Source organism: Psychrobacter sp. UBA6291 (genome assembly GCF_002439405.1).
GTDB lineage: Bacteria > Pseudomonadota > Gammaproteobacteria > Pseudomonadales > Moraxellaceae > Psychrobacter > Psychrobacter faecalis.
Window position 1 is genome coordinate 57,672 of the sequence record NZ_DJUD01000022.1, and the last position, 57,671, is coordinate 115,342.

At 44.2% G+C, this 57,671-nt stretch carries 48 protein-coding genes and 1 riboswitch (2 of these 49 cut by a window edge); of the genes, 13 read left to right on the forward strand and 35 right to left on the reverse strand.

Translation table 11 applies throughout. The features are described 5' to 3' along the window. Nucleotides 1-104 carry the 3' end of a 4a-hydroxytetrahydrobiopterin dehydratase gene (locus tag B3R91_RS02890; RefSeq protein ID WP_068407727.1) on the forward strand. Its footprint begins 190 nt before the window's first position, so only the last 104 of its 294 coding nucleotides appear in the window; the start codon falls outside the window, past its left edge; its stop codon occupies nucleotides 102-104. Nucleotides 105-236: 132 nt separating this feature from the next. Here B3R91_RS02890 and B3R91_RS02895 read toward each other — a convergent pair whose 3' ends face one another. Then, nucleotides 237-392: a DUF1328 domain-containing protein gene (locus B3R91_RS02895; protein ID WP_068407724.1), complete on the reverse strand. Its 156-nt coding sequence runs from the start codon at nucleotides 390-392 to the stop codon at nucleotides 237-239. 446 nt (nucleotides 393-838) lie between these two features. On the opposite strand from B3R91_RS02895, the gene B3R91_RS02900 reads away from it, so the two are divergent. The 3 genes from B3R91_RS02900 to B3R91_RS02910 all read left to right on the forward strand — a co-directional run bounded on the left by B3R91_RS02900 (nucleotide 839) and on the right by B3R91_RS02910 (nucleotide 4,282). Next, nucleotides 839-2,152 carry a saccharopine dehydrogenase family protein gene (locus tag B3R91_RS02900; protein WP_286796426.1) on the forward strand — a complete coding sequence of 438 codons (1,314 nt, stop codon included), beginning with the start codon at nucleotides 839-841 and terminating at the stop codon, nucleotides 2,150-2,152. A 357-nt stretch (nucleotides 2,153-2,509) separates the two neighbouring features. Beyond that, entirely contained in the window at nucleotides 2,510-3,355 is an 846-nt protein-coding gene (locus tag B3R91_RS02905) for a hypothetical protein (RefSeq protein WP_286796427.1), read from the forward strand. Between the two features lie 444 nt (nucleotides 3,356-3,799). Beyond that, nucleotides 3,800-4,282: a hypothetical protein gene (locus tag B3R91_RS02910; RefSeq protein WP_286796428.1), complete on the forward strand. Its 483-nt coding sequence runs from the start codon at nucleotides 3,800-3,802 to the stop codon at nucleotides 4,280-4,282. Nucleotides 4,283-4,385: 103 nt separating this feature from the next. Here B3R91_RS02910 and B3R91_RS02915 read toward each other — a convergent pair whose 3' ends face one another. Next, complete coding sequence (locus tag B3R91_RS02915; protein ID WP_286796429.1) at nucleotides 4,386-6,935, reverse strand: Tex family protein; 2,550 nt, start codon at nucleotides 6,933-6,935, stop codon at nucleotides 4,386-4,388. A gap of 424 nt (nucleotides 6,936-7,359) precedes the next feature. Between B3R91_RS02915 and ompR the strand changes: the two genes are divergently transcribed. Further along, on the forward strand, nucleotides 7,360-8,118 hold the full coding sequence (gene ompR / locus B3R91_RS02920; protein WP_068407795.1) for a two-component system response regulator OmpR: 759 nt from the start codon (nucleotides 7,360-7,362) through the stop codon (nucleotides 8,116-8,118). 113 nt (nucleotides 8,119-8,231) lie between these two features. Here the strand turns inward: ompR and B3R91_RS02925 are convergent, their stop codons facing one another. From B3R91_RS02925 to ubiG, 4 genes are all read right to left on the reverse strand, one after another. Further along, nucleotides 8,232-8,498, reverse strand: a complete 267-nt coding sequence (locus B3R91_RS02925) for a DksA/TraR family C4-type zinc finger protein (RefSeq protein WP_286796430.1) — start codon at nucleotides 8,496-8,498, stop codon at nucleotides 8,232-8,234. Nucleotides 8,499-8,660: 162 nt separating this feature from the next. Next, nucleotides 8,661-9,497: a YciK family oxidoreductase gene (locus B3R91_RS02930; RefSeq protein WP_286796431.1), complete on the reverse strand. Its 837-nt coding sequence runs from the start codon at nucleotides 9,495-9,497 to the stop codon at nucleotides 8,661-8,663. Between the two features lie 93 nt (nucleotides 9,498-9,590). Then, nucleotides 9,591-10,301 (reverse strand): HAD family hydrolase, encoded by a 711-nt coding sequence (locus B3R91_RS02935; RefSeq protein WP_286796432.1) that lies wholly within the window; start codon nucleotides 10,299-10,301, stop codon nucleotides 9,591-9,593. 73 nt (nucleotides 10,302-10,374) lie between these two features. After that, nucleotides 10,375-11,235 carry a bifunctional 2-polyprenyl-6-hydroxyphenol methylase/3-demethylubiquinol 3-O-methyltransferase UbiG gene (ubiG, locus tag B3R91_RS02940; RefSeq protein ID WP_286796433.1) on the reverse strand — a complete coding sequence of 287 codons (861 nt, stop codon included), beginning with the start codon at nucleotides 11,233-11,235 and terminating at the stop codon, nucleotides 10,375-10,377. Nucleotides 11,236-11,689: 454 nt separating this feature from the next. Between ubiG and B3R91_RS02945 the strand changes: the two genes are divergently transcribed. Beyond that, nucleotides 11,690-12,310, forward strand: a complete 621-nt coding sequence (locus tag B3R91_RS02945; RefSeq protein WP_068407799.1) for a thiol:disulfide interchange protein DsbA/DsbL — start codon at nucleotides 11,690-11,692, stop codon at nucleotides 12,308-12,310. A 118-nt stretch (nucleotides 12,311-12,428) separates the two neighbouring features. Here the strand turns inward: B3R91_RS02945 and yjgA are convergent, their stop codons facing one another. From yjgA to mazG, 8 genes are all read right to left on the reverse strand, one after another. After that, a complete protein-coding gene (gene yjgA / locus B3R91_RS02950) occupies nucleotides 12,429-12,941 on the reverse strand; it encodes a ribosome biogenesis factor YjgA (protein WP_200663078.1) in 513 nt (170 codons plus the stop codon). Nucleotides 12,942-13,059: 118 nt separating this feature from the next. Then, nucleotides 13,060-14,019 carry an RNase adapter RapZ gene (gene rapZ, locus B3R91_RS02955; protein ID WP_286796434.1) on the reverse strand — a complete coding sequence of 320 codons (960 nt, stop codon included), beginning with the start codon at nucleotides 14,017-14,019 and terminating at the stop codon, nucleotides 13,060-13,062. Nucleotides 14,020-14,060: 41 nt separating this feature from the next. Continuing rightward, on the reverse strand, nucleotides 14,061-14,963 hold the full coding sequence (gene panC / locus B3R91_RS02960) for a pantoate--beta-alanine ligase (RefSeq protein WP_286796435.1): 903 nt from the start codon (nucleotides 14,961-14,963) through the stop codon (nucleotides 14,061-14,063). A gap of 96 nt (nucleotides 14,964-15,059) precedes the next feature. Continuing rightward, on the reverse strand, nucleotides 15,060-15,860 hold the full coding sequence (panB, locus tag B3R91_RS02965; RefSeq protein WP_198327947.1) for a 3-methyl-2-oxobutanoate hydroxymethyltransferase: 801 nt from the start codon (nucleotides 15,858-15,860) through the stop codon (nucleotides 15,060-15,062). Between the two features lie 111 nt (nucleotides 15,861-15,971). Continuing rightward, nucleotides 15,972-16,520 (reverse strand): 2-amino-4-hydroxy-6-hydroxymethyldihydropteridine diphosphokinase, encoded by a 549-nt coding sequence (gene folK / locus B3R91_RS02970; RefSeq protein WP_286796436.1) that lies wholly within the window; start codon nucleotides 16,518-16,520, stop codon nucleotides 15,972-15,974. 42 nt (nucleotides 16,521-16,562) lie between these two features. After that, the gene (gene pcnB / locus B3R91_RS02975) at nucleotides 16,563-18,875 is read right to left on the reverse strand and encodes a polynucleotide adenylyltransferase PcnB (RefSeq protein WP_286796437.1); all 2,313 of its coding nucleotides are present in this window, start codon (nucleotides 18,873-18,875) and stop codon (nucleotides 16,563-16,565) included. A gap of 164 nt (nucleotides 18,876-19,039) precedes the next feature. Next, nucleotides 19,040-19,441 carry a ComEA family DNA-binding protein gene (locus tag B3R91_RS02980; RefSeq protein ID WP_286796438.1) on the reverse strand — a complete coding sequence of 134 codons (402 nt, stop codon included), beginning with the start codon at nucleotides 19,439-19,441 and terminating at the stop codon, nucleotides 19,040-19,042. Next, nucleotides 19,428-20,303: a nucleoside triphosphate pyrophosphohydrolase gene (mazG, locus tag B3R91_RS02985; protein WP_286796439.1), complete on the reverse strand. Its 876-nt coding sequence runs from the start codon at nucleotides 20,301-20,303 to the stop codon at nucleotides 19,428-19,430. Before mazG ends, B3R91_RS02980 begins: the two co-directional genes overlap by 14 nt. Nucleotides 20,304-20,480: 177 nt before the next feature. On the opposite strand from mazG, the gene B3R91_RS02990 reads away from it, so the two are divergent. Next, nucleotides 20,481-21,962 carry a phosphomannomutase CpsG gene (locus tag B3R91_RS02990; RefSeq protein ID WP_286796440.1) on the forward strand — a complete coding sequence of 494 codons (1,482 nt, stop codon included), beginning with the start codon at nucleotides 20,481-20,483 and terminating at the stop codon, nucleotides 21,960-21,962. 149 nt (nucleotides 21,963-22,111) lie between these two features. Here the strand turns inward: B3R91_RS02990 and B3R91_RS02995 are convergent, their stop codons facing one another. The 13 genes from B3R91_RS02995 to sdhC all read right to left on the reverse strand — a co-directional run bounded on the left by B3R91_RS02995 (nucleotide 22,112) and on the right by sdhC (nucleotide 40,663). Continuing rightward, the gene (locus B3R91_RS02995) at nucleotides 22,112-23,500 is read right to left on the reverse strand and encodes a UDP-glucose/GDP-mannose dehydrogenase family protein (protein ID WP_286796441.1); all 1,389 of its coding nucleotides are present in this window, start codon (nucleotides 23,498-23,500) and stop codon (nucleotides 22,112-22,114) included. A 101-nt stretch (nucleotides 23,501-23,601) separates the two neighbouring features. Continuing rightward, nucleotides 23,602-25,266: a glucose-6-phosphate isomerase gene (gene pgi, locus B3R91_RS03000; protein ID WP_144296822.1), complete on the reverse strand. Its 1,665-nt coding sequence runs from the start codon at nucleotides 25,264-25,266 to the stop codon at nucleotides 23,602-23,604. Nucleotides 25,267-25,269: 3 nt separating this feature from the next. Continuing rightward, a complete protein-coding gene (locus B3R91_RS03005) occupies nucleotides 25,270-26,151 on the reverse strand; it encodes a UTP--glucose-1-phosphate uridylyltransferase (RefSeq protein WP_286796442.1) in 882 nt (293 codons plus the stop codon). A 52-nt stretch (nucleotides 26,152-26,203) separates the two neighbouring features. Continuing rightward, nucleotides 26,204-27,250 (reverse strand): UDP-glucose 4-epimerase GalE, encoded by a 1,047-nt coding sequence (gene galE, locus B3R91_RS03010; RefSeq protein ID WP_286796443.1) that lies wholly within the window; start codon nucleotides 27,248-27,250, stop codon nucleotides 26,204-26,206. A 121-nt stretch (nucleotides 27,251-27,371) separates the two neighbouring features. Then, nucleotides 27,372-28,247, reverse strand: a complete 876-nt coding sequence (gene sucD / locus B3R91_RS03015) for a succinate--CoA ligase subunit alpha (RefSeq protein WP_068407825.1) — start codon at nucleotides 28,245-28,247, stop codon at nucleotides 27,372-27,374. Between the two features lie 178 nt (nucleotides 28,248-28,425). After that, nucleotides 28,426-29,592 carry an ADP-forming succinate--CoA ligase subunit beta gene (gene sucC / locus B3R91_RS03020; RefSeq protein ID WP_068407827.1) on the reverse strand — a complete coding sequence of 389 codons (1,167 nt, stop codon included), beginning with the start codon at nucleotides 29,590-29,592 and terminating at the stop codon, nucleotides 28,426-28,428. A 179-nt stretch (nucleotides 29,593-29,771) separates the two neighbouring features. Beyond that, the gene (lpdA, locus tag B3R91_RS03025; protein WP_201590020.1) at nucleotides 29,772-31,223 is read right to left on the reverse strand and encodes a dihydrolipoyl dehydrogenase; all 1,452 of its coding nucleotides are present in this window, start codon (nucleotides 31,221-31,223) and stop codon (nucleotides 29,772-29,774) included. A 219-nt stretch (nucleotides 31,224-31,442) separates the two neighbouring features. After that, a complete protein-coding gene (odhB, locus tag B3R91_RS03030; protein ID WP_068407829.1) occupies nucleotides 31,443-32,705 on the reverse strand; it encodes a 2-oxoglutarate dehydrogenase complex dihydrolipoyllysine-residue succinyltransferase in 1,263 nt (420 codons plus the stop codon). A 155-nt stretch (nucleotides 32,706-32,860) separates the two neighbouring features. Then, complete coding sequence (locus B3R91_RS03035) at nucleotides 32,861-35,743, reverse strand: 2-oxoglutarate dehydrogenase E1 component (RefSeq protein ID WP_286796444.1); 2,883 nt, start codon at nucleotides 35,741-35,743, stop codon at nucleotides 32,861-32,863. Nucleotides 35,744-36,653: 910 nt separating this feature from the next. Further along, complete coding sequence (locus B3R91_RS03040) at nucleotides 36,654-37,364, reverse strand: succinate dehydrogenase iron-sulfur subunit (RefSeq protein ID WP_144296830.1); 711 nt, start codon at nucleotides 37,362-37,364, stop codon at nucleotides 36,654-36,656. A gap of 196 nt (nucleotides 37,365-37,560) precedes the next feature. Beyond that, nucleotides 37,561-39,411 (reverse strand): succinate dehydrogenase flavoprotein subunit, encoded by a 1,851-nt coding sequence (sdhA, locus tag B3R91_RS03045; protein WP_286796445.1) that lies wholly within the window; start codon nucleotides 39,409-39,411, stop codon nucleotides 37,561-37,563. A gap of 458 nt (nucleotides 39,412-39,869) precedes the next feature. Further along, entirely contained in the window at nucleotides 39,870-40,274 is a 405-nt protein-coding gene (gene sdhD, locus B3R91_RS03050) for a succinate dehydrogenase, hydrophobic membrane anchor protein (RefSeq protein WP_102077800.1), read from the reverse strand. A 2-nt stretch (nucleotides 40,275-40,276) separates the two neighbouring features. Then, complete coding sequence (sdhC, locus tag B3R91_RS03055; protein ID WP_082894375.1) at nucleotides 40,277-40,663, reverse strand: succinate dehydrogenase, cytochrome b556 subunit; 387 nt, start codon at nucleotides 40,661-40,663, stop codon at nucleotides 40,277-40,279. Nucleotides 40,664-41,817: 1,154 nt separating this feature from the next. On the opposite strand from sdhC, the gene gltA reads away from it, so the two are divergent. Next, nucleotides 41,818-43,098 (forward strand): citrate synthase, encoded by a 1,281-nt coding sequence (gltA, locus tag B3R91_RS03060; RefSeq protein ID WP_191691304.1) that lies wholly within the window; start codon nucleotides 41,818-41,820, stop codon nucleotides 43,096-43,098. Between the two features lie 88 nt (nucleotides 43,099-43,186). Here gltA and B3R91_RS03065 read toward each other — a convergent pair whose 3' ends face one another. Together B3R91_RS03065 and B3R91_RS03070 are read right to left on the reverse strand one after the other, a co-directional pair. Then, nucleotides 43,187-44,200, reverse strand: coding sequence for a hypothetical protein (locus B3R91_RS03065; RefSeq protein WP_286796446.1), 1,014 nt, complete (start codon nucleotides 44,198-44,200; stop codon nucleotides 43,187-43,189). Nucleotides 44,201-44,337: 137 nt separating this feature from the next. After that, entirely contained in the window at nucleotides 44,338-44,913 is a 576-nt protein-coding gene (locus B3R91_RS03070; protein WP_414707502.1) for a type IV secretion protein Rhs, read from the reverse strand. A 229-nt stretch (nucleotides 44,914-45,142) separates the two neighbouring features. Here B3R91_RS03070 and B3R91_RS03075 point away from each other — a divergent pair, with 229 nt between their 5' ends. Next, nucleotides 45,143-46,432, forward strand: coding sequence for a replication-associated recombination protein A (locus tag B3R91_RS03075; protein ID WP_286796448.1), 1,290 nt, complete (start codon nucleotides 45,143-45,145; stop codon nucleotides 46,430-46,432). 298 nt (nucleotides 46,433-46,730) lie between these two features. Continuing rightward, nucleotides 46,731-47,843 (forward strand): bifunctional 3,4-dihydroxy-2-butanone-4-phosphate synthase/GTP cyclohydrolase II, encoded by a 1,113-nt coding sequence (gene ribBA / locus B3R91_RS03080; protein ID WP_286796449.1) that lies wholly within the window; start codon nucleotides 46,731-46,733, stop codon nucleotides 47,841-47,843. Between the two features lie 138 nt (nucleotides 47,844-47,981). Here ribBA and B3R91_RS03085 read toward each other — a convergent pair whose 3' ends face one another. The 6 genes from B3R91_RS03085 to B3R91_RS03110 form a co-directional block, all read right to left on the reverse strand. Continuing rightward, nucleotides 47,982-48,473 carry an acyl-CoA thioesterase gene (locus B3R91_RS03085; protein ID WP_286796450.1) on the reverse strand — a complete coding sequence of 164 codons (492 nt, stop codon included), beginning with the start codon at nucleotides 48,471-48,473 and terminating at the stop codon, nucleotides 47,982-47,984. A gap of 44 nt (nucleotides 48,474-48,517) precedes the next feature. Further along, on the reverse strand, nucleotides 48,518-49,459 hold the full coding sequence (locus B3R91_RS03090; RefSeq protein WP_286796451.1) for a hypothetical protein: 942 nt from the start codon (nucleotides 49,457-49,459) through the stop codon (nucleotides 48,518-48,520). Nucleotides 49,460-49,530: 71 nt separating this feature from the next. Continuing rightward, entirely contained in the window at nucleotides 49,531-50,499 is a 969-nt protein-coding gene (locus tag B3R91_RS03095; RefSeq protein ID WP_286796452.1) for a uroporphyrinogen-III synthase, read from the reverse strand. A 121-nt stretch (nucleotides 50,500-50,620) separates the two neighbouring features. Beyond that, nucleotides 50,621-51,658 carry a hydroxymethylbilane synthase gene (hemC, locus tag B3R91_RS03100; protein WP_286796453.1) on the reverse strand — a complete coding sequence of 346 codons (1,038 nt, stop codon included), beginning with the start codon at nucleotides 51,656-51,658 and terminating at the stop codon, nucleotides 50,621-50,623. Nucleotides 51,659-52,079: 421 nt separating this feature from the next. Further along, nucleotides 52,080-52,817, reverse strand: coding sequence for a LytR/AlgR family response regulator transcription factor (locus tag B3R91_RS03105; protein ID WP_068407854.1), 738 nt, complete (start codon nucleotides 52,815-52,817; stop codon nucleotides 52,080-52,082). 293 nt (nucleotides 52,818-53,110) lie between these two features. Beyond that, nucleotides 53,111-54,157: a sensor histidine kinase gene (locus tag B3R91_RS03110; protein WP_286796454.1), complete on the reverse strand. Its 1,047-nt coding sequence runs from the start codon at nucleotides 54,155-54,157 to the stop codon at nucleotides 53,111-53,113. A gap of 218 nt (nucleotides 54,158-54,375) precedes the next feature. On the opposite strand from B3R91_RS03110, the gene argH reads away from it, so the two are divergent. The 3 genes from argH to thiC form a co-directional block, all read left to right on the forward strand. Continuing rightward, nucleotides 54,376-55,749 carry an argininosuccinate lyase gene (argH, locus tag B3R91_RS03115; protein ID WP_286796539.1) on the forward strand — a complete coding sequence of 458 codons (1,374 nt, stop codon included), beginning with the start codon at nucleotides 54,376-54,378 and terminating at the stop codon, nucleotides 55,747-55,749. A 345-nt stretch (nucleotides 55,750-56,094) separates the two neighbouring features. Then, nucleotides 56,095-56,385 (forward strand): oxidative damage protection protein, encoded by a 291-nt coding sequence (locus B3R91_RS03120; protein WP_068407860.1) that lies wholly within the window; start codon nucleotides 56,095-56,097, stop codon nucleotides 56,383-56,385. Nucleotides 56,386-56,554: 169 nt separating this feature from the next. After that, a riboswitch (TPP riboswitch) is annotated at nucleotides 56,555-56,679 on the forward strand. Between the two features lie 262 nt (nucleotides 56,680-56,941). Further along, nucleotides 56,942-57,671, forward strand: the beginning of a protein-coding gene (thiC, locus tag B3R91_RS03125) for a phosphomethylpyrimidine synthase ThiC (protein WP_286796455.1). The gene runs 1,244 nt beyond the window's last position; 730 of the gene's 1,974 nt are visible here — the first part of the coding sequence; its start codon is at nucleotides 56,942-56,944; its stop codon lies off the right edge, out of view.

Sequence of the window (57,671 nt, forward strand, 5' to 3'; positions counted from 1 at the left end):
TTGTTGATGTACGCCTGACCACGCACGATACGGGTGGTATCACAAGCCTAGATATTCGCCTTGCCAAACGTATGGAACATATTATTCAGCCTAAGACTTTCTAGAACCGCATAAGACGTTTGGTACTAAAAGTAATCAAAATAGTCAAATTTTAGCCATAAAAAAAGTCCTCAATCGAGGACTTTTTCTTATTAATCAGTATGAATACTTAAGACCTAAGCAGTCACTGTTCTCTATTACATACGGCGACTAACAAATGCAACAATGAATAGAATCACAGCAATGGCTAGTAGGATATAAGCAAAGTTTGCCGATAAACCAGCGACACCGCCAAAGCCTAGGAAACTTGCAATCAACGCAATTACCGCAAAAATAATGGCCCAACGAAACATAATATTCTCCTCAAATTATGGTTATAAATTAGCTATACAGCTAGCAGTTTTGGTTGTTAATAAACTGTTTATCAATCAACCGTTTTAGCACTGCACTCTTTTCTTCCTGAAAATCTTCTTTTTGTTTTGATACAACTTATTACTGCGTACGAATATAGATTAGCAATGATTTTCTCTAAAGAACGTTCATTTTGGTAATAATGTCGATAGGTTATGTAAACTTTGTAGCAAATCTTACCATTCTTAAGTTTTTTACTTGGCTTTTCAAGACTTATGTGTAGAGATAGTGAATAATTACTTAAATTCGCTTATTTTTATGACAAAATCTGCTATAAACCTAAATCTGCTACTTTCTGCAGATTCCATATCTAATGTCAGTTGCATAATGAACAAAAACAGCTATTTAGCAATTTCACAATAATCGCTATTTAATAAGGAAAATAACTATGAATACGGAAACCTCAAACGATACAGCGACATCAAAACAAACATCAACAAATCAAGAGCCTGCAAACCCTAGTGAGAAGCGTCCTTACGCGGTAGTTTTGTACGGTGCGACCAGCTTTGTAGGTCAGATTACAGCGCACTATCTAACAGAATTTTTATCGAATGCTAAAGATAAAAATGGCGCAAACGTTACTTGGGCGATAGCTGGTCGTGATGAAGAAAAGCTCAATGAGCTACAGTCTAATCTTGCCAGCAAAGTCGATATAATCATTGCCGATAGTAACGATGCTGCTAGCCTCGATAAGATGACCAAGCAAGCCCAAGTTATTATTTCAACCGTTGGCCCTTACCTAAAATATGGGGAACCTTTGATTAAATCTTGCGCCAATCATGGTACCGATTATGTCGATCTGACTGGCGAAGCGATATTTATCAAAGATATGATGGATAAATATCAGGACGCCGCCAAGCAAAGCGGCGCGCGTATCGTCAATTCATGCGGCTTTGACTCTATTCCGTCGGATTTGGGCGTATATTTTACCCAGCAGCAAGCACAAGAAAAATTGGGTAGCACTTGCGATGCGATTCATATGCGCGTCAAAGCGGCAAAAGGCGGTTTATCTGGCGGCACGATTGCGTCGATGGCGACGATTTTTGAAGAAGTTGGTCAAGATAAATCACGCCGTAAGCAAGTAGCAAACCCTTATTTGCTCAACGATGACAAAGATGCACCAAACGTGCGTCAAGATAATGTCAGCAAGCCAGAATACGATGAAGAGCACAAACGCTGGCTGGCACCTTTTGTCATGGCCAGCATCAATACTCGTATTGTGCATCGCAGTAACCAGCTGCTTGGTTATGAATATGGTCGCGACTTTAAGTATGACGAAGCGATGTGGATGAAAGACGGCGTAAAAGGTAAATTATCAAGCTACGCGATGAGCGCAGGCTTAATGGGTTTTGCCACCGCCATGATGATTAAACCAAGTCGCGAGCTGTTATCTAAACATGTGCTGCCTAAATCTGGCTCAGGTCCTTCTAAAGAAGAGCAAGAAAACGGCTACTTCGATATTCGCTTGTTTGGTGAAACTGCTAATAACGACACCATCAAAACCAAAGTGACTGGCGATAAAGACCCTGGTTATGGCAGCACCTCGCGTATGTTGGCGCAAGCAGCTTTATGTCTCGCGCAAGATATTAGTAAAGACGATGTCGGTGGTGGTTTTTGGACACCTGCTTCAGCGATAGGCGATCGCTTAATTGAACGTTTACAAGAACATTCTGGTCTCAGCTTTGAAGTAGTAGAAGATTAATAGCAACCATAGTTAAGATTAAAACGAGTTAATTCTAACTAAGATAGTAATGACCGTTTCTTGGCAACAAGAGGCGGTTTTTTATTACCTATATTATTTACCTCGTTGATCTTCAATTTTTAGACAAATGTTAATAAACGATAAAAGCGTATTTCTTTGGTAAACGATGTTGCCCCTTTGCCCTTTTTCAATACATTAAGCTACACATTTCCAGACTAATGTCACAGCCATATTGCTATAACTCACGTAGGATTGAACAGATTATGGCACGGATTTTATAGACCAAGCCTAAGTTCAATGAACCCAAAGAGACATATTAACAATAACTACATTAATAACAACTAAGAGGGAATGACTATGAAATTAAATCTATTAACAGCCGCAGTTTTGACATCCGGTGTCGCCATGTTTGCCAGTACCGCCAACGCCGGTATGACGACTGATAACCATGGCAACGTTGGTTATGACAGCTACGATGAATGTGTCATGGCGGTCAAAGATGGTTCGGCGAAATTTTATACGCCTTATACTTACCAAAAACCAAAGATGCAGGCAGGCGAAGCATCGATTAAAAAGATGCTTTTGTCTGAAGTCATGATTCCTCAAGCCGTGGTCAATAGTAATAATCTACAAGCCAGTGATTATTCAGCCGGTGCTTGTGATTTGGGCGTTGGACAATCAAACGGTCGTTATGGTGTTTCAGGTCCTTTAGTGGGCAAATACGTGCCTATCGCTGCTGATATGCCCGTCAACGTTTATATGGACAAAGCCGGTAATCCGGTACGACTCAGCATGCAGCAGTGCGACAATCACTTTGGTGCTAAATTCCCTACCCCTGTTGTCAGTGACGCTAAAGAAACTGAAGCGCCAGCTCCAGAACCTCAAGTTGCGATCACTGAAGAGCGCAGTATGGAGCCAGTCGTTGTCGAAACTACCCGCGTTATCCGCCCTGCCAAGTACCGTGTAAAAGAAGTCATCATTGCGCCGGAAGACCAAATTAAACGCGTTAATACCGCAAGCGGTACAGCAATTGCGGTAGAAGATGGAGCTAATCGCGCCGTCATCGTTGGTGAAGAAGCAGATAGTAGCGTCCTTGAAGATACCGAAATCAGCCAAACCTTCCCTGTGATTCGCGTGCCGGACAATAATACCCAGCAACGCGTGGTCAATCCAACAACCGGTAAATATGTGATTGTTGAATAGAATGTTGATAATTGAGTATTAACCATACGGTCTTTAAAATTAGAAAGGAAAGCAAAAAAGACATTTTGCTTTCCTTTTGTCGAGCCTGACAATAACGCTACAATAGTTGCACAAACTCACTTACAAACACCGCTCTGTGAGAGTTTTAATCGATGTGCTAATGAACCCATGCTTATTTAGTTGCTATTCTCCTATTAGATTTTTATCACTGACCCAGTTCAGCTTATAAAACTCTCTAACCAAATCAATCATGATAATCGTTCAATGGTTATCATGATTTTATTTTGTCTATAGGTTTAATGTTAGATATATTAAATATATAAATGCGAAATACTAAATAAATTGGTATAGCAATTTTGTTTTATACAACAATACTCAATATAAGCGTCAAGTTTAAAACCCCTTAAACTGACATTATAAGATTGTAAATTAAGGAATGGATTAATGAAAAAAAGTACTCTATCTTTATCGTTACTTATGGGCGCAGCGCTCACTATCCCAAGTTTGGCTATGGCAGCCCCTACTGATAGCGAAGCAGTAGAAGATGCAGCCACTGCAACCACCCTCGAAGCTGAAGGCACTCCTACAAATGAAGCCGCAACCGATCAATCTAATCCATTTCAATTAAGCGAAACTCAAACGATCAAAAGAGCACAGGTTAATATTCTTGCTAACAAACAGCCAATGACTACTGAGCTACAATCTGAGCAAGCGACAATTCAAAATACCATGCAAGAAGACATGCAGGCGCAACAAGCCGCAATGCAAAATCCAGAAGCTGCAATGCAGCAACAAGCCATACAAGATGATGAAGCAGCGATGCAACAACAAGATTTGCAGCAAGCTATGCTAGATGAGGAAGCAGCTCTACAAGAAGAAGCATCATTAGAGACTGAAGAAGATGACGAGCCGACGCAAGCGCTATAAAACATAAATAGCAAAACCAATTTTAAAGAGAATCCTCCAATATATTCTCAATAAAAAAGGCAGCCATCTGGCTGCCTTTTTTGGTTAATCATTATGATAAATATTATTTTTTAGTTTTAGTAACGCCAGCTTCCTGCAACAGCGCGCCAAGCGTGCCTATTTTATTAGGTGCTTCTTTATTAGGTGCTGCTGCTTTCTCCGCTCTAGGTGCTTTACGACGGTTGTTGGCATGATCTTTATCTTGACGATTGCCGCGTGGTTTTGACGAACGCTTATCAGCCGCTGGACGACTATCACTTGGACGATTGCTGCGTGGACGACTGGCTTTATCCTCATTGCCTGTACCTTCTGCAGTCGACTTCGCAGCTGGGCGTACTGGTTTTTCAGACTCAGGCTTCATACTAAAGCCGATACGGCCACGTTTTTCATCGATAGAAATCACACGTACCGAGACGATATCGCCTGGTTTGACGCGGTTCATTGGGTCAGCAACGAAGTCATTGGCCATCTGTGAGATATGAACCAGACCATCTTGATGGACACCGGCATCAACGAAGCAACCAAAGGCTGTGACGTTGGTAACAACACCTTCAAGCTGCATGCCCTCGCTTAAGTCTTTAATACTATTAACGTCTTCACGGAAGTTAGCCGTTTTAAACTCAGGGCGCGGATCACGTGCAGGCTTGGCAAGCTCTTCGATGATGGCTTTGACACTGATATTATCATCGTTAGCAGCAAGCGCAGTGGTATCGATACTGTTTAACACACCATCGTTACCGATGACTTCTGGCAACGTTTTACCGGTTTGCTCAAGTAAACTGTCAACCAGCGCATAGCTTTCCGGATGCACGCCTGTCGCATCAAGTGGATTGCTACCGCCGTGGACGCGTAAGAAACCTGCCGCTTGCTCAAAGGTTTTTACCCCTAAGCGTGGTACGTTTTTCAATGCTTCACGGTTATCAAAGGCGCCGTGCTCTTTACGATAGGTGACGATTTGCTGGGCGACATTTTTATTCAAACCCGCAATATGCGCTAAGATAGCAGGACTTGCGGTATTTACATCAACACCAACGGCGTTTACGCTGTCTTGGGTAACTTTATCTAGGCTATCTGACAACTGGGTTTGGTTGACATCATGCTGATATTGACCAACGCCAATCGCTTTTGGGTCAACTTTAACCAATTCTGATAGCGGGTCTTGCAAGCGACGGGCAATAGAAACCGCACCGCGTACCGATACATCTAAATTGGCAAGCTCGTCACTAGCAAGCTCACTTGCCGAATAAACAGAAGCGCCTGATTCATTAACGATTACGGCTTTGGCTTTTAACTCAGCGTTGGCCGCCAAAATCTCTTGAATCATCGCGTCTGTTTCGCGGCTCGCCGTACCGTTGCCGATAGCGACCAAATCAACGCCATAAGTGCTTAATAATTCATCGATGACTTTTTTGGCTTCATCCATCTTATTATCGGGGGCAAACGGATAAACGGTGGCGACGACAGGCTTTTCTTCGCCATCTAGCATGACATGGCCTTGGGTATCAACAATCGCCATTTTAACGCCATGACGGATACCCGGATCAACGCCTAGAATCACCTTACGGCCAGCAGGCGCTGCCATAAGTAAATGCTGTAAATTATTGGCAAATACATCAATGGCATCGGCTTCAGCGGTCAGACGTTTTTCTGTCAATAAACGATGCTCAATATGCGGACGCCATTTTTCTTTCCATAAACTGGTCGCGGCTTCTGTTAAAAACTCTTGACGTTCTGCTGGCGCTTTGGCATCAACCTCAAAGTGCTTGATGATTTTTTCGATAAATGGCGCGTCTTCGCCTTCGATTTTAAGACCTAAAACGTTTTCTTGGCGACCGCGAAGCATCGCTAATAGACGATGATTTGGCAGACGCGCCAAGCTTTCACTATGTTCAAAGTAATCTTTGAACTTCTCACCAACTTCGCGTTTTTCTTCACTGGCGACGCTCGATACTATACTCGCCGTTTTCGCAAAGCCACTACGTAAATTATCGAGTAAGTCTAACGCTTGCGTCCATTCATCAACGATGATGGCTTGTACGCCTGCCAATTGCTTGTCGATATCGCTGAAGTCGACTTCAATCTCATTACCACTATCATCGGTAATGCTAGATTGTGCTTGATAGTCGGCAAGCGCCTCTGTCGGTGTAATCTCTTGTGTTAACAGCGCTTGTGCAGCCACATCAAGACCAGCGGCGCGTGCTTTGGCCGCTGGTGAGCGGCGACGCGGACGGTATGGCAAGTAGATGTCTTCAAGCTCAAGTTTCGACGTCGCATTATCAATACGCGTCTGCAGCTCGTCAGTCAAATTACCCTGCGTGCTTAGCAGCTCGGTAATTTTAAGGCGACGGGTTGCCATATCACGCTCATAATTGAGCGACTTCTCTAAAGCTCGCAGCTGCGCATCGTCAAGATTCTGCGTCTTTTCTTTACGGTAACGGGCAATAAAGGGAACGGTCGCGCCTTCATCGTAAAGTTTGACAAACGCATTGACTTGAGCAGTCTTAATGCCAAGCGCGCGAGCAAGCTTGTCGTGAATATTCGCGTGTGTGGTTGCATCCAAAACCTGTGCATTTGTCGAGGTTTGAGATGGCGTTAAGGTATCAGTGCTACTCATAGACGTATCAATCGTTGAGAAATGTAGTTTTGCATTATAGCAAAAGCTGCATGAATAAAAATCCTTTTTATCTTTTCGTTATTTATCGCCTGTTTTCTAGCAAAAATCGTCTGATATCGTCCGTTCTTGTGCCTTGTTAAACAAACGCATACAGCATTTAGCATTATCATTGATGCAATTATTACAGCAATCTTATACACTAAAGTCTCAATCGCACAAATATTGCAGTTTACTACTGTACTGAACACTAGTTTGTTATACTTATTGATTTTTAGCAATCGATGGAATGATTCCTAGCTAGTAACACTAATATTGTTACCTTTATGGACGCTTTTTTGAATTCTATTTTTATTAACAAAATATTTACCCTTGTATTTTTAATCACAATTTCTACCAATAATAATTTTTATAAGAGGATGACTGTATGACAGATAACAACAGCCCTGACACCTTAAACCAGCGTATTTTGGTCGTTGATGACGATGCCCGCTTGCGCTCTTTATTGCAGCGTTTTCTAGAAGACGATGGTTTTGTCGTTCGGACGGCGCATGATGGCAATCAGATGGACAAATTGATGCAACGTGAGCTGTTCTCATTGGTGGTATTGGATTTGATGCTACCAGGCGAAGACGGTATTAGTATCTGTAAGCGTTTGCGTGAAGACAATGGCGATATACCGATCATCATGCTGACTGCTAAAGGTGGGGATGCCGATCGTATCGCTGGCCTTGAAGCCGGCGCTGATGACTATCTGCCAAAGCCATTTAACCCAAAAGAGCTACTCGCTCGTATCAAAGCGGTACTGCGTCGTCAAAATCGTGAGTTGCCGGGTGCGCCAAGTCATCAGCTTGAAGTGGTTGAATTTGGACCATGGACGCTTGATTTATCGACTCGTACCCTAAAACGTGATGGCAATGTGGTGACTTTAACAACCGGTGAATTCTCGGTATTAAAAGCCTTGGTGCAGCATCCGCGTGAGCCATTGACGCGTGATAAGCTGATGAATCTTGCCCGTGGTCGTGAATGGGGCGCGATGGAGCGTTCTATCGATGTGCAAGTATCACGTTTGCGCCGTTTGATTGAGGACAATCCTTCACAAGCGCGTTATATCCAAACCGTTTGGGGCGTCGGCTATGTATTCGTACCCGATGAAGCAGAAGTTGAAGCCGCTAAGAGCGAATAGGTCTAACTTTTAGTATTGAAAATATTAAATGCCATAAAAAGCCCTGCACATTGATTGCAGGGCTTTTTATTGTTCTAACTATTGGTTTAACGCTAAATATTTAGCGCATAAATCTAACGTAATTGACTGTCTTTACTACCGCGGCGATTAAAGAGCTCAGTTGCCTTTGCTTCTTTTTCAAGCTCAGACTGACAACTAACGCAGTGCTGCACACCCGGTACCGCTACGCGCCGCGCTTCTGGAATGGGGTTGCCACACTCATCACAAAACTCAGCGCTTTCACCCGTTGGCAGCGCACGCCGTGCGCGTTCTAACGCATCGTTAACGGTCGCATCCATTTGCTCATGTTCTGCTCCATCTCTTGACCAGCCACCTGCCATAATCGTATCCTATTTTTTATTAATAATATTTAGGCTTTAATTGATAAAAGCCTTTAATAACAAATAGATGGGGTTATAGAGCACTTATTTCAATCAATAAACGCTTTTATAAATACCATTAATAGCGATAAAAATAGTGGGCAATAAGATAGCAAATGATAATTAGCCTTTTGGTTGCAGCTCAACCACTTGACCGCGCACGCCGATGCTTTCATCACTCATCAAAAACACATAGCCGCCCATAATATCTTCTGGTGTCTTTAGGCTCATCGGATTTTCACCCGGAAAAGCATGAGCACGCATATTGGTACGGGTGCCGCCAGGATTGATGCAATTGAAGCGTAAATTGGTGGTATTTTGCGTCTCTTGGGTAAATATATCACTCATGCCTTCTACCGCTTGCTTGGACAGTGCATAGGCACCCCAAAACGCGCGCGGATGGGTGCCAACGCTACTAGAAGTAAAGACGATAGAACCATGGGCGGCATCTTTAAGCAGCGGCAGTAGCGCTTGGGTGAGCATAAAGGTAGAGGTAAAGTTGACCTTCATCACTTGAGCAAACATATCGACATCGTACATCTCAAGCGGTGTCAAAGCACCTAGCATGCCAGCGTTGTGCAATACCCCATCGAGCTGTCCGACTTCTTTTGCTATCAAATTCTCTAGCGTTTGCATCTCAGCATAAGTCGCGCCTTCGAGATTCATCGGTAGCATGGCAGGCTGCTTGCCGCCAAAGCTTTCGATTTCATCATAAACGTATTCAAGTTTGCTACTGGTACGCCCTAACAATAACACCGTCGCACCATAACGGGCATAGGTCAAGGCGGCAACACGGCCGATACCATCACCAGCACCCGTGACCAAAATTGTTTTACCATCTAAGCAGTTATCAGGCGGTATAAAATTACGAATAGCGTCGTGCGATACAGATGGTACAGAATTTTGCGCAGCTGCTTGATTGGCTTGCTGCGGCGTAGGCGGATTAGTATTGTCACTCATGGCATTACTCACTGCTTATTATTTGATGATTTGATAGTAGGTTGCTTATTAGCTATCTTGATGAATGGCTTATTTGCTTTATAAGTAGTTATTTTATAAATAGTCAAACTTACCTGAAGCAAGTAAAAGCTTACTCAACTCTTTAGGGGTGTCGGTAATGTAGTCAGCGCCCCATTTCTTTAAGTTTTTTTGGTCTTCAGGCGGAATATAACCATAAGCGGCTAAAATGGTTGTCATACCAGCGGCGTTGCCCGCTTCAATATCGCGTATATGGTCGCCAATATAAAGTACGCTTTCAGCAGCGCCGCGCGGAATGGCGAGTTTTTCTAAGGCCACATACATCGGCTCTGGATCTGGCTTAGAGCGTGATACATCATCAGGACAGACCAGTACCGAGCAGCGCTCATCTAACTGCATTGCTTCTAGCAAAAGCTCTGCTAAATAGCGCGGCTTATTGGTGACAATTCCCCACGGCACGCCTTTATCCTCTAAGGTGCGCAGTACTTCTTCAAGCTCGCTAAAGACACAACTATCGACGCATATATCGGCTTCATAATCGTCTAAAAACTGCTGACGAAACTCAAGTAACTCTTCTTCACTAACCTCAATTTGGCCGTTATGACGCAACATCAAACGCACCATCGACGAAGCGCCTGCGGAAACTTGCTCACGAATCTCAGCTTCATGTGGCGCTTGCCAATCATTCTCGCCGCTCATTTTACCAATAATTCGGACGAAATCGGCGGCAGTGTCGATTAACGTCCCATCAAGGTCGAACAAGACAGCTTTTACAAATTGACTCATAACAGGCGCTCTTAATATTAATTTAAAACATGGATTTAAAAAGTGGTTAAAAAGGAATACTCATAAAAAAAATTTACAACAGTGGTTTTTGTACCGCCATCATATAATTGACATCGACGTTTTGCGCCAACCAGTAGCGTTTGGTCAACGGATTATAATGCAGCCCAATGATATCTTGACGGCTGAAACCCGCATTTAGCGCCATTTTATCCAATTCCGCTGGGGTAATAAATTTGGCGTAATCATGGGTACCGCGATCAAGCAGACGCAATACATACTCAGCGCCAACGATGGCAAATAAGTAGGACTTAGGGTTGCGGTTAATGGTCGAGAGCACGCAAACGCCGCCTGGCGCTAGTAGCTTAAAACACGCCTCAACGATGGCAGTTGGGTCTGGTACATGCTCGAGCATCTCCATACAAGTGACCACATCGAACTGGCCGGCATGGGTTTCAGCCAATTGTTCAATCGGAATGTGCTGATAACGCAAGGTATTATCTAAATTGCTTTGCTCAGCATGCAAGGCCGCCGCTTTGAGATTTTCTGTGCCAAGGTCAATACCAGTAACATCAGCGCCGCGTCGCGCCATTGATTCTGACAAGATACCGCCGCCGCAACCGACATCAAGAACTTTTTTACCCGCCAAGCCCAATTCTGCGATTTTACTGCTATCAGCACTCATAAAGCCGTGCTTGACGTTGTCTTCTATCCAATTAAGGCGTAGCGGATTGATTTCGTGTAAGGTGGCAAAGGCGCCGGTTTTATTCCACCACTCGCTCGCCAAATTGTTGAATTTTTCTACTTCGCTGGCATCGACATTAATCGCCGTATTTTGATTGAATTCGTTAGCAGCATTATTACTATTGCTCATATTGTCAGTAGGATTGATTTGTTGATGATTCACAGGCTGCGCAGAAGGTAAAACTTGGCTCATAGGATTTTTCCTTTATTGGCATTATAGTTATTATCGGGAAGTATGATGCTACGCTCAATATTAGCATGAGAGCAGCAACTTTGTCGTGAGTACATCGTCACCGTTTGTGAAACGCGCAAATTATAGTCTTATGAGTCAGTTATTCTTATATTGAAAAAATTTGGCTTAACGACTTTGGATTGACGATCGGGCTGAAATTCAAGGTATAAAATAAGCGCAAAACCATAAGTAAGATACCTTAAATAATAGCTCACAGCTTTACAACCGTTAGTTAAGAATCGGGTTCACAACTATGGGCATTTTACGCTATTATAGGCAGTAGTCTATAAAAGGGTGATTTAGGCGACGCATTGCCGCTTAAACTTGTGAGACCTCTATACAAATGCGCTAAATGACTGCTGAATCGAACCTTCTGAAACAATTATTCTGAATCTCGACACCTCAAGGAAAAAGTATGAAACGTATCATCGCATTGACTGGTTTGGCTTGTGCTATTGGGTTTGCCAATATGGGTGCACAAGCCGCCAATTATGTCGCAGGAAAAGACTACCGCGTGCTAGACAACCCAGAAAAAATCAGCGGTGATGCTATCATTGTGCGTGAATTCTTTTGGTATGGCTGCCCGCATTGTAACGTCCTCAATCCACATATGGAAAAATGGGCCAAAACCAAAGACAAAGACGTGGCATTTTTCAAAACCCCAGCCGCGCTAAACCCTGTTTGGGAAGCCAGCGCCCGTGGTTTCTACGCCGCGCAATTACTAGGCTATGAAGACAAAACCCATGACGCCCTATTTGATGCTGTGCATAAAGACGGCAAACAGTTATTTGACCAAGCATCACTGAGCAAATGGTACGCATCTAAAGGGGTGAATGAAAAGAAATTCAATAGTCTTTATAACTCATTTGCCGTTGGCACAAAAATTGGTCGCTCACAGGCAGGTGCTAAGCGTTATCAGCTTTCAGGCGTACCAGCAGTAGTCGTCCATGGTAAGTATGTGGTGACTGGTGAAAGCGCCACTGTTCCTAAAGTGGTTGATTATCTCGTTGATAAAGTACGCGCCGAGAAAAAATAATTTAAGATGTGTAAATTATTAAGAAAATGAACGTTTATAAAAATGCAAAAAGCCAATCTTTAACGATTGGCTTTTTTATAGGTCATGGTTTATAAATTAATATAAGCATTATTATTAATTAGCTTTTCAGCTGCGACAATATCGCCACTTCACGAATATAACTGGCCAAATCTTCTTTAGACTCCGCCATCAATTCATCGTCTTGTGTATGTTTGGCATATTCAATCCATAGCAGCAACTGATACAAACTATTACGCTCAGAGGCTTTGTATTGTTTTACAAACTGCTTTAGCGTGCCTTCATCATTGATGTTTAAGCGCTCAATCCAGCTTTCGATTTTAGAAATCTGCTCTTTGGGAAAAAAAGCGTCGAACAAGGCTTTAACCAATTCATGACGGTTTTCTTCACTGATGAGTTTACCGACCCGTTTGGTTTGACGATTGCGCGCATTGGCACTGGTAATATCAGCAAGCGCCATCAGCTCTGCCATAAAGTAATCACTTGCTGGCAGGTTTTTGAGCTGCTTCTTCGATAAGCTGGCAAGCGGTATCGACAATGCTTGTAAGCGCTCATGAGCTTTTTTGAGCTCTGTGCGCGAGACGCGCATATCTTGTTCTGTCCAGTCAATCATAAAAGCTTTCCATTTTTCGAGATAGTAAATAATAGATTTTATTGCGTCTTGCTAATTATATTGCTTGAGCATTCATCGTAGCTAATAACCATTAATAGTTAGCATTACTAGCCTAGCTTTACCAACGATGTTTTTCGCGGTGCTTAGCGGTAATACTCAAACCTTCGGGCAGGCTGGTAGTCAATTTATCTTGCAAATGCTTGGTAATAAATACCGAACGATGCTTGCCACCGGTGCAGCCAATCGCAACCGTTACCGTATGGCGGTTGTTGTGTAAAAAGTCTGGCAACCAGCGCGTCAGAAATGTAGCGATATCGTTAGTCATCTCTGCCACCTCTGGATAATCAGCAAAAAATTCAGCAACTTCCGCATCCAGACCTGTCGCGGCGCGCAGCTTTGGGTTCCAATGCGGATTGGGCAAAATGCGCACATCAAAGACAAAGTCGGCATCGATTGGGCTGCCATACTTAAAGCCAAAGGATAACAGGTTAATGGCGATTTGATTGTCAGCCCCAACATAATCGCGCAGGCGCTCTTTTAGCTGATGAATATTAAGCATACTGGTATCAATTTTAAGATCCGCACGCCTAAATATCGGCTGCAAAAGCTGGTTTTCTTTTTCAATCGCCGCTGGTAAATTATCAGTGGTATTTTCTATACCTTTGCTATCTTGCACCATCAAAGGATGAATGCGTCGAGTGGCATTAAAGCGCGCCACCAAGATATCCTCTTGCGCTGTCACATAAATGACGGTGAGCGCCTCTTCGCCATACGTCTGCTTTAACGTATCATGTATTTCAGAAAAATTGGACAAATCGGCGCGAGGGGTGCGAATATCGACCCCAAGGGCGATACGTTTAATCCCGCTATCACAAACCAGCTTCTGTGCCGCCTCAGGAACCAATGACAAAGGCATATTATCAATACAATAATAACCAAAGTCCTCTAGGATATTGAGTACAGAGGTCTTGCCCGAGCCTGAGCGCCCTGACACCACCAAGATACTTAAACCATCTTTATGTGATGGTGTCTGCTCGTTATCTGATTTGGCGTGCTCATTATCCTTAGTTGTACTCATGATCCGTCATCCTTATACATTGCGTCTAGCCACTCCCGCGCTCATGATGGCAGTGTTACCGTCACTAGCTGATTGTCTAACAAGCGTGCACGGCCCAACCATGCGGCAACCAAAATCACCAAATCTTGCTGATTTCCAGCGAAAGTTGTCGATTTTTCATCTATCTCTAAAGCATCAAGCTGCGCCGTTTTGACTTCTAAATAATCAATGATAAAACCTGCGGCAGTGATACGCGCGCTAGCCGCTGCTAATAAATGCTCAAGCTCTCGTTCGATATATGCGCCATTCATTAGCTGGTCGGCTAAGCGCTGTAATTCTTGATGAAGTATAGGAGCGATATTGCGCTCAGTTTCAGTTAAATACTGATTGCGCGAAGACAAAGCTAAACCATCAGCCGCTCGTACGATAGGTGCGCCAATGATTTTAATCGGATAACTTAAATCACGCACCAACTGCTGAATAATGGCCAACTGCTGATAGTCTTTTTGCCCAAACACGGCCACTTCTGGCTGGACGATATTAAAGAGCTTTGAGACGACAATGCCAACGCCATCAAAATGACTTGGACGCGATTGGCCACATAACTGGCTGGTGATTGCGCCTGCTCGAACGGACGTTGGTGGCGGTAATACCGGATACATCTCATCAATACTGGGCGCAAATACGTAATCGGCAGCAACAGTAGTAAGTTTGGCAACGTCTGCATCTAACGTCCGAGGGTAACTGTCAAAATCCTCACCGACGCCAAATTGGGTAGGATTGACGAAAATACTCACCACCACAATATCGGCATGTTGTTTGGCAAGTTTAACCAACTCAAGATGACCGTCATGCAGATTGCCCATCGTTGGCACTAACGCAATATGCTGCTTGCCATTTTGCTGACCACGATAAGGGTTTAAGGCGTTACGCAACGCTGCGATGTGATGATAAATAATGGACATGGTTAATACGTTTTATCCTGACAGCTTGTTCTACTGATAATGGTCAAATCATTAAATCAAATACGGCTTACTTTAATACGATTTACTTTAATACGGCTAGCTAAATTGGTGCTGCTCAGTGGGAAAACTGCCGTCACGTACCGACTGCTGATACAGCGCAAAAGCCCCTTCAATACTACCTGCGCTATTACGCTCGTCAGTTAAAAAGTCATGGACAAAGCGCGGTACGCGGCCGTGCACCATGCCCAGCATGTCATGCATGACAAGGACTTGACCATCAGTAGCAGCACCAGCGCCAATCCCAATAACCGGCACAGCTACGGCTTCTGTAACTGCCTTCGCAAGCTCAGCGGGTACACACTCTAATACCAAAAGCGCTGCACCCGCCTCGACGACCGCTTTAGCATCAGTCAGCAGTTTTTCGGCTGCTGCATCACCGCGACCTTGTATTTTATAACCACCAAAGACATTGACAGACTGCGGCGTCAGTCCTAAATGCACACAAGTCGGCGTACCTGCTTGCGCCAAGGTTTTGACCAAATCGCAAAGCTCACTACCGCCTTCAATCTTAATCACGTGCGCGCCCGCCTGCATCAGCTTGCGGCTATTGGCCACCGCATCTGGGAGCGTCACATAACTCATAAACGGCAAATCCGCTAAAATCAACGCATGCTTATTACTACGGGCGATATTGGTTGTATGATAAGCCATATCATCAACGCTGACAGGCAAGGTTGAATCATGACCCTGTACTACCATGCCCAAACTATCACCAATCAAAATCGTATCGATTTGCGCGTTGTCCATCATACGCGCAAACATGGCGTCATAGCAGGTCAGACAGGTGAATTTAACACCGTCTTTTTTAAATTTATTTAAAGTAGATAAGGTTGTCATATGACCCTCAATGCGGTTAACTATTTATAGCTTTTGATATTTTAATAAAATGCACAGCCACTATCGTAGCATCCAACTTATTCATAATTCTACAGAGGCACTAAAGAGGCATTAATTCAGTTTTAATAGCTTTAGCCCCGTCCAATCGTCACTGGACGCATAATCCGTTATTGGTTTGTTTAAAATGATTAACTCTGGCGCCAACTCTCGCAGCGGCAGTAGGACGAAATTGCGCTCATGTAAGCCTGCGTGCGGTATGGTTAATTGCGGCTCTGAGATTTTGATATCCCCATACAATAAAATATCGACATCGAGGCTGCGCTCACCCCAGCGGCGCAAACGGGCGCGTTTGGCTTGTTGTTCTAGCGCTTGGCAAAATGCAAGCAGCTCAAACGCAGTTAAGGTAGTCTCAAAACCTACCACCGCATTGACAAAGTCAGGCTGATCTTGCGGTCCCATCGGCGCCGAAGTATAGAAAGAAGACACTCGTACCGCTCGTATTTGCTTTTTTTCTTGCATCGTTAAGATAGCTTGCTGTAAATGCTCTACCGGCGAACCTAGCTCGTTTTCTAGATTGCTGCCTAAACCAACATAACAGGTAACCCAACTTATATCGTTACTACTTTTATTGGCATTGCTAGTTTCAAGGTGGCTGTTCATAGTTTTCACTGTGCTTTAGTGCTTTAAAATCGGCTTGTAAGCCTAACCGTTGCTAACGCTTGGCTGACGGCGGCGGCGTTTTGATGGAACCGGCCCTTTTTGCTCATTCATCTTGCTAGCGGCTGTTCGATTCTGAGCTTGAGTAGTCTGTTTCTTAATATTCTGTTTGGTTGCAGCAGCTTTTTTAGCAACAGACGGTGTATCCTCAGCAAAATATGATGCAGCTTTAGGCACTTTTTTCTCATACTTGGCCGTATTTACTACTTGCTCTTTATCGCTAGCTGGTTTTGTCGTTACGTTAAGCAAGTGATCAGCGTTATTTTTACTGTCAGTATTACTATTTTCCGCTATCGCAGTAGGTTGACGACGGCGACGTTTATATGGTATCGGCTCGTTATTTATGCTGACAAGCGCTGGCGTTTGGGCGACAGTACGCTTAGTATGGACATTAGTAGCAGCATTAGTATTGGCCGTTGTAGATAAAGCTGACTGGTCAAAATCGGCTTTGCTAGCAGCAGGCTTGGTATCGACTGTTTTTGCTTTTGCATCCTGCTGCTGCGCTTGCTTATCAGCGTTAGCAGAGCTGTCAGATTGGCGTGCAACCCTTAATTTCTTAGATGACGTATTTTCAGCTTTTGGGCTTTGCTGCACAGGCGCTTGCTTTGATTTAGCATTAGATTTTGGCTGATCGTCCGTTGGCAACTGCTTACGTAATGGCGGAACCACTTTTTCATGCTCGATGACAAATAACGGTGCAGGCTTGGCATCGTGGCGCTTATTTGCCGATTGGTTGCCAATATTCGCCAGTGATAACTGCTGCAATTGCGCCAGCTCATTATTATCTTGTGCTGCTTGCTGCTTATCATAGCCCTTATGATGACTATTATTGCTGACACTATGATTACTATTGTTATTAGCCTGCTGAGTAGATTGGCTCGCGGCGCGGCGGCGGCGTGACGGCACGTTTGAAGCATCATCAGCTTGCTTGCTATGGCCGTTACCGCCTACATTATTTTGTTGATTGTTTTCTATGTGATTTACCTTATCATGGTTTGATGTGTTTAAAGCTTGCGGCTTTTGACGATTACGCCCGCGTCCACGCTGCCCTTGTTTATAGGCACCACGACGGATATTCTCATCAAAATCATCAATCGCTTGATCTTGCTGCTGTTCGGTCAGGGTTTGATAGGTTTGCCACCACTCGCCCATGCCATTGGTCGACTCTGAAAGTGGATGTTCGGCATCACCGCACTGCTCACGCAATAGCAAGAAATCAAAACCGGCACGGAAACGAGGATGCTCAGACAATTGAACAATTTGTTTGCTGCGCGGCGCCGCCAATTTTGGCTGCAATATCCAAATATCACGGATAAATTGTTCGGCAAATTTTGGAATGGCGGTCTTGATACGCTGACGGTCGATGACTTTGCCCGCTGCATGCAGTTGCGCGTCAGCAAAAGGCATATTGCGTTTTTTGGCTTTTTCCAATTGATGCAGGTAATTTTCCCACAATAACGCGGCATAAAAGAAGGCAGGATTGATACTTTTACCAGCGGCGATACGTTTGTCGGTATTGATAGCGACTTGTTTGACCAAGGCACTTGGCTCGGCAGGCGGATAAATTACTAAACTGTCAATCGCGCCCGACTCAAACAATAACGGCAGTAGCGGCACTAAATAGCCACCGGTAAACATTTTTTGCGTTTCATCATAAAGACGATGCGGAGAAATTTGCTCCAGCAGCGCCCAATTGTCATCATGGAACTGGGCGGCGAGTTCGCTATCAAAGTCAAAACCCAATTTTGCTTTAAAACGCAGGGCACGCAACAACCTGACCGGATCTTCTTCGATACGCGTCGGTGCATTGCCTAATAAACGAATGATTTTATTGTCTATATCTTCAAGCGCGCCGCAAAAATCATGTACCACGCCTTTGAGCGGTTGATAATAAAGGGCATTGATAGAAAAGTCGCGACGGGCAAAATCTTGCTTAATATCGCCCCAGACATTGTCGCGCAAAATCATCCCATCTTGATTGGTATTGGCATTATTGAGCGGTGGACCACGAAAGGTCGCCACTTCGATAAGTTCGCGCCCAGAGTAGACATGCGCCAATTGAAAACGGCGACCAATAATACGGCAACGCTTGCCAAAGACGTCTTTAATCTCATGAGGTTTGGCATCAGTGACCGCGTCAAAGTCTTTTGGACGCAGGCCTAGCAAGGTATCGCGCACGCCGCCACCGACGATATAAGCATCAAACCCAGCTCGGGTTAGGGTGGCTATCACTTCGGTAATGGAATTGGGTAATTCAGATTTATTCAGTTCTAACTGCTTGGCGGCACGCTCGGCCATGCATCTACTCCTCGCCTTTATTCTTAACCACCCCGACGAACACAGCGTCTATCAGGCGGATGTACCCACTAGTTTAACAAATTTTGACCATGGTGGGTGTGTTATGACATTTACTTACATGCTATTTTGTCAATGTGGGGGTTAAATAATACAAAATAAAGCGCTTAATCTTGTACGCTTAAACGCTGGCGATTTTTCTCAACCGTTTTTGCGCCAATGCCTTTGACTTTCGTTAATTCATCAACCGTTTTAAAACCGCCAAACATCTCGCGATATAAAATAATCGCCTGCGCTTTACTGCTGCCAATACCGTTTAATACTACCAATTCTGCTTCTGTGGCGCGATTGATATTTATGTTGGTTTGATTCCGCGCTTGGCTTTGTGCTGCTTCTTGCGTCAATAGATATTTATAAGCGCTTTTAGCATTATCAAAACATGGCGCGGCAAAGACAGGATGAGACAGCATCACCATGATAGAAAATATGCCTACTAAAAAAACGGTGGCATTTTTAAATAAATTAGCATGCTGCCATTTAATAAACCGGCTTTTATTAGTCGCGTTCATGCTGTTTCGCCGCTTCCCATAACGCATCCATCTCATGGATATCGCTATCTTCTAAACGCTTGCCAGCAGCCGCTAATTGCTCTTCGATATAACCAAAGCGTGATTTAAATTTATGTACACAGGTTAAGGTCGCCGTTTCAGCGTCGAGGTCGAGTTTACGGGCGACATTGACCAAGGCAAATATGCAATCGCCAAGCTCCCTTTCAATCTCTCTGATATTGGTTTTGATTTCAACTTGGGGCTGATCTAAAATCTCGGCCTTTAGCTCGGCAATTTCTTCATCAAGCTTATCAAAAGCGCCGCTGACCCCTTCCCAATCAAACCCCAATTTTGATGCTTGTTTTTGCACTTCCTGCGCTTGCATCAGCGCACTACCTGCCTTGGTATTATCCAAACGACGTTTCGGCTTGCCACGTGCGGCGCGAGCTTGGTCTTCCTCTGCTTTAATCTCATCCCAGCGACCTTTTACCGCAGCGTCGTCTTTTAGCGTTTCGGCTTCAAAGACATGCGGATGGCGGCGAATCAGCTTTTCTTGCAACGTGGTAATCACATCGCTAATATCAAAGCGCCCTTGTTCTGCGTACATCTGACAATGAAAAACTACTTGCAACAATACATCACCAAGCTCGCCCTTGATATCTTCGTCATCATCGCTTTGAACCGCTTCGCCGAGCTCATAGGCTTCTTCAATCGCATACGGAATGAGACTATGATTGCTTTGCTTTTTATCCCACGGACAATCTGCGCGCAGCCGTGCCATTAACTTTAATAAATCGTCTAACTCGCCAGTTGCTACTGGCGTTCCTTGTACAGGGTTGGGCGGCGTAATAGAAGTTAACGTTTGGTTGTTTAAGTCACTCATAAAATACTCTTATATTTTTTATCATAGAAACGGATAATTATAAAAATGCTCACATAAAGCACCACTACGGCTTTATAGCTCATTTGGTAGTTAGTGTATCATTGAACGCTTATTGACTTATAATCCTGTTATCACTCCCTCATTTTTTACCGCGCACGCACAAGGAAGCTTATTATTATGTCCACTTCTGCGACTACTGGCTATCAGCCAGCAACAGAATTTCACCCTATCAGTATTCAGTCATTTAAAGCGTATGATATCCGCGGCGAGCTTGGCGTCAATCTCGATGAAGCTATCGCCTACCGTATCGGCCGTGCCTTTGCGCAAATTTTATTCGAGCGTTTTAGCGCTGCAGATGTCGCCGTTGAACTAAAAGACTTAAAGCCAGCTATCGTCATCGGTAGCGATATCCGCCACTCCAGTGAGCAGTTAAAACAAGCAACCATCAAAGGTATGCTCGATGCGGGTGTCGATGTGATTGATTTGGGTATGACAGGCACAGAAGAGGTCTATTTTGCGACCAGTTATTATCAGGCGTTGGGCGGTATCGAAGTAACAGCTAGCCACAATCCGATTAATTATAATGGCTTAAAATTGGTAAAGGAATACTCAAAACCGATTAGCGCCGATGATGGCTTGGCAGAGATTCAAGCGTTGGCAGAATCGGGGCAATTTGGTACGGATAATCAACAAGGTACATTACAATTACTAACGGATAAAAGCGCTTATATCAATCATGTCATGACTTTTATTGATGTTGATAAATTAAAACCGCTAAAACTGGTTATCAACTCCGGTAACGGTAGCGCAGGTCCCGTCGTTGATTTATTAATCGACAAGTTAGCACAAGCTGGCGCGCCAATTGAAGTGCTTAAATTGCACCATACGCCTGATGGCAGCTTTCCAAATGGCATTCCCAATCCAATGATTGAGGCCAACCGAACCGCCACTCAACAAGCGGTGCTAGAAAATAAAGCCGACCTTGGCATTGCCTTTGATGGCGATTTTGACCGCTGCTTTTTATTTGATGAATACGGCGAATTTATCGATGGTAGCTATGTCGTTGGCATGCTCGCGCAGGCGTTTTTAAACAAGTATGCAGGCGAGTCAATCGTCTATGATCCACGTGTGATATATAACACCGAGGCCGTCATTGATGAGCATAACGGTAAGGCGGTTATTAGCAAGTCTGGGCACTCATTTATCAAACAAGTGATGCGTGATTCTGGTGCAGTGTATGGCGGCGAAATGTCCGCTCACCATTATTTTCGCGATTTTTTCTACTGCGATAGCGGCATGATTCCGTGGCTTTTGACCATTGAGTTACTATCGATTACCGGTAAAACCTTGTCAGAATTGGTCAGCGGTTATATTGCAGCCTATCCAAGCTCAGGCGAGCTGAATTTTCATTTGACCACTCATGATGCGCCAGCCATTATTAGCGCCATCGAAGAGAAGTTCAGCACCGGAAATCCAACCAAATCGATGCTCGATGGTTTGAGTTTAAACTTTGGCGAATGGCGTTTTAACTTACGCGCTTCCAATACTGAACCATTAATTCGCTTAAACATCGAAAGTCGCGGTGATAAAGATTTACTACAGACTAAAACCCAAGAAATTCAGCAATGGCTTGCTAGTAAAGGGGCGGTGCCTGCTTAACTTAAGTAATCATAATGCTAAGTAAAGACGTTCTGAACTTATAAGAACAAAAAAGCGCCGGTTAATTTTTATATTAATCGGCGCTTTTATTTAGATTCAGTTCATTAGCTGCTTGTCTGCTACGCTTATTTCACCCTTGTTAAAAAACTTTATTTGGCGCGACCAATCCCTATATAGTCACCGACCAAATCATCAACCTGCGTTCGCGACAGTGCATTGCGCGCATCAAATATCGGCAGCGCCTGCTCATTAAGCCTAGCAACATCTAGTCTGTTTTCCGGCAACCAGCTGATAATAAAAATGGCCTGCGCTTCATTAAGCTTTTGGTACGGACTGGCGATCAGTTCCAGTAGCGACTGCTGTCCATAGAGCTCGGCAAGCTCGGTTTGGGCTTTATCACTATATACCAGCGTGCGGATATTATAAGACCAGAGTAGCGCTAACAACGGATGAATCGCCGACTCTGCTGTCCGTCCCGAGCCCGCTTTATAACTACCGCCCCAAATCATCACGGTTTTATTATCGATAAATCCATCAAAATACTGCCAAAACTTGCGAAATATCAGCTCTTTTTGGTCTTCGTTGATATTAATGACTGCCTGTAGTAACGGCATAGCTAGGCTTTTTTCTGCACTGGACTGCTGCAACTTAACCAACTCTGTCGGTAGTGTATTACCACCAAACCCCCAGCCCGCCTGCAAGTAGCTACTGCCCACGCGCTCATCAAGTCCCATAATGTGACTAACTTGCTGAATATCGACCTGTTGACTATCCGCCAAGCGCGACATCTCATTCATAAAACTCACCCTTGTGGCAAGCATCGCCATGATACTACTACGGGCAAACTCTATAGTGGCAATATCTGCTTGATGAAAAGCGCGCGCCTGCTGCATTAAAGGCTGTAGCATCGTTAAATGATGGCGGCTATTTGGTGTTTTTTCACCCAGCAATAACAATGATGGATTTAGCATTGAGCTGTACGCATCGCCATCCTTTAAGAATACAAATGGCACATAATAAACCCAAGCGCGCTGCAACTGCTTGGACAATGCGTCAACCGCGCCCAGCTGTTTAATGCCACTCATGATGAGCGGTAAGGTTTGCTGATGACTGTGATTAAAGGCGGTAATCCAGCTGTCTGCTTGCCATACTGAGCGAATGCTGTCTAAAAACAACCAATACAGCGCAGCTTGTTTCCTCTCATTATTATTATCCGACGTTTCATAGTGCTCTAGCAGCTTACTCGCAGTAGTGGGCAAAGCATAGCTGACAATTTTTTGCTGCTGCACGTACATCTGCCATAGCGCTTGCACATGATGCTCGAAACCATATTGTTGTAATTGCTGCGTCAATACCTCTTTATCAGTATAAAGATGCACCGTATGACCGAGACTTGCCAGTACCACAGCACTGGTAATCGCCTCGATACTGTGACCGACGAGGACGCAAACGCTGGTGTTTTTAGCAGCTTGGTTAAATGAATGTGATGCGGATTGGTCGTTATCTGTCTTGTGTTTATTTATAGCGGCAGCGCTCATAAGATTACCTTTTATATTGCAAAGTTAGCAGCGTGGATAAGTGGATAAGCCAGTCGCATGATGCTACTAGCTACTAGCCATAAGCCTTAAGCCTTAAACCATTAAGACAACAGCTTAATATGCTGCAATAGCTGATTGGTAGAGGTATCAAATTGCGCATCGCCGCCTTGCTGCATGGCGGTATGTACCGACTCTGCCATTTTCTTGCCCATCTCAACGCCCCATTGATCAAACGGATTGATATCCCAAATGCTGGCCATGACATAAACCTTGTGCTCATAAAGCGCTATCAACTCCCCCAAACTATGCGGGGTCAGCTCATCGATAAGGAGCGTCGTTGACGGCTGATTGCCGCGGTAATATTTGTATTTATCGGTATCAGAAGCCGCTTCAATATCCTTATCAACAATAGCAGCATTACCAAAAGCTAAGACCCGACTCTGCGCCAAACAGTTTGCCAAAGACAATTCATGCTGCTGCTGTAGCGATTCATTTGTCGCATCATCACTATAACGGCGCACGCACGCAATAAAGTCACAAGAGACCTGCTGCGTCCCTTGATGCAGAAGCTGATAAAAAGCATGCTGCGCATTGGAGCCAATCTCGCCCCACAAAATTGGACACGTATCATAATCAAGACGCTCGCCATGCTGCGTCACCGATTTACCATTACTTTCCATCTCGAGCTGGGTCAAGTAGCTTGGCAAATACTCCAAACGTCCATCATAAGGCAGCACGGTATGCGCATTGACTTGTAAAAAGGTACTGTTCCAAACGGCGAGCAAACCTAATAATACTGGCAGATTCTCAGAAAAGTCTGCTTGGGCGAAATGCTCATCCATATTATGGGCGCCGGCTAGCAGCTCTTTAAAACCATTTATGCCAATACGAATAGCGATAGCAAGTCCAATCGCCGACCACAATGAAAAACGACCGCCAACCCATTCCCACAGCTGCAATTGATGCTCAGGGTGAATGCCCCAGGCAGTCATTTTTTCACAATTGGCCGATACGCCGATAAAATGACGGCGCAAGACGCTTTCTTCCGTGCCAGCGCGTAATTTTGCCGTGGCGAGTAACCATGACAGTGCTGTCTTGGCATTTGATAGCGTGTCAACGGTGCCAAAAGATTTGGAGGAGATGATAAATAAAGTGGTTTCAGGATTTAAGTGCTTGAGCAAATTATCAAGCTGCGTGCCATCCATGTTAGAGACAAAATGCACCTCGATAGCGGTATCTGCCCATTCATCAAGCGCGGTGGTCGCCATCAGTGGGCCTAAATCTGAGCCGCCAACGCCAATATTAACCACATCAGTGATAGCTTTACCAGAAAACCCGCGCCATGTGCCGTTGCGTACCCGCTCTGACAATCTTTCTACCTGCGCCAAACTCTCATGTACATCAGCGGCGACATTTTGCGTGCCAACTTGCAGCTGTTCCGTAGCTGGCAAGCGTAGAGCGGTATGCAGCGCTGCTCGCTCTTCACTGGTATTAACCATCGCCCCTTGTAATAAGGCATCGATACGGCCTGACAACTCGCAACTATTCGCCAAATTTAATAAATTTTCTAGCACCGCATCACTAATACACTGCTTGCTATAATCCATATATAGCGCGCCCGCTTGCGTGCTAAAGCGAGACGTCCGCTCATTATCCTGCGCGAACAATGGGGCAAGCGCCCACGGCTGCTCCGCTAACTTGGCTAAATGCTGCCAATACTTAGAGTGGCGGGCACTTTTATAGCCCTTATTATTTATCTCATCCATTAGCTATTTATCATCCCTTAACTGCTGCTCGGCAAAATAGATAAACGCTTGCATATACGAGCACATATCGCCTGCGTCATAACTATCGCCGCGCATGGTCGTCACATTAACGCCATATTTGCTAATCAATGCATCAATGGCATCAGTCAGTTGAATCTCGCCACCAACCGACGCTCTAGTATTGGCCAGATAATCAAATATATGATTGCTAAATACATAACGACCGACAACGGCCAATTTTGAAGGGGCATCCGCTAAGTTGGGCTTTTCGACAAAACCGGCAACTTTAAAGCTTGCGTTTTTATCAGCTTGCTCGATTTCATGCGCTTGATTGAATGCTTCGTATAATTGGGCAATACCGTATTTATGTACATCTTCATCTGCTACGTTATTGACCAATATTTGCGAATGCGTGTCTTTGGCAAAGGCTTCAATCATAAACGCCAAATTATCAGTCGTTATATCGGTGGTAAATGGATCGAGCACCACATCTGGCAGCAGTACAGCAAAGTCATGCTCACCGATGATTGGACGCGCTGCCAATACCGCGTGTCCCAACCCTAGCGGTTTGCCTTGGCGTATCATAGACACCGTTACATCCTCGGGTAACCAGTTTAAGCTATCGGCTAACGTGTCTTTACCTTTAGCACGCAATTGATTATCCAACTCAGCATTGATATCAAAGTAGTTTTCGATGGCGCTTTTTTGTGCATGACCGACCAAAACGATATGTTTGATACCCGCAGCAATGGCTTCTTCAACGACATAATGAATAGCGGGACGATTACCAAGTGGTAGCAGCTCTTTTGGCACTGATTTCGATAACGGCAGCATACGTGTACCAAAACCTGCGACAGGAATAACAGCGTGAGTAATTTTTTTCATAATTTTTAGACTGTATTTAAGAGTGTGAAATAAGAAACATGCCTAATCAATGTTAAGCGCTATGATAGCCATTCGGGTTTTTACTTTGCCAACGCCACGTATCTTGACACATCTCAGTGATAGATAGTGTGGCATCCCAACCTAGCAAATCTTTGGCTTTATCGGCGCTGGCATAGCAGCTGGCAATATCCCCTGCGCGCCGAGCAGAAAACTGGTAAGGAATATTTTGGCCTGATACTTCAGAAAAAGCCGTGACCAATTCTAAAACAGACGTTCCTTTACCTGTTCCTAGATTAATGGGTAAAAAACCTATTGAGCTGTATTTATCTCGACCTACTTGTTTTTGTAAGTAGTTAAGCGCTGCTACATGACCTTGGGCAAGATCAGTGACATGGATAAAATCGCGTACCCCCGTCCCATCGACAGTAGAATAGTCATTACCAAAAATACTAAGTTTTCCAAGCTTGCCAACGGCGACTTGCGAAATATAAGGCATTAAATTATTAGGAATATCATTTGGATCTTCGCCAATTTGCCCAGATGGGTGCGCACCGACAGGATTGAAGTACCTAAGTGGAATAAGATTCCAGCCATCATCGGTTGCCGCTAAATCCTCTAAAATATGCTCGACCATCAGTTTGCTCTGACCATAAGGATTGGTGCAAGAACGCTTTGATTCCTCATTGATGGGCAAGGATTCAGGATCTCCATAGACGGTCGCAGAAGATGAAAAAACCAAATTCTTAACATCGGCTTCTCTCATAACTTCCAATAAAGCAATGGTGCCACTGACATTATTATTATAATACAGCAATGGCTTGGCCACCGATTCTCCAACGGCTTTTAGCCCCGCAAAATGAATCACACCAAAGAACTGATGCTCGGCAAAGACCTGTTTGAGTAGATCAATATCACGAATATCGCCTTTAACAAAGTCGATGGGTTGATCAATGAGCTTGGATACGCGCTCAATAGCTTCACGGCTACTATTAGACAAATTGTCGTAGACCACAATATCATAGCCTGCTTCATGTAAAGCTATACAAGTGTGTGAGCCGATATATCCGGCACCACCTGTTACCAATATCTTATTTTTCATAATTGCTACATTTTAATCAAAGGAAAGTTATTTTTAGAATAAAAAAAGACACCCCATTGTAGGAGTGCCTTTGTTTTTTTTCAACGATGTTTTGGTATTAGACTAGCTATTAATACCTAAATTACCAACCGGTAACTTCTTTTAACTTATCACCGATTTTTGATGGATCACGAGTATAAGCAATACCAGCGTCTTCAAAGGCTTTAAATTTCTCTTCAGCAGTACCTTGACCACCAGAGATAATCGCGCCAGCATGGCCCATACGTTTACCAGCAGGTGCGGTAACGCCAGCAATATAACCAACCACTGGCTTGGTTACGTGCTCTTTGATATAAGCCGCCGCTTCTTCTTCAGCTGTACCACCAATCTCACCGATTAATACGATGGCTTCGGTTTGTGGATCGTCTTGGAACAGTTTTAGCGCATCAATTTGGTTCATACCTGGGATAGGGTCGCCGCCGATACCGATACAAGTAGACTGACCAAAACCAAGCTTAGTCGTTTGAGCAACCGCTTCATAAGTCAAGGTACCAGAGCGTGAGATGATACCCACTTTACCTGGCAGATGGATATGGCCTGGCATAATACCGATTTTGCACTGACCTGGGGTGATAACGCCTGGGCAGTTTGGACCAACCATACGTACATCGCCTGCTTCTTCGATATAACGCTTGGCTTTTAGCATATCGATAGTCGGGACGCCTTCAGTGATTACGACGATCAATTTTACGCCAGCATCGACTGCTTCAACGATAGAATCTAGTACAAATGGAGCTGGTACGTAGATAACTGAAGCGTCAGCTTGGGTCGCTTCCATCGCTTCTGCCATGGTATTAAAGACTGGCAAACCTAGATGCGTTTGACCGCCTTTACCTGGGGTTACACCGCCAACCACTTTAGTGCCGTACTCAATTGCTTGTTCGGAGTGGAATGTACCGTTTTTACCAGTAAAACCTTGTACCAATACTTTGGTATCTTTATCAATTAATACACTCATTATGTTTTCCTTATTCGGTTGTCTTGCAATAGCAGTTTTCTCGCTCACTTATCGTTAAATGTTAACGATTTATGCTTTTGCTAAAAACTGCCATCACGCTGTGACTATAATGCTTAAGCGTCTGGTTAAGCGAGTTATGAATAAAACAGCGCTTAACCGCACGACTTATATTAAAGGCTTATGCTTTAACCGCATCGACAATTTTTTGCGCCGCATCTGCTAGGCCTTGAGCTGAAATGATTTTCACATCAGATTGCTCTAGTAGCTCAGCACCTTTTTCAGCGTTATTACCTTCTAGACGGACAACGACAGGCACTTTTACGTTCACTTCTTTAACTGCTTCGATAATCGCTTCGGCAATCATGTCACAACGTACGATACCGCCGAAGATGTTGATTAGAACGCCTTCAACACTGCTGTCTTCTAGAATGATTTTGAACGCTTCAACAACGCGATCTTTGGTTGCACCGCCGCCAACGTCCAAGAAGTTAGCAGGTTTGCCGCCGTACAATTTGATGATGTCCATGGTCGCCATCGCAAGACCAGCACCGTTTACCATACAACCGATGTTACCTTCTAGGGCAACATAGTTTAGGTCAAATTCAGCGGCTTTAAGCTCGCGCTCGTTTTCTTGCGTTTTATCTTGTAGTGCTGCAATTTTAGGCAGGCGATATAAAGCGTTTGAGTCAATACCGATTTTGCCATCAACACAAACGATTTCGCCATTTTCGCGAACCGCTAATGGATTGATTTCTAATAATGCAAAATCATTGTCAACGAATGCTTGATAAGCGCCGCTCATCAATTTTACAAACTGGTTGATTTGCTTGCCTTCAAGACCCAGTTTAAATGCCACTTCACGTGCTTGGTAAGGCATTAAACCAACTAATGGATCAACGCTTACTTTAAAGATTTTTTCTGGAGTTTCGCTTGCGACTTCTTCGATATCAACGCCGCCTTCGGTTGATGCCATAAAAGTGACGCGACGCGTAGAACGGTCTACAACTGCACCAAGATATAGCTCAGTTTGTACTGGGTACATATCTTCTGCAACCAATACGAAGTTAACTGGTTGGCCTTCTGCGTCAGTCTGGAATGTAACCAGATTGGTACCGATAAGCTCTTCAGCAACTTGCTTTGCTTCTTCGCGAGTTTTAACGAGCTTCACACCGCCCGCTTTACCACGGCCACCAGCATGAACCTGCGCTTTAATAACCGCAATATCAGTAGGCGTCTTATCAAAAGCAGCAGCAGCTTCGTCGCCATTATGGGCGATGATGCCTTCTTGAATGGGCAAACCGTAGCTTTTTAATAGCTCTTTTGCTTGATACTCATGTAAATTCATTGATTGTATCCTTTATTTTTTACAATTAATAAAAAGTGAAAACAAGTGCAAGGCAGAATAACGCTGCCACACTTATGATGGCGGTGACCGTTATCATAATAGTGATAGCGGCCGCACCATCCGGTTAAACTTGATATTGACTCAAATGCTTTTCATTTTAAGCAAGTTAATCTCAAAAACTATTTACGTTTTTTACGCTGTATGGCATGAATCGCACGGCCATCTGCTGATAAAGCGGCTTCATGAACCGCTTCAGAAATGGTTGGATGCGCAAATGTCATCAACTGCAAATCTTCGATACTAGACACAAATTCCATCGCAATCATACCTTGATGGACAATATCGCCCGCACCAGCAGAAATGGCATGCATACCTAACAAACGATCTGTTTTAGCATCAGCAACAACTTTGATAGAGCCTTGTGCTTCACTTTGTGCAAGCGCACGACCGTTAGCTGCTAGGTTAAATGAACCAGTTTTGACTTCATAACCCGCTTCAGTCGCTTCTTGCTCGGTCAAACCAACCCATGCAATTTCTGGATGGGTATAAATGACGTTGATAATGGTGTCATAGTTAACTTGTGCTTTTTCACCATGAATGCGCTCAACCGCCATCATGCCTTCTTCCATCGCTTTATGCGCAAGCATAGGGCCACGAACCAAGTCACCGATTGCATAAACGCCGTCAAGGTTGGTTTTACACTGGTCATCGACATCGATAAGACCGCGCTCAGTCAACGTGATACCACTGTCTGCGCCCAATAGTTTTTCAGAGTAGGCACGGCGACCAACACAAACAATCAGTTTATCAAAGCTTTCATCCGAGGCTTCACCTTTTGCTTCGCTGGTCACGACAACTTGATCGCCTTTCACTTCAGCATTGGTTACTTTGGTATCAACGCGGATATCAAGACCTTGCTTTTTCAGCATTTTACCCGCTTCTTTAGCAATGTCTTTGTCAGCCGCTGCTAGGAAGCTTGGTAGCGCTTCATAGACAACCACTTCTGCGCCCAAGCGGCGCCATACTGAACCTAGCTCAAGACCAATGACGCCTGCGCCAATGACGCCTAAACGCTTTGGTACTTCGGTGAAATCAAGCGCGCCAGTAGAATCAACAATACGGTCGCCATCAGTTTTTGCTACAGGAATATCGATAGGCACCGAACCTGCTGCAAGAATGACGTTTTTGGCGGTAATAGTCGTTTCACTGTCGTCTTCTAGGGCGGTAAATTTAACTTTTTTATCCGCACCTTTCCCGTCTTCTAATGTGCCCCAGCCTTGTAGCCAGTCAACGCCATTGCCTTTTAGCAATGCCGCCACGCCGCCCGTCAATTGCTTAACAATGGCTTCTTTACGGCCAATCATTTGCTCGATATCGATAGCAACGTCACCGGTGCTGATACCATGCTCAGCAAGGTCATGTTTGGTTGCTTCATAACGATGTGATGAATCAAGTAAGGCTTTTGATGGGATACAACCGACGTTTAAGCAAGTACCACCCAGTGCTGGCTCACCTTTATACACGCGTTTTTCGATACAAGCCACGCTCATACCCAATTGACCTGCACGAATAGCGGCTTCGTAACCACCAGGACCGCCGCCGATGACGACTAAATCATAATTGTCTTTCATAGTACGTTCCTATTTTTAATTTGGTTCTAATTTATTTCTAAATTTTTTCTAATTTTATGAGGATTAAATGATTGGTTAGCCTATTGATGGATAAATGACACTTTTATTCTGTCGTTAATACACCGCAAAAAGAGTCGCATTTATTTGACAATAAACCACAATCACCTCGTCCAAAGTGAAAAAGCTTGTATCAGTGGTTACCGATACAAGCTTAAAAGCTTACAGGTCTAGGAGTAGCATGGTTGGATCTTCGACCAACTCTTTGATAGTAACTAAGAACTGTACCGCTTCTTTGCCGTCAATCATACGGTGATCATATGATAGTGCTAGGTACATCATTGGTAAAATTTCAACTTTACCGTCGACTGCCATTGGGCGGTCGTTGATAGCGTGCATACCTAAGATAGCAGTTTGTGGTGGATTCAAGATAGGCGTTGACATGAGTGAACCAAAGACGCCGCCGTTTGAAATGGTGAACGTACCGCCAGTCATGTCATCAAGACCAAGTTTGCCTTGTTGTGCTTTACCACCAAATTCACGAATCTTAGCTTCAACATCAGACATGCTCATGCGGTCGGTATCACGCAATACAGGAACGACCAAACCACGATCTGAAGATACGGCAACACCGATATCATAGTAGCCGTGATAAACGATGTCATCGCCGTCTAGAGAAGCGTTAACCGCTGGGAAGCGTTTTAGTGCTTCAGTCGCCGCTTTAATAAACAATGACATAAAGCCTAGACGAACGCCATGGCGCTTTTCAAATTGCTCTTTATACTTAGCACGCATATCCATCAACGGTTTCATGTTGACTTCATTAAACGTGGTTAGCATCGCTGTTTCTTGTGAGGCAGCCAGTAGACGGTTAGCAACTGTTTTACGTAGACGCGTCATTGGTACGCGTTTTTCAGTACGCTCACCGGTTGATTCAGCAACTGGACGACCGCTATCAGATTTGATAGAGCTATCAGCTTTTAGCGTTGGGTTTGCCATGTCGGTTTTGGTTACACGACCACCGCGGCCACTGCCTTCGACGTTTTTAGGATCAACGCCAGATTCTTTCGCCGCTTTTCGTACCGCAGGACTTTGGTCTTTATGATCCGCTTCGTCTTTTTTATCTGTGGCTTGGACTGGCTCACCGCCATCGGTAGCTTGTTTCGGCTGTACTGGCGCTGCTGGTTGGTCTGGGTCAACGGCAGGCTCATCCGCGCTATCGCTACTACCACCAGCAGAACTACCGCTAGCACCAGCTTCAAACTCGGCGATTAGCTCGTCTGACAAAATTGTATCGTCAACTTGCTTAACGATTTTGGTAACCACACCGTTATCAGGTGCAACCACTTCTAATACTACTTTATCAGTTTCGATTTCAGCCAATAAGTCGTCGCGGCTAACTTCTTGACCTTCAGTGACATGCCATTCCACGAGGGTGCCATCGGCAACCGATTCTGGAAAAACGGGGGCTTTAATTTCAGCCATCGATATACTCCTTAGATATTGATATTACTCTTTATTATTAAGTCGTGATAGGCAGTCAATACCATTCTCAATCGTCTTACTTTAATGGTAATAGCGGTACGGACTGTTATCGCCTGATTCGTGTATCTTATATAATCTGTTGCTTAAGCCAACTACTATTTAGATAGCTCATCCACACTGATACCAAGACCACCAGCAATAAGCGCTTGCTGCTGCTGAACATGTAGTTTTGGAGATCCTGTCGCTGGCGCCGCACTAGCAGGACGCGCAACTGGCTCCATGACTTTTGCCTTGGTTGGATGCGGCACAACAATGCGGAACATATGCGGCGCTAAATAGTACCAAGCGCCTTGGTTAAGTGGCTCTTCTTGCGTCCAAACAATCTCAGCTAAGTTACTATATTTTTCAATCTCAGCAATCAAACGCTCTTCTGGTAATGGGTATAGCTGCTCGATACGCACAATCGCTACGTGATCTAAACCTAGCGCACGGCGTTGTTCTAATAAGTCATAGTAAACTTTACCGCCGCACAGCACCATACGCGTTACGTTGTCGGCATTTTGCTGATCGATCTCTGGCAATACTGTCTCAAACTTGCCGTTCGCCAGCTCTTCTAGGGTTGAAGTTGCCAATTTATGACGTAGTAAACTCTTCGGTGACATGACGATTAATGGCTTACGAATCGGACGTACCGCTTGACGACGTAGGGCATGATAGATTTGCGCTGGTGTCGTTGGCGTAATTACTTGCATGTTGTCTTCAGCACATAACTGCAAGAAGCGCTCTAGGCGAGCAGATGAATGCTCAGGGCCTTGACCTTCAAAGCCATGTGGTAATAACATGGTTAAACCACAAACGCGCTGCCACTTAGTCTCACCACTTGAGATAAACTGGTCAATCACCACTTGTGCACCGTTCACAAAGTCACCAAACTGTGCTTCCCAAACGATTAGCGCATTCGGCACGGTCGTTGCGTAACCATATTCGAAGGCTAGTACCGCTTCTTCTGATAACAGTGAGTTGTAAGTAGCAAAGCGTGCTTGCGTCTCACTGATATGTGAAAGGGGCACATACATGCTGCCGTCATTGACGTTATAGATTTCACTGTGACGATGCGAGAAGGTACCACGGCCCACATCTTCACCAGTAATACGTACCAAGACATTGTCATGGTCAACCAATGATGCATAGGCTAGAGTTTCAGCGGCACCCCAGTTAAGTGGCTCTTCGCCTGTTTGCATGGCTAGACGCTGTTCGACCATTTTTTGTACTTGGCGTTGTAGCTTATAACCTTCTGGCATTTCTGCCATACGGCGACCATAGCCTTTTAGCACTTCGATATCGACGCTGGTATCCCAATCGTCAACCAAATCATGGCCTAAGTAAGGTTTCCAATCAACGAAGAGCTCTTCGTTAGGCTGACTCACTAAAGAGCTGGCAACGTATTCACCGCGGTCCAACGACTCACGATATTCATCTTCGTACTGCTGAGCTTCACTCTCGCTCAACACGCCGGCTTTGATCAGTTGCTGTGCGTAGATAGTGCGAGTGGTTGGTAATTTTTTAATCACTGCGTACATTAATGGCTGAGTCGCTGATGGCTCATCGGCTTCGTTATGACCGTTACGACGATAGCAGAATAAGTCAATGATAATGTCTTTATCAAACTCATGACGGTAATCTAATGCCAATTGCGCTGCGAAAACCACTGATTCAGGATCGTCACCGTTTACGTGCAAGATAGGTGCGTGCACCATTTTGGCAACGTCAGTACAATACTCAGTTGAACGCGCATCTTCTTGACGGCTGGTGGTAAAACCAACTTGGTTATTGATAACAATATGTACTGTACCGCCCGTGGTATAAGCGCGGGTTTGTGACATTTGGAAAGTTTCTTGCACCACGCCTTGACCTGCAAAAGCCGCATCGCCATGAATAACAATCGGTAAGACAGAGTTGCCTGTTTTATTATCTTGTAGTGGTTGGTCATTACGGCGAACTTGACGCGCGCGTACCGAACCTTGCAATACTGGTGCGACAATCTCAAGATGCGATGGATTAAACGCCAATGCCAAATGTGCCTCACCGCCCGGTGTCATTACGTTCGATGAAAAACCATTGTGATATTTAACGTCACCTGAGCCTTTTTCTGGCTGCACTTTACCATCGAACTCATCAAACAAATCGGCAGGGTTTTTACCCAAGATATTAACCAACAAGTTTAAACGACCTCGGTGAGCCATACCAATAACCATCTCTTTAGTGCCATAACCGCCAGCACGTTGGATGATTTCATTGATAGCAGGAATAAAGCTCTCACCACCTTCTAGACCAAAACGCTTAACACCCGTATATTTACGAGCCAAATATTTTTCTAAGCCTTCAGCAGCGGTTAAACGCTCAAGGATTGAGAGACGTTTTTCTTTATCAAACTCGATATAACCTAGATTGGTTTCTAGGTATTTTTCCATCCAGCGCTTTTCGGTGCTGGTGGTCACGTGCATATACTCCGTACCGATATAACGGCAGTAGACGCGCTCCATGATCTCGATGATTTCACGTAGCGTCGCTTCATCTTTACCAATATTTAAATCATTGGTTGGGAATACGGTATCAAGGTCGGCTTCAGAAAGATTGTGATAAGCAAGGGTTAAATCTTCCACTTCTGCACGTGGATGCAAATCTAATGGGTCAAGCTTAGCGCGGCGATGACCACGGCGGCGATAGGCTGAAATCAGCTGCTGCACGCCCATTTGTTTTGGGTCAGCACAATTTGAATCGCCAGCTTGTGAGCCAGAGGTGTCAGTATTTATTTTGTTCGCCGTTTGATTGCGCGCAAGCAACAAGAACTGATCTTTAATAGCATTGTGCTTGGCATCATTTGGCGTCTTGTATTGTTCAAAATACGCCTGCCAATCGTTATCAACGCTACTAGGATCATCTAGATATTGCTCATAGAGCGCTTCGATATATTGAGCATTGTCGGCAGCCAGTTCAGTATGATCTAGGCTCGCAGTTTCTTTAGTTATACTATTCATAATAATCGTCTATTTGATAGATAAATGAATGGAATCGTGCTTATTATTGTGTTGTTCGTTATAGGTTAGCGACATCAATCGTCGCTTTTTACCATTAAAACTTGTCTTAACATTATCTTTTTATTAACCATATCTATAAGTTACCGCTTCTGGTCAATTAAAAACATCGTACCCAAGCTACGTCGTTATAAAAAAGATAATTGCAATACCACGCTTACTATTAAAATTATTTGTGAACGGTCGGTTTTCTTTAGTGGCTCGTTTGACAACATTAATTTATATATAATGCTTGCAACTATAACTAAATTATTAATAGCATGGTTTTACTCAAAAAATTTTGTCTTCAGTTAGCCTTTTAATTGGCTATTTTCGCTGAAGTGGCTTGCTATGGTAGAAAAATATAGGCGATATTACGCCAAAGATATAGTGCTGTATAGGGTAACATGCCTGCCTACCACGCCATAGTTTGTTTGTTCAATACTAGGTATTTACGAAATGAATATCAACTATCATTCCTCGCAACTAGTTAACTTTTATTTGAACAAATTTAGCTAAATTTATAGCCTGCTTTTTGCATTTCTATAGATTTTGAGCGATATAAACATTTATGGTTAATCACTACCATTAAATGAATCTGCGTGAAAATATACGGTTATAATCAATTATATAGACATGCGCACGATATAGCATGCCCTCTTACATACAAGCAACGTATTGTTAATACAGCCTTACTTTCATTGACTGACGCACCACTGCCCATCAACAATAGCTTTTAAAATATCAGTTTTGTGATGCTAGCTTTATAACTGACAGTTTAATACTGATAACCTTGAATAAAAAACACCACCTAATGAGAGGTGGTGTTTTTTTAACAGCGCTATTATAAAGCTAATTACCAATAAATGGTAGACTAACCTGCTTGATCGATCAGTAAATTGCGCAGATGACCGATGGCTTTGGTTGGATTTAGGCCTTTTGGACATACAGATACGCAGTTCATGATTCCGCGGCAACGGAATAAGCTGAATGGGTCTTCTAAACGTGATAGACGAGCACGGATATCAGTATCGCGACTGTCAGATACAAAACGGTTGGCATTCAATAGTGCGGCTGGACCTAAGAACTTATCAGGGTTCCACCAGAATGATGGGCAGCTGGTTGAACAGCACGCACATAAAATACACTCATACAAACCGTTTAATTTTTCACGCTGTTCAGGTGACTGCAAACGCTCGGTTGCTGGCGCTGGCTGGTCATTGATTAAGAACGGATGAACTTTTTCGTATTGCTCATAAAATTGGTTCATGTCGACGACCAAATCACGAACCACTGGCAAACCTGGTAACGGACGAACCGTTACTTTTTCAGGCAAGGTGTTCATGTTAATCAGACAGGCTAGACCATTTTTACCATTGATATTCATGCCATCTGAACCGCAAATGCCTTCACGGCACGAGCGACGGAAAGTAAGGGTTTCGTCTTCTTTCTTCAGGCGTAATAACACGTCAAGCAACATACGATCTGAGTCTAACAACTCAATCGTATAAGTTTGCATGCGCGGCGCTGCGTCCACATCAGGATCGTAGCGATAGATTTCGATGGTGCGAGTACCTCGGCTCATAATGCTAAACTCCACACATTGGTGATGCGGGCTCACAAGCGTACAGTCTAAAGACTGCTATTTATCAGCGCTAGTATGACTATTTCATAGCGCTGATAAAAGCTTATCGCTGGCGCTCACCTTTTATTAAATAAGGGATAAAACGTTAATTCTATGTATACACAAAACTGTATGCCCAAAACTACAAGGGCTAGAATTAATAAACGCGAACTTTTGGCTCGACATAATCGACCGTCAATGGCACTTTACGCACGGGTTTATAGATAATACGATTGCCTTCAGAATACCATAGGGTATGCTTCATCCAATCATTATCGTTACGGCCGTTTGGTGCATAATCATCATCTTCTGGGCGATCGTAGTCAGACACACTGTGCGCGCCGCGGCTTTCATGACGGTTAGCGGCCGATATCATCGTCGCTTTTGCCACTTCATACAAGTTGGCTACTTCAAATGCTTCGATACGCGCGGTATTAAAGACCTGTGATTTATCAGCCAAATGGATTTGGTCGATTTTATCAGCAAGCGCTAGAATTTGCTTAACACCTTCATCCATCATCGCCTGCGTACGGAATACACTGGCATGCTTTTGCATAATGGCGCGAATCTCGTCAGCCACGTCTTGCGCATTGTAGCCTGAAGTTGATTGTTGCAATTTGTCCAAACGACGCACAGTGAAATCAAGCACGTGTGGATCAAGCGGCTTGTAGTTATGGTCAGCATGATGGAATTCATCAACGATATGCTTACCAGCAGCACGACCAAAGACCAATAAATCAAGTAGCGAGTTGGTACCTAAGCGGTTGGCACCATGCACACTAACGCACGCACACTCACCGATTGCATAAAGACCTTTAACGACGTTGCCTTTGGCATATAGACCGTCTTCATCGGTACCCGCTTCTAGATCCGGTACAATCACTTGACCATGAATCGTGGTTGGAATACCACCCATCATATAGTGAATGGTTGGGATAACTGGAATTGGCTCTTTAGTGATGTCAACGTTGGCGAAGTTTTTACCAATCTCGAATACTGATGGCAGACGCTTCATGATGGTTTCAACACCCAAATGGGTCATATCCATCACGATATGGTCAGCGTTTGGACCACAGCCGCGACCTTCTTTGATTTCTTGGTCCATTGAGCGTGATACCAAGTCACGTGGTGCCAAGTCTTTCACGGTTGGCGCATAACGCTCCATGAACGCTTCGCCATCTTTATTACGTAAGATAGCGCCTTCACCGCGGCAACCTTCGGTCAATAGTACGCCGGCACCATGAACGCCCGTTGGGTGGAACTGCCAGAATTCCATATCTTGCAATGGAATACCTGCACGAACCGCCATGCCAATACCGTCACCCGTATTGATATAAGCATTGGTAGAAGCCGCAAAGATACGACCAGCACCGCCTGTCGCTAATACAGTGATTGGTGATTGGAATACCGCTACCGTACCAGTTTCTTGCTCAAGCGCGATAACGCCATTGATGTTACCGGCCTCGTCTTTGATCAAATCAAGGGCGATCCACTCGATAAAGAACTCAGTACCTTGCTGCAAGTTTTTCTGATAAAGCGTATGCAATAGCGCGTGACCCGTACGGTCAGCAGCAGCACAAGCACGTTGTACAGCTTTTTCGCCATAGTTTGAGGTATGACCGCCAAATGGACGCTGATAAATGGTGCCATCTTCGTTACGGTCAAAAGGCATACCCATGTGTTCAAGCTCATATACTACTTTCGGCGCTTCACGGCACATGTACTCAATGGCGTCTTGGTCACCTAACCAATCTGACCCTTTCACGGTATCATAAAAGTGAAAGTGCCAGTTGTCATTACTCATGTTACCCAAACTTGCGCCGATACCGCCCTGCGCTGCAACCGTGTGCGAACGGGTTGGGAATACTTTGGTTAAGACTGCAACCTTCATGCCCGCTTCGGCCAAATGCAATGAAGCACGCATACCTGAGCCGCCGCCACCAACGATGACCGCGTCATAGTTCAGGGTTTTAATATTGCTAATGGTATTATCTTGTCTAGTTGCCATTACGGTTTTCCTAATGCCTGTTAATGCTTAGAAGTAAATAAAAAGGCTGATGTCTATGCTGGTTTCTGTCTTATCATGCGGCAACGTCGGCTAATATTTGCGCTCACGCTACTGACAATAATTTAAACCATCAAAATCTGCTATCAATACCTTTTGACCACTTAAATTGCATATCTATCGTTATATTGGGCTTATCTGTTTATTTAACTATCGGTCTAACTGTCATGCAACTGCTTAATAATGCACTGGTATCAGTGATAAGTTAAATTGAGAAATACCCAACGCTATGATTGGCTCTGTCTATTTTGGCTACTAACGGATTTTTTCATCTAAATGCTTTTAAATCAGTAAGGCTATAAAGGCGGTTAGATTCATCCGTTATTATTCATCGATATATGGCTGCTAATACTACGCTTATAAATAGCCGATGAATAAATATTTACCGGTATGATAAAAAGTTAAACAGCAACAACACCGAAGCCGTTACCCCAAAAAATCATAATGCCCCAAAATAGGAAGACTAAAATAGCGATAATCATCAATGTTTGTAAAAATAAACGCAGTTTAGGCGCGCTTTCACCCATTTTGCCAGAGGTAATATAGTCGGTAAATACCGTCCACATACCGACCCACGCGTGACCAGCCAATGCCAAAATAGCCAACAAGCTGAACAGACGCATCGGTAAACTGGTCATAAAATCAGACCATTCAATGAAGGTTACATTGCCATGGGTTAAGAAAAAGCCCAGCAACACCACACTGTAGACGGCTAGAATGACTGCACTGATACGTTGGACCATCCAATCACGGGTACCTGAGCTTGTTAGACCGGTGGCGCTTTTGATTCCTGAATCATTTTTTATCATTAGAACATCACCCATACAAATGACGCGACAATTAAAATCGCTGCAATCACTAAGCTGACAACAGACGCCATACGCGCCGATTGTAGCTCTTCATTTTGACCATTATCAGCAAATAAATGCTTCACGCCCATCACGAAGTGATAAGCAATGGCGGCGACGAAAATCCACGCTAAAAAGCGAATAAAGACATTGTCAAACACGGTTTCAAAACTCTCAGGCGATGCCAAAGAGTTCTGTAATAACCACAGCATGACTGGGATAAGTAGAAATAAAACAATGCCAGAGATACGATGCAAGATAGAAGCAATTGCAATCGGTGAGCGGTTAACGCTAATCACTTGGCTTAAGGGCAGATTAATAGGTCGGTTGCTTTTCACAGCGGGCATCCTTTTTGCGGTTATACTCCTGTATCAGCTATCAACGCATTATATGAATACTATTTATCAATACTATTCTACAAGCGGCAAGCAACACATGAGATGAATAAAGTAAGGAAGGGCTAGCTGACGTCGTTTCATTTGCGCTAAATATGCAAGGTCGATAAGTCTTATTTATCTGACGTTCAGATAAACTCTATAAATAAAATCTATGCCCATAGCGACTGTTTATTTAGTTGCTATTTGGGTAGTTTCCATTTATAAAGTGGTTATAGACTTCCCTATCGCTCACTGAAGTGACAATCCCTTTTTATGACAAATCATTCACACCCTTTATGCAAAATAAAGAAGTTATATGGAGTTCATAATGTGGGATAAATCGATTAACTATTCTATTTTTACGACGTTGCATCAACAAAAAAGATAACGCCATAATATCGTCTGTAGAGTATCATCTTTTATTAAGGCAAACTTCACTGTTGACTATTTAAAAATAGAACAGTTAACAAGAATATTTAAACGATAAGTCGGGTTTTGGTCTATTAACCGAACAGTCAATCATCAAAAAGTCTCAGTAAAGCTGGGCTTTACCAGTGGTTTTATCAGAGCAACCTATCCATTTGCGCAAAGCTAGTGCCAGTTAAATCCCTCCAATTATAAAATGACTGCGTCATAATTACAAATTTATCCCCTAAATAGTGGTTATCGGTGATTATTTAACAAAAAGCTAGCTATTGGTAAGACGAATTTATTAGTATTGGTGTGTCAGAATCACCTTTTGACCCCAAACAATCTGTCGGCTACTCATACTCTGTCTATCGCATGGTCCATTGGGGCAAATAGTAAAAGTGTTTATTTTGCGATAAGGTGTTAATTTTTATAATGTTAATGAGAATCATTATTTTAGAAGTAAACAGCGGACATGCGGCTAAATTACCAAATAGACATATTTTGATACAAAGTTTACAGTCGTTTAGTACGACTAATGCACACCTATTACAGACATTATTGCTAAAAGTCTTTTCAAAACCTCAGTAATTACTGCTAATATAGCCTGCATATTAAATGGGTTAAATTTTTTTGACCGTTTAACTAGTGAAGACGCGAGGGTATGCGTCGATATATTTTTATTCTAACAAGTTACAAACAATGGAGAGCAGTTTATGGCTGACAACAATGCCAAATTAAGCGTAAATGGTAAAGAATACGAATTTCCTATTATTGAAGGTACTTTAGGGCGTCCAGTTATCGATATTGCTGCTCTACAAGATTCAGGCTTTTGGTCTTATGACCCAGGTTTTAAAGTAACCGCTCCTGTTGAATCTAAGATTACTTACATTGATGGCGGTAAAGGTGAGTTATTACACCGTGGCTACCCTATCGACCAGTTAGCCAACAATGCTGAATACTTAGAAGTGGCGTATGCACTGATTCATGGTGATCTACCAAATGCTGAGCAAAAAGCAGATTTCTATGAAAAGGTTCGTAAACATACGGGTGTTCATGACCAATTACGTAAATTCTTTGAAGGTTTCCGCCGTGACGCGCATCCAATGGCGATTATGGTTGGTGTCGTTGGTGCCTTATCAGCGTTTTATCATGACAACTTAGACGTCAGCAACGAAGCACACCGTGAAATCACCGCTATTCGTCTAATCGCTAAAATGCCAACGCTTGCAGCGATGAGTTATAAATACTCGCAAGGCGAACCGTTCATGTATCCACGTAATGATTTTAATTACGCAGAAAATTTCTTATACATGATGTTCGCAACCCCTGCTGATGTTGACTACGAAACCAATGACGTGATTACTCGCGCGATGGACAAAATCTTTACTTTGCATGCTGACCATGAGCAAAACGCTTCAACGTCTACGGTACGTCTAGCAGGTTCTACTGGTGCCAATCCTTATGCGTGTATCGCTGCCGGTATCGCCGCCCTTTGGGGTCCATCACATGGCGGCGCTAACGAAGCTGTCCTTGAGATGCTAGATGAAATTGGTTCGGTAGAAAACGTTCCTGAATTTATGGAAAAAGTGAAAAGCCGTGAAGTAAAACTGATGGGCTTTGGTCACCGTGTTTACAAAAACTTTGACCCACGCGCACAAGTCATGAAAGAAACTTGTGACGAAGTATTGGGTGCATTGGGTATCAATGATCCTAAGCTTGAGCTTGCTATGGCACTTGAGAAAATCGCTTTAGAAGACCCGTACTTCGTTGAGCGTAACCTGTATCCAAACGTTGATTTCTACTCGGGCATTATACTTAAAGCCATCGGTATCCCAACGTCAATGTTTACCGTCATCTTCTCACTGGCGCGTACTTCTGGTTGGATCAGCCATTGGTTAGAGATGCATAGCGCTCCGTTCAAAATCGGTCGCCCACGTCAATTATATACTGGTGAGACGCATCGCGACTTCATTAAAGTTGAAGACCGCAAATAGTAAGCTGTTATTGGCAGCATAAAAAATCCCGCGACTGAGCGGGATTTTTTTATGGTCTAAATTCAATAAAATGATGACTACTTATTCTTTATTGAAATTCTTTTAAGGTCTGCTCATATTTTGCAATTTGCTCATCATAACCTTGGATGGTTTCATTAAATTTTGCCATCAGTCTCTCAAACTCTTGCTGTTGGTCAATTTTCATTTGCTGCATATCCATGACCTGTTGGGCTTCTATTTGCTCCCAAACCTGATGCTGGATAATCAAACGCGCCAGCGCCGGACTTTTTGCACTTAGTCGACCAGCGATTTCTGCATGTTCAAATAACTGCGGCGTCAAGGTGGCAATGTTAATCAAGGTATCAACCTCTTCTGCACTAAGCGCCGTAGTCACAGGTTGATAAAGCGCCTCTATCGCTTGCTGATAGCTTTCTATAATCTGCTCATCTGTCAACATCACAGGTTTGCGCGGCTCAAGACTGATACGTTTTAGCACCGTTAAATCGCGCTCGCCAACCTCGGTACTGGTATTAATATTCGCGTCCGTAGTAGCATTAGCGTCAACTTCAGAGTCATTGCTAACGTCTGACTCACTATTGCTATTGTCCGTATCAGCGGCTGAATTCGTAGCAGTTGATTTTGCTATTTGCTCAGAATCGTTAGTATTTGCAGCTGGATTAGGGGTATTAGACGGCTTAGCATTGTCTACTGACGCAGCAGAGGTATTATCTGGCAACAAATCATTGCCACTGTCTGAGGCATCTGCCGCTTGTAGCGATTCATATTCAGCTTGTAGACGCTGCTGTAAACTTTTCGCTTGCGCGAGATACAAGGGTTGAAATTGCTCTATGCGCGCAGCAGCGGAGTCACTTTTACGCATCGGCTGACTGTCCTCTACGCTGGTTTTTTCTTTGGGTTGACTATTATCAGCTACTGGTGCTTCTGCTTGCTGCTGACAGCCGCTTAGCAATAAAATTCCAGTCATGGCGGCCGCTAGCAAGGAGCGCGTACGCGGCAGCATAATTGCTTCATTTAGCAACCTTGTATTTATATAGGTATGATGAGTCTCACCATCAGGCTTTACGAGCAAATTTTTAAACATCCGAGTTCTCATCCTTATTAAAAGCAGTGCGCTTATATGCTGGGGCTACTAGCTACTTTATTTTGTCTGTATGTTTAGCAGCTTGTTATTATAAAAAGGTTCAGTCATCATATAAATATCATAGGATAAAAGAAAGACTAAACTTTAAATGTCTCATGAGTTTTATGTTCGTCGCGGGTTCTATTATGGTCATGGCTTTTATCGATTTTTTGTGTCGCTAAAAATGGAATACAACTTTCAAAACCCTGACAATCGCGACCTTGCTGCCGACTGATAAAATAATCTTGTACCATGCGTGCTTGCTGCTCAATACCATAGTTGAAAAAAGGTTTGCCAGCGGCAAGTACATAATCATAGCGGCGATCAATCATAGCACCGCGCACGACTTTAAGACCTTGCTGCAATTGCCACACATGGGTCAATTCATGAATAAGCCAGCTTTGCTTACCCAATGATGATTGGCTAAAATCTGTGACCCAGTCGTCCGGGTGGAAATAAATATTACCATTAGGACTGACAGCGTAGTTTTTTAGTACCCAGCATGCGGTTTTTAGCTGAACTTGCTCAAGCCGGATACTATCACCAAACACCGAACGAGCCAGTGCTATCTCTCCAGCCGCCAGCTGACGCGAACGCTGCTTGGTAGCATTAAGAGGCCTAGCACGAAGAGACTCAGCGCGTTTAAATAAACGCTTGAAAGCAGATAGCGACAGCATAAATGTCTTACCTCGTATTGGTTGCTCGTTTTATATTTGATAATTTGTCATAACATGATTGGTCATCACTGATAAACCATTAATAAGGTCGAAATTGCTTAAAACAAAGCCTTTAAGACATAAGCTGTACACTTAGCTGACTTTTATTAACGTAAATCTGCGTTAGCCTAGCTATAGTCACAACAATACAAAAAAAACAGTCGTTTAATTGATAATAGAGATTTTTATGCCACCCAGTTTTCATGCCGATACGCCCCTTGCTCAGCGTATGCGCCCAAAAACGCTCGACGCTATTATTGGACAAGAGCACCTGTTAGCAGCAGGCGCACCGTTACGGCGCTTGGTTGAGCAAGGGCACCTGCCGTCGATTATTTTGCATGGCGAAGCAGGCATTGGGAAGACCACCATCGCGATGCTATTGGCTGATGCGGTTGGCCGACCTTTTCATGCGTTATCGGCATTAAATACGGGCGTGAAGCAATTACGTGAAGTGCTAGAAACAAAAGACTCGTTAAGTTTTGAATCGCCGGTGGTATTTATCGATGAGATTCACCGCTTTAACAAAGCGCAGCAAGATGCGTTACTTGGGGCGGTAGAGTCAGGTGATATTACGTTAATTGGGGCGACGACTGAAAACCCGTCGTTTAGTGTGAATAACGCCCTGCTATCGCGTTGCCAAGTGTATCGTTTAGAGCCGCTGACGCCTGAGCAAATCAGCGCCGTATTGCAGCGCGCGCTAGCAGAAGATAATATTCTTAAAAACCTAAAAGTTGATTTGCAGGCACAAGAGACAATTAGCCAATTGGCACACGGTGATGCCAGAAAAGCGCTCAATCTATTAGAGCTTGCCATTCAAACGGCAGATAGCAAACAATCGCCATTAATTATCAATGATGAATTGGTCGCTCGGGTCGCTCAGACGGCGCTGGTGCGCTACGATAAAGATGGCGAGCAGCATTACGATATCATCTCGGCCATGATAAAATCTGTACGCGGCTCCGACCCTGATGCGGCGCTATATTGGATGGCGCGGATGCTAGTTGGCGGTGAGCCTGCTGATTTTATCGCACGGCGCTTGGTGATTTTAGCCAGCGAAGATATTGGTAATGCCAATCCTAATGCCCTACTCCTTGCCGATGCTGCACTGCGTAGCGTACAGTCTATCGGCATGCCAGAAGCGCGCATTATCTTGGGGCAAGTGGTGGTTTATCTGGCGACCAGCGCCAAGAGTAACAGCACTTATAAAGCCATCAATGCGGCAATGGCCTTGGCAGAAAAAGACGCCTCGCCTGTACCGCTGCATTTGCGTAATGGCGTGACCAAATTGATGCGCAATCAAGGTTATGGTGAAGGCTACACTTATCCCCATGACTACCCCAATCATTATTATCCGCAAAGCTATCTACCGAACAATTTAATCGGCACAAGTTTTTATGAATTTGCGGACAATCAGCGCGAGCAGCACAGCAAGCAGTTTATGGACTGGCTAAAGGGTCAAGCGGCTAGTAATGAATAACAGCATATTTGCATGCATCATTGATAATACTTATCGCTATTTTTAAGCGATTAATGGACATACTGGCAAGATGACGCAGCACAGTAGGATGAAAAGCGTTAAAATAGCCTCATAATGATATATACAAGTCAATTGAGCGCAGCAATTTTTTTGCTTATTGCTGTTATTTATATGGCTGTTATTAAGCCACGCCATGCTTTACAACAGCGCTTGACGCCCTCTGCTGCTACAATAGACAAATAATAATTTAACCTTATCATCAAACCCATCTATACATAATAAAATATTGAGACTTCCTATGAGTTTAAATACGATTCCTGAGATTATCGAAGACATTCGTGCTGGTAAAATGGTCATCTTGATGGATGACGAAGATCGCGAAAACGAAGGCGATATCATCATGGCCGCGACCCACGTGCGCCCTGATGATATCAACTTTATGATTACCCACGCGCGTGGTTTGGTTTGCTTAACCTTGTCAGAAGCGCGCTGCCAACAGCTGGCATTGCCGCTAATGTCTGACCGCAACGAGGCAAAATTTAGCACCAACTTCACCGTTTCTATTGAAGCGGCTGAAGGCGTGACCACAGGTATTTCTGCCGCTGACCGCGCACGTACCATTCAAGCAGCAGTGTCTTCTTCAGCAAAACCAGAAGATATCGTCCAGCCTGGGCATATTTTCCCAATCATGGCACAAAATGGCGGCGTCCTGCACCGTGCTGGTCATACCGAAGCAGGTTGTGATTTGGCGCGTTTAGCTGGGTTGGAGCCAGCAGCCGTTATCGTTGAGATCATCAAAGACGATGGCACAATGGCGCGCCGTGATGACCTTGAGATATTTGCCAAAGAGCATGGTCTTAAAATCGGGACGATTGCCGATTTGATTAACTACCGCATTGCCAATGAGCAAACGGTCGAAGAAGTCGAATCCCATCCGTTTGAGACCGAATACGGTACGTTTACCTTGCATCGCTTCCGCGAGTTTGGCGCAGACGAAACTCATTTGGCTTTGGTAAAAGGTGATGTCAGCGAAGGTATCAGTACCGTTCGTGTACATGGCTTCCATCCTTTACGTGACTTGTTTGCGGCGAAGAATGACACCACTGGTCGTAGCGGCTGGAGCGTACGCTCAGCCCTAGAAGAAATAAACAATTCAGAGCGCGGCGTGTTGGTTTGGATCGGCAATCATCAGCCGATTGACTTGGGAGAGGCGCTGGATAAAGCGGCTGAAAATCAGTCCATGTCTACCATCGCTCAGCAGCCTTATCGCAGCATCGGGGTTGGCGCACAGATTTTACGTCATTTGGGCGTGCGTGATATGCGCTTACTGTCGTCACCGATGAAGTTTTATGCGCTGTCAGGTTTTGATTTAAATGTAGTAGACTTTATTCATGCGCCTAAGCAAGAATAAAGCCTAGAAATTAAAAAGTACAGCAACATAACAAAGGCACGCTAATATTATTTAGCGTGCCTTTTTATTTATAACGGTATCGTTTTAATGATATTGATACTTAATAATTTGGCCGACTTTTCAAAGTTTTTAAATCTTTTAAAGTTCGGGCGTATGATTAAATTTTGCCTCTAGTTTCAATAACCGCTCACGCTCCTCATTGCTCCACGGCAATTTATCCTTACCCTCACTGTCTAAACGGACGATAACGGCATCAGCGATCGCGACAATCGCCTCTTGAGCACAGCTATAATAGCTATATTCCATCACGATACTGGTATTGCCCAAGCGCTGGCAACGCACGCCTAATAATAACGTATCGGGATAGGTCACCGGGCGTAAATACTGACAGCTTGATTGCGCTAATACTGTCACCATACTGCCATCAAACATACCTAGCGCTTGCAGATAGCCAATCCGTGCTGACTCCGCATAACGATAATAGACCACGTTATTTAGATGATTAAAGGCATCCATTTCGCCCCAATGGATCGGCTGCTGATGAATGATTGGATAATGCGCTAGCTCGCTAGGACGGCTATCATCTACGCCATTATTATTTGCGTTTGTGTGTTGTTCAAAAGCACTCATCACTGCATTTCTCTTATTTTTTTATAGAATTTCAAAAACGACAATTAACGCTTAGGCTTATCTAAAATTTGCGTGGTCAATAATGGCGTTGGCTGTGGCGCCGTGGCAATCAGTCGATCTAACCAGTCAACAACTTCTGCGATATTATGAGGGGCAGATTTGGTTTGATCTTTATCTTTAGAAGTTGCGTTGCTCGTTGTTTGAGCGTTTTTATTATCGGTAGCGGATTTTGACGCAGACGTATCTACTAGAGTTTGTAGCTGTTTACGCGCTTGACGCAGATAGCCAATCAGCTGATCTTTTTCACGCATATTGCTTGCTTGACTGGCAAGGTTTAAAGTCATAATCACTTCATGAATGATAAGCTCTTTGCGGGTGACGCCGACATCGTTAGCGCTAGCATTAGACGCGTTAGTTGCACGAGCAGGACGCTCATAACTATGCAAAAACGCTTGGATATTTTGAATGGCTAAGTTTTGTAGCTGCCAAGGACTCGGCTGCGAGCTTCTTGCTTGCAAGCGTTCTATGTCTTTCATCAAACTTTGCTTGATTACCACGGTAAGCGCAGGGGCAACCTCATTACTGCTTTGAGACAGTTGCCAATGCAGACCGCGCAACAACTCAATCGCCGCACTCTCATTATTATCCGCCAATAATCTATCGGCCGCCTGTATCTGAATGCGCAACAAATCAAGCTGGTTTTGCGCTTGGCTATTAGCAGCGACGCGCGGCTCTGGCAGCGTCTGCTGACTCATCACAAAGATGCGATCGTCCATCTCATTTAGGCGGCTGACGACTTGCTCATTACTTTGCAAGCGCTCATTTATACTGCGCTCAAAGCGCTGTTGACTAATAAACAACCACAGCAGAGCAGCAATAAGCAATAATATGACCAGCCATTGCAAACGTACCAAAAACATATTTGCTTGCCGGCGCTGCTGAATAGCAGAAGGCTCCTTAGCTAACGAGTCAGAATTCATGGACATAAGGCAGCACCGTTGGTGAATAATTTTTTAAGCAAATATAAAATAAATGGCTTGAGAAAAGGAAGTGTTTTTTAACTGCAACCAACTAGCGGTGTACGGATTGCCGCAACAATGGTTTCGGGCGCCAAATCTTCCACGCGCCAATAACTTAAATCCTGACCAGCAACCATATTGGCTAAGCGCTCGCCTAGTACGACATAAGCAAAATCGTTGAGTTGCAGCGGCGCATGGTTTGGCTTTTCTGGATTTGCTTTTTGCCCTAAATCCTGTGCTGCCACCTCTGTAACAATCGCTTGCCAATGCTCAAACGCCGTGCCACTACTGACAATCACGATAGGTTTTGGCTGCTCAGACTTTTGGCTAAGATACTGGGCGTACCATTCTTTATACTGCGCCATAGCATCATTAGGCATTTTGCGCTCATACCAAGCGATGCTATCGATATGGACACCGCGCGCCTGTAAGGTATTGACCAATAAACGCCGTCCGCCAAGCCCGCGCCATACCAACAGCTTATCACCAGCCTGCAGGCTGTCAATTTCTGGCATCGCTAACATCCCTTCATTATTAGCAATCAGAGGCTGCAATACTTGATAATTCGCCGCATCGAGTTTTGTGTCATTTAATACCGCTGCTGTGGCTTCTCCTACTGCTATCAGATGGCTTGGTGCTTTTAAACCTTTAAGGCTAGCGTCCTGTTGCGCGCTATTAGCTCCCTCAACCAGCTGAGCTTGGCGCTCATGTTCAAGCGCCTGCCAAACGGCTAAGCCAGAAGCTGCCGCTGTCGGACTCACAATAACGAGCGCTTGATAATCACCGGCAAACCATTGGCGCATCAATACCATGTCTTGCTTGGTCGTTGGCCGCGCCTCTAAGGTCAACATCGGTATATCAACTACTGAAAATCCTGCCGCCTGCAAATGATTGGTCAGCGGCGCCGCACGTTCAACTGGACGCGTATTGATGACCACTGGCGGCAGCGATGCTGGCTTATTAATGGTTTGGTTTGAAGCAGTAGACTCAGAGGATGACCAAGACATAAACATACCGTGACAGAAGTTAAAAAGTGAGCTTACGCATACAGTCATTGCAGCGACTTTATGCGTAAATGGCTAGCGACATTTTATTGTTATGCCACTTAAAGGTAATTTATTTTACGCTTTATTTAGACTGATAAATCGCTGATAAAATATCACCCGCACCAATCTCTAGTAGCATCTCAGCGACTTCAATACCTAATTGATTGGCTTGCGCTTCTTGTTCGACTTGACTGCCAGTTAAGGTTAAGCGTTTCTCAGCTTTGAGTAGCTCGCTACCGTCTTCTTGACCGACGCGGCCGCGTAGCCATAATACATTACCATTGTCGTTATTACCGTTTTGGCCATTGTTTTTGCTACTGCTATCGTCGTCTGCATCAGCCATTTGTAATACCGCATAAGCGGCAATCGGTACTTGGCAACCGCCTTGTAAATGACGGTTTAATGCACGCTCAGCGATAAGACGGATACGAGCTTTGTCATCGTTTAACGGTGCTAATAATTTTAAAACCTCGTCGTCACCTTCGCGGCATTCAATCGCAAGTGCTCCTTGTCCAACGGCTGGCAAGCAAACATCAATATCCAGCTCACTACGAATGCGCTCGTCATGCTCGATACGCTGTAAACCACTGGTTGCTAAGATAATAGCATCATACTCGCCGGCATCAAGCTTACCTAAACGCGTACCAACGTTGCCGCGCAGGGTCTTGATTTGCAAATCGGGGCGATAGGCTTTGATTTGACATTGACGACGCAAGCTTGCGGTACCAACCACTGCGCCCTGTGGCAATTCATCGATATTATGATAAGTGTTCGATACAAAGGCATCGGTTGGCGAAGCGCGTTTACAATAAACACCAAGCGTCAAGCCTTCTGGTAATTCCATCGGCACGTCCTTTAAAGAATGTACCGCGATATCTGCCTGTTTATCATATAACGCCTGCTCGAGCTCTTTAACAAACAAACCCTTACCACCAATTTTAGCCAGCGGCGTATCCAAAATCTTATCGCCTTTGGTGACAATTTTTAGCAGGTTAATGGTTAGCTCAGGATACAGCGCCAGTAAGCGGTCACGAATATGCTCCGCTTGCCATAATGCCAATGGACTTTGGCGGGTAGCAATATTTAAGGTAGTCAAAGCAGGTTGCTGCATGGTGCTCATAAAAGGCCTCAATAGATTCGATATAAAATCGCGTTGGTGAATAACAGTTACTTAACGACAATTGCTCAACAACGGTCGCTCAACAACGAAGGATTCAGTATCTTTACAATAATGCGAATGTATAGTCAAAATACCCTAAAAACGCTACGGTATTGCTGATATCAATTTTTTGTAGCCTCTGTCTGCGCAGGCACAGCAAGCAAGAAAAATTGATATCAGCAGTGCGTGATGCATTGATATTACTTTTCTCTCACTATAGTATTCAATATAAACGTTAAATGTCTTTAAACTGAGTGCTACAAAAAAATACCCCTATTTAAGCATAAATAAGGGTTTGATGATATGGCAGGATTATTTCAACAGATTACTGCGTTTGCTGCTTAGTGTATTCTAGGATGGTTTAACTGTAGACAGTTTGTCGCTACATATTTTGAATTTTTTCACGTAAAGCCGGTAGATGGCGGCGACTGACCGCTAATGTCTCATCAATACCTTTAAAGTGCAGCTGAAACTGTCCGGCATCGAGTGTTTCTAAAAAATCTAGATATTTAATATTGATAATGGCGTTGCGATGGACGCGAAACAATTTGCCTTCAAATTCTTGCTCAAGCTCTTTTAACGTATCATCAATGAGTACAATGCCGTCTTTGTGGCGTACTTTGACATACTTTTGATCGGCGGTAAAATAGTAGATGTCTTTGAGCTCAATCAGCTCCACACCGCGATGGGTACGCGCGACGATATGTTCGCGCACTGGGCGCGCAGTTGGATTCTCAAGTTTGCGAATCTCGTTTAATTGCGCCGCATTGAGATTGGTGGCTTTTTTTAACGCCTCTAGTAATTCATCTTTATTGGCAGGTTTTAACAAATAACCGATGGCGTTGGCTTTGAGCGCCGCGATGGCATAATGGTCATACGCCGTGACAAAGATAATGGCGGGTGGATGGTTTAACGTTGCAAGCTCTTGCGCGCACTCCACGCCATCCATCTCTGGCATGCGAATGTCGAGCAATATAATGTCTGGTTGCTCAGATTTTACGGCGATAATGGCCTCTATACCCGTTTTTGCTTGGGCAACCACTTCATGACCTGACTCTTTGACTATTCTAACCAAACGCTCGCGAGCTAAGGGCTCATCATCACAAACAACAATCCGCATTCAAACTCCTTTATAAGTGCCTACTTATAAATCTTTTAAAGTATTAATAACCTATCAATCTTTAACACTCATCCCTTAGTAAGAATGCAACTCCCTACTTAAGTTATAAACCAACTGCCATACTTGTGCAAGCCACGAATCTAACTTTGCCGTTTAAATGCTTTAGCCCTGCATAACAGCTTAGACGGTGCAATAAATATGCCACGATAAATGCTTTGTAATAAATGACTGACGCTTACAATTTAGAGAAAAAATTTTTAGGGAAAACGTTTTAAAAAGGAAGAAAGAAAGGATTATAAACTGACATCTTGCAGCGGATAGCTAATATTAGTAAGAATTTGTTTATTCGTTATACTGCTTTGAATGTCGGCACTTTGACCAAAATAGGCGCGCAGACGTTGCGCCTGAATCATAAAATCCATATGTTGGCGTAAGTCATGGTTAATCAACAAGGTTTTTTTCGGCAGCTGCACGCTAATGGTAATGTCGACCCGATGCTGCAACCAAGTGACTTTTATATCAATATAAATGGTTTCGGTGGTCATCCTAATGACGTTCACCAACATTTTTTCAATCACGCTTTGTAAGGTTAACGCCGTAATCACCATGTCATACATGACGTCTTCTTTTGGCAATTGCCAGTTTACTACCAATTTATCTGCTAAGCGGATGGATTCAATAGCCAAGTAATGCTCACACAGGGCAATCTCTTCTTCAAAGCTGATCTCACGCGCGCCATTAAAACTGGCACGAAATAGCGCTGAGACGTGCTGCAATAAAATAGCGGCGCGCTGCGGCTCAGACTCAATCAGCGACATCAAAGTATTGATGGTATTAAAAAAGAAATGCGGCGCTAGGCGAGCTTTTAACACATCATTTTGGGCGCTCAATTTTTGCTCAAATGAGTGCTTTAGCGCATTTAGCTCACGATAACGCCTTAAAAAAAACAACAAGGCGGCAACGGTAAATCCGGCGGCTATCACCGTATTAAACACAATGATTGAGATAAAATCCGCCAAGTTATAGTTAAACCAGCCAGCGTTTATCATAATGAGCAAGGCCAACGCGACGGTCACCGCCGTGGCAGTGGTCAAAATGAGTAAAACATACATACTGACGGTCGTTACGCGTAAGCCTTTAAAAACTGGACGTAGATAATCGATGAGATAAAAAGAAGGAATCAAGGCCAAGCTGGTTTGAATGAATCTTGCCATAAACTTGATAATAAACTGCATCTCATTAACCACGCTATGACGATCGACAATCGCCACAAACAGCGACCAAAAAAAGATTGCCAGCAGCCATTGCCAAGGCTTCATCATCTCCATGAGCTTGGGCATAAAAAACTCTAAGCGCTCCGCTAGCAAGGCAACCTCATCATTTGCTATACTTGAGTTCTTATTCTCTTGACTTGTCTTGTACCGATATGAACGCCAACTCTTCAAATAGTATTAATCCTAATTCAAATAAAAATTCATCTACTCCTGATTCTAGCATAGATGCTTCTATAACCAACACTCCTGCGCCGCAAAGCGCTACAGGTGGTCAAGGTCAGCAGATGTGGGGCGGGCGCTTTAGTGAAGCGACTGATAGCTTCGTTGCCGCCTTTACCGCTTCTGTCGGCTTTGACCAACGCTTTGCTCGTCATGACATTCAAGGCTCAATCGCCCATGCAACCATGCTGAAAGAATGCGGCATTTTAAGTGCTGATGAGGTTGCAACCATTATCGATGGTTTACAGCAAGTGCTGCGCGAGATTGAAGCTGGGGACTTTAACTGGTCGATTGCGCTTGAAGACGTGCACATGAATGTCGAATCGCGCTTGACGGATATCGTCGGTGCGGTTGGTAAGAAACTACATACTGGCCGTAGCCGTAACGATCAGGTTGCGACCGATATTCGTCTATGGTTGCGTGAAGAAACCGACAATATCATCGCGCTACTGGTACGTTTGCAAAGCGGTTTACTAGATTTAGCTGAGCAGCATACCGATACCATCATGCCGGGTTTTACCCATTTGCAAACTGCACAACCTGTGAGCTTTGGTCATCACGTGATGGCGTGGTTTGAGATGCTCTACCGCGATACCGAGCGTCTGGTCGATGCCCGTCGCCGTATCAATCAGATGCCGCTTGGTAGTGCTGCCCTTGCTGGTACAACCTTTCCGATTGATCGTACCATCACGGCCAAATTGCTAGGTTTTGACGGTATTTGCCAAAACTCTTTAGACGCTGTCTCAGACCGTGACTTTGCCATTGAGTTTACCTCGGCGGCTTCTATCTTAATGATGCATATGTCGCGTATGAGCGAAGAGATTATCCTATGGATGTCAGCGCAATTTAACTTTGTGCAGATACCAGATCGCTTTTGTACTGGCTCATCTATCATGCCACAAAAGAAAAACCCTGACGTGCCAGAGTTAGTACGCGGTAAAGCGGCGCGTGTGTTTGGCCAACTAATGACGCTGCTTAGCCTGATGAAAAGTCAGCCGCTTGCCTATAATAAAGACAACCAAGAAGATAAAGAGCCGCTATTTGATTGCGTCGATACTTTGACGGGTTCGCTACTCGCCTTTGCCGATATGCTACCGAATATTACTCCGAATAAGGAAAACATGCGCGCTGCCACCCTGAAAGGCTATGCAACTGCGACCGATTTGGCTGATTATTTGGTTCGCCGCGGTGTTGCTTTCCGTGATGCCCATGAAGTGGTCGGCAATGCCGTTGCTTTGGGTATTCGCGAGGGTGTTGATTTGAGCGATTTGTCATTGGCGCAGTTGCAGCAGTTTAGCGCTGCTATTGGCGATGATGTTTTTGACTATCTAACGCTAGAAGGCTCATTGGCCGCTCGTGACCATTTAGGCGGTACCGCGCCAAATCAAGTCAAACAGGCAGTGGTTAATGGACGCGCGCGCCTAAAAGTTTTTGCTTAAAAGCCTTTTTAAAGTTGAAGCTAGCAATAAAACTGTGCTTTAAAACCAGCGCTTTTCTCTAACACCCGCCATTGTGCGGGTGTTTTTTTGTCATGCCTGATTTTGCCAGCACTGGATATAGTCAAGGAATTTTAAAATCGCTACAAGGCGATCTACCGCAGATAGTACACTGAGTACATCTAGGGCGAGCAACACCGTAGCGGTTTAAAAGTACGCCGACTATAGATTTGATGTTACCTTCTCTACACCTGATACGCTTTGCTAAATCGTGCAAGCGCGTTATGATAGATGAATACCAATATTCGAGACAATAATTTAATACCCCTAATTAATAAGGATTGCCTGATGACTGAGACTTTTAATCCACAAGCCAATACCGTTTTTTGCCGCAAATATAAGCAAGAATTGCCAAAAATGCCGCATCCGCCATTTCCTAATAAAAAAGGTCAAGAGCTACAAGAAACCGTCTCTGACAAAGCTTGGAAAGAATGGCTTGAGCAGCAAACCATGCTGATTAACGAAAACCATCTCAGCATGATGGACCCTGAAGCCAAAAAGTTCTTAACCGAGCAACGCGAAAAGTTTCTGGACAACGAAGACTATGAGCGCGCTCAAGGTTGGACGCCAGAAAAATAATACGCATGATAATTTTTATTAATTAAAAAGAATGTCATTAATTGAAAAACTGTCATTGATTAAAAGACAGTGATTACATTAATAACAGCAAGATTGCCTCTCTACTAACAAACGGCAAATGACTAGGCATCATCCCTATAGTTTGTTAGTATAAGACTGATTTACAACACTGACAGACTCGGGGTGCGGTGTATGACAAGCTTAGTTTATAAGCTATTTCATACATTCGCTGAGAGATCACCCGCCGAACCTGATGCGGTTAGTACCGACGCAGGGAAGTCTTAAGACTATGTTTTATATACAAAGGGCGCGCAGAAATGCCTTTTTATTATTGCTCATACTTCATGTGCTAGCGTTTTTACGCGGCCATGAGGCAAGCAATAAAAAGCGGCGCCTACCAATCATTTAACAACCGCATTAGATTCATTTTCAATGAAAGTTGAATTTAAGAATAGTGCACGTGTTTGATGATTGAATTTGTCTATCTTGCATCGTCTTACCCCGCAGCTACTGGCGGTGTTGCTTTTATTCAAAAACCAACACGCTAGGACAGCATATGAACCTCACACAAAATACTTCAACTCCTATTGCCAAAACTTCTGACAAAAAAGCCGACGCCCTAAAAACGCCTGCCCATCGTACCGCCAATGATGCTCGCTTTGAAGAAGACGCCCGCGACTTACACCGTATCTTACCCGCTTCTAAAAAAGTCTATATCGGGGGCTCACGGCCCGATATCCAAGTACCGATGCGCGAGATTACCCTTGACCCTACCCCCATACAAGGGGTAAGCGAGTCCGAATGGGAACAAAACCCACCATTTTATGTTTATGACACTTCTGGTGTTTACACCGACCCCAATGCCGACATTGATTTGACCCGTGGTTTGCCCAAATTGCGTGAAGGCTGGATAGCTGAGCGCGGTGATACCGAGCAATTAAGTGGCTTATCTAGCTCATACGGACAAGCGCGCGCCCGTGATATCAGTACCGCTAATTTAAGATTTGCGCATATCGATAAACCACGTCGTGCCTTAGCAGGAAAGAACGTCACGCAAATGCATTACGCGCGTCGCGGTATTATTACCCCTGAAATGGAATATATCGCCATTCGTGAGACGCAAAAACAGCATGAACTGACCGATATGCGCCAGCATGACGGCGAGAGCTTCGGTGCCAATACGCCAAAAATCATCACCCCTGAGTTTGTCCGTGATGAAGTGGCCGCTGGTCGCGCCATTATCCCCAACAACATCAATCACCCTGAATCTGAGCCGATGATTATCG

What these genes read in the sequence shown, in the direction of transcription:
- sucC (WP_068407827.1), bottom strand. Translation starts at nt 29,592, where the DNA reads ATGAATTTACATGAGTATCAAGCAAAAGAGCTATTAAAAAGCTACGGT.
- B3R91_RS02910 (WP_286796428.1), top strand. Translation starts at nt 3,800, where the DNA reads ATGAAAAAAAGTACTCTATCTTTATCGTTACTTATGGGCGCAGCGCTC.
- yjgA (WP_200663078.1), bottom strand. Translation starts at nt 12,941, where the DNA reads ATGATTGACTGGACAGAACAAGATATGCGCGTCTCGCGCACAGAGCTC.
- sdhA (WP_286796445.1), bottom strand. Translation starts at nt 39,411, where the DNA reads ATGGCAACTAGACAAGATAATACCATTAGCAATATTAAAACCCTGAAC.
- panB (WP_198327947.1), bottom strand. Translation starts at nt 15,860, where the DNA reads ATGACAACCTTATCTACTTTAAATAAATTTAAAAAAGACGGTGTTAAA.
- galE (WP_286796443.1), bottom strand. Translation starts at nt 27,250, where the DNA reads ATGAAAAATAAGATATTGGTAACAGGTGGTGCCGGATATATCGGCTCA.
- gltA (WP_191691304.1), top strand. Translation starts at nt 41,818, where the DNA reads ATGGCTGACAACAATGCCAAATTAAGCGTAAATGGTAAAGAATACGAA.
- odhB (WP_068407829.1), bottom strand. Translation starts at nt 32,705, where the DNA reads ATGGCTGAAATTAAAGCCCCCGTTTTTCCAGAATCGGTTGCCGATGGC.
- pgi (WP_144296822.1), bottom strand. Translation starts at nt 25,266, where the DNA reads ATGGATGAGATAAATAATAAGGGCTATAAAAGTGCCCGCCACTCTAAG.
- sucD (WP_068407825.1), bottom strand. Translation starts at nt 28,247, where the DNA reads ATGAGTGTATTAATTGATAAAGATACCAAAGTATTGGTACAAGGTTTT.
- B3R91_RS02915 (WP_286796429.1), bottom strand. Translation starts at nt 6,935, where the DNA reads ATGAGTAGCACTGATACCTTAACGCCATCTCAAACCTCGACAAATGCA.
- argH (WP_286796539.1), top strand. Translation starts at nt 54,376, where the DNA reads ATGTGGGGCGGGCGCTTTAGTGAAGCGACTGATAGCTTCGTTGCCGCC.
- hemC (WP_286796453.1), bottom strand. Translation starts at nt 51,658, where the DNA reads ATGAGCACCATGCAGCAACCTGCTTTGACTACCTTAAATATTGCTACC.
- B3R91_RS02895 (WP_068407724.1), bottom strand. Translation starts at nt 392, where the DNA reads ATGTTTCGTTGGGCCATTATTTTTGCGGTAATTGCGTTGATTGCAAGT.
- ompR (WP_068407795.1), top strand. Translation starts at nt 7,360, where the DNA reads ATGACAGATAACAACAGCCCTGACACCTTAAACCAGCGTATTTTGGTC.
- B3R91_RS02905 (WP_286796427.1), top strand. Translation starts at nt 2,510, where the DNA reads ATGAAATTAAATCTATTAACAGCCGCAGTTTTGACATCCGGTGTCGCC.
- B3R91_RS02925 (WP_286796430.1), bottom strand. Translation starts at nt 8,498, where the DNA reads ATGGCAGGTGGCTGGTCAAGAGATGGAGCAGAACATGAGCAAATGGAT.
- B3R91_RS03090 (WP_286796451.1), bottom strand. Translation starts at nt 49,459, where the DNA reads ATGTCCATGAATTCTGACTCGTTAGCTAAGGAGCCTTCTGCTATTCAG.
- mazG (WP_286796439.1), bottom strand. Translation starts at nt 20,303, where the DNA reads ATGAGTGACTTAAACAACCAAACGTTAACTTCTATTACGCCGCCCAAC.
- B3R91_RS02990 (WP_286796440.1), top strand. Translation starts at nt 20,481, where the DNA reads ATGTCCACTTCTGCGACTACTGGCTATCAGCCAGCAACAGAATTTCAC.
- B3R91_RS02980 (WP_286796438.1), bottom strand. Translation starts at nt 19,441, where the DNA reads ATGAACGCGACTAATAAAAGCCGGTTTATTAAATGGCAGCATGCTAAT.
- folK (WP_286796436.1), bottom strand. Translation starts at nt 16,520, where the DNA reads ATGAACAGCCACCTTGAAACTAGCAATGCCAATAAAAGTAGTAACGAT.
- B3R91_RS03105 (WP_068407854.1), bottom strand. Translation starts at nt 52,817, where the DNA reads ATGCGGATTGTTGTTTGTGATGATGAGCCCTTAGCTCGCGAGCGTTTG.
- B3R91_RS02930 (WP_286796431.1), bottom strand. Translation starts at nt 9,497, where the DNA reads ATGAGTGACAATACTAATCCGCCTACGCCGCAGCAAGCCAATCAAGCA.
- B3R91_RS03085 (WP_286796450.1), bottom strand. Translation starts at nt 48,473, where the DNA reads ATGAGTGCTTTTGAACAACACACAAACGCAAATAATAATGGCGTAGAT.
- B3R91_RS02945 (WP_068407799.1), top strand. Translation starts at nt 11,690, where the DNA reads ATGAAACGTATCATCGCATTGACTGGTTTGGCTTGTGCTATTGGGTTT.
- B3R91_RS03035 (WP_286796444.1), bottom strand. Translation starts at nt 35,743, where the DNA reads ATGAATAGTATAACTAAAGAAACTGCGAGCCTAGATCATACTGAACTG.
- B3R91_RS03075 (WP_286796448.1), top strand. Translation starts at nt 45,143, where the DNA reads ATGCCACCCAGTTTTCATGCCGATACGCCCCTTGCTCAGCGTATGCGC.
- panC (WP_286796435.1), bottom strand. Translation starts at nt 14,963, where the DNA reads ATGTCCATTATTTATCATCACATCGCAGCGTTGCGTAACGCCTTAAAC.
- pcnB (WP_286796437.1), bottom strand. Translation starts at nt 18,875, where the DNA reads ATGGCCGAGCGTGCCGCCAAGCAGTTAGAACTGAATAAATCTGAATTA.
- B3R91_RS02900 (WP_286796426.1), top strand. Translation starts at nt 839, where the DNA reads ATGAATACGGAAACCTCAAACGATACAGCGACATCAAAACAAACATCA.
- B3R91_RS03110 (WP_286796454.1), bottom strand. Translation starts at nt 54,157, where the DNA reads ATGCCCAAGCTCATGGAGATGATGAAGCCTTGGCAATGGCTGCTGGCA.
- B3R91_RS03095 (WP_286796452.1), bottom strand. Translation starts at nt 50,499, where the DNA reads ATGTCTTGGTCATCCTCTGAGTCTACTGCTTCAAACCAAACCATTAAT.
- sdhC (WP_082894375.1), bottom strand. Translation starts at nt 40,663, where the DNA reads ATGCCCGCTGTGAAAAGCAACCGACCTATTAATCTGCCCTTAAGCCAA.
- B3R91_RS03065 (WP_286796446.1), bottom strand. Translation starts at nt 44,200, where the DNA reads ATGTTTAAAAATTTGCTCGTAAAGCCTGATGGTGAGACTCATCATACC.
- B3R91_RS02935 (WP_286796432.1), bottom strand. Translation starts at nt 10,301, where the DNA reads ATGAGTCAATTTGTAAAAGCTGTCTTGTTCGACCTTGATGGGACGTTA.
- ribBA (WP_286796449.1), top strand. Translation starts at nt 46,731, where the DNA reads ATGAGTTTAAATACGATTCCTGAGATTATCGAAGACATTCGTGCTGGT.
- rapZ (WP_286796434.1), bottom strand. Translation starts at nt 14,019, where the DNA reads ATGAGTACAACTAAGGATAATGAGCACGCCAAATCAGATAACGAGCAG.
- ubiG (WP_286796433.1), bottom strand. Translation starts at nt 11,235, where the DNA reads ATGAGCCAAGTTTTACCTTCTGCGCAGCCTGTGAATCATCAACAAATC.
- B3R91_RS02995 (WP_286796441.1), bottom strand. Translation starts at nt 23,500, where the DNA reads ATGAGCGCTGCCGCTATAAATAAACACAAGACAGATAACGACCAATCC.
- B3R91_RS03005 (WP_286796442.1), bottom strand. Translation starts at nt 26,151, where the DNA reads ATGAAAAAAATTACTCACGCTGTTATTCCTGTCGCAGGTTTTGGTACA.
- B3R91_RS03040 (WP_144296830.1), bottom strand. Translation starts at nt 37,364, where the DNA reads ATGAGCCGAGGTACTCGCACCATCGAAATCTATCGCTACGATCCTGAT.
- lpdA (WP_201590020.1), bottom strand. Translation starts at nt 31,223, where the DNA reads ATGAAAGACAATTATGATTTAGTCGTCATCGGCGGCGGTCCTGGTGGT.
- B3R91_RS03120 (WP_068407860.1), top strand. Translation starts at nt 56,095, where the DNA reads ATGACTGAGACTTTTAATCCACAAGCCAATACCGTTTTTTGCCGCAAA.